Genomic DNA, 57,671 nt, shown 5'->3' with positions numbered 1-57,671 from the left:
ATGAAGTTCAGCTGCTGCTCAGCCTCCCTGCGGCGGCGGATGATATCCAGCCGTTCTTTCCGTTCCAGTTCGCGGCTTCGTTCGATAGCCTCTTTGGTATAGGAAATCCCGGTTGTGCAAAGAATGAAAACCAGAATAGCGATGACCAATTCATACCACTGCTGCTCGATGATGTCAAAAGCGGCATGCACGACAGGGGCGTAGATAAAGGAGAAGACCACTGCAGTGATGAGGCTCAGCAACAAAAAAAGATAGAAGGAACCATTCTTTACCCACTTCCGGTCATGAATGCTACGGGTCAGAAAATCCTGCAGCCGCCCCTGATACACAAAGAACAGGTTGAAATAAACCGGCACCCCCATCATAAGCGTGTACCCGAGGGCTTCCCGAAATACTTTCCAGAAGGCTTCCCGCTGATAGCCGAAGGTGTCCAGGAGCTCCGCTTTACCCTGATACCAGGCGTGCACCGCAAAGAAGCAGAAAACCACAATCAGCACCACTGCCCCAAATACCAGGTGCTGTACCAGGTCTCTGCGCAATGCTTCATAAAGCCGGTCTTGGGCATGTGTGATTTTCATTATTCCAGTCTCTGCTACAAAAACAGGGCTATCTGCTACAATTATTTGAAATTGGTGTCAGCAAATGGCAAATTAGTAATTGTAAGTGATAATGATAAACCTGAACAGGTTATAAAATACAGATTTGCATTCCCGACAATCCGCCAGCGTGGCTCAATACCCACTGGCGGATTTGTTTTTGATTAGGGGCGGATTTGCTCAAACAAGCCTCGCAGGGCCTCCCGTTCTACCGTATGCTTTCCTTCAAAAGTATGTACCTGATAATTCATTGGTAATTGCGCAGCAAGAGCTTCTTGGGCTGCCACGCGCTCCGGCGTGATAAAAGGGTCTTCCGTGCCATACACGAAGTGCAGGGGCTTGTCTTGAAAATGATGCCGGACAGGACCATAGTCAATATCCTCTGGAATACTACCTGCCCAAAGAATGAGGTGGGAGAAGGTGGGGTTTTCACGGGCTATCCATCGGATCTGCGTGGCGCAGCCCTGAGAGAAGCCCAGCAGGATAATTTGGGCGCCGTCAGGCAAATCAGCCGTGAAGTGTATATACAGCTTTGTCAGGTAAGCCGAAAAATCTGCAATTTCAGCCAGCCGGTCCTCCTTTGTCATCCAGCTTGCTACCGGATTACCGGAAAGCCCGCCCCAGTAAAAACGGGAAAGCCCCTCCGGAGCGACTATGAGCGTATCCGGACGGGCAATAACATCAAATTTTTTGATAAAATGTTTAGCCAACTGCCCGTAGCCGTGGCAGGCGATAACCAGGCAATTCGTTTGCTCTGTACATTGGCCAAAGGTGAAATAGCGGGCCGTGCGCTGAACGCTAAGGTGGTATTCTTCAATCAAAGTGGCAGTTATTGATTTCCGCGCCCAAAAATATCTTTTTTGCGATTGTCTAAGATAGGTGATGGACGGGGCGCTTCCTCAGATACCTGATCGAAGACTTTCTCCACGTGAACCCATTTGCCGTCTTTTTCAAGCTTATAGGCTTCGTAGCTGCCATCCGGGTAATAGGTCAGTCCTTCACCATGAGGGCCGTTTTGCCCGATCAGATGGTCAAACATGATCATCTCCAGCACATCATCGTAGTTGAGGCGGGTGCTTACTTCAGCTGAATACTCCCGCACCACGCGGTGCTTTACTTTTCCGGGACCATGCTGAAAAACCGGCGCGCCAAACCTCGGCTCTCCGTCCTTGAAAACGAGCACATCAATCAACTTCCGCTTACGGAACAGCTCGTAGCCATCGTACCCGAAAAGCAGGTAATGGCGATCTCTTTTTTTGCCGGTTTGCTTAATGTTGTAGTAAACCGTTCCATACCAATAGTCGGGGCTCATGACCTCATACTCCGGCATACGCACCTCTGCAGAGTGATCTTCCAGCGGATAGACACTACCTGAGCTATGCTGCAAAAAACCACCGTAGCGGTAATCATTTTCACTCACATACAGCTGCCAGGTGAATATCCGGAATGTACTGTCCTGAGGATACTGAATGGAAATACCCCGCAATCCGGAAAAGGGATATTGAAAAGCATATTCTGCGGAAAGAGCCTCCTGAAGCAGGTTTTTGATTTCTGTGCCTGCCTTTAACCGATGCTCCGCAAGCGAGTCCCTAAGCAGGGTTTTAGCAAGCCCCGAAAGAGAGTCCTCTACCATTTCAAAGTAGGTAACATCTTGGGGAGCCTGAGCCGCCAGCGGTACCGCAGAAATCGTCAGGAAAGCGCAAATAAAGGACTGGATTAGCCTGGAAATCATACTATCGTTTTTGGACTAACCGAATAACGTTCAGTTGGCTTCCTATATTTTGAGCACCTAAAAATCCTTCCTGCAGTAACGGCTATAGCTTATTGATTACCGGTAGCGTTTGCCCTTATTGTTTTTGTAATCCTGAAAGATGAACTCTCCCAGCCCCTGCAGGCTGCTGTAAAAGGCTTTGCCATTATTTGCCTGAGTAAACTGCTCTACAAAATTTTGAAGGTAAGGGTCGCGGGCAATCATGAAGGTCGTTATGGGAATATCAATTTTCCGGCAGCGCTGCGCCAGATTGAGCGTCCGGTTGACAATGGTCCGGTCGAGCCCGAAACTGTTTTTATAGTACCGTTTACCTTTCTTGATGCAGGTCGGCTTGCCATCCGTAATCATAAAGATCTGCTTATTCGGATTCTTGCGGCGGCGCAGGATATCCATGGCCAGTTCCAGCCCTGCTACCGTGTTGGTGTGGTAGGGGCCCACTTCAAGGTAAGGCAGGTCTTTGATTTCAATACGCCAGGCGTCGTTACCAAACACGATGATATCAAGCGTATCTTTGGGGTAGCGGGTGGTGATAAGTTCAGAAAGCGCCATGGCTACTTTCTTGGCAGGGGTAATCCGGTCTTCCCCATACAAAATCATGGAGTGCGAAATATCGATCATGAGCACCGTGCTCATCTGGCTTTGATAAAAGGTCTCCTTAACTTCCAGATCGTCGTGGGTCAGTTTGAACTCATCAATGCCGTGGTTGATTTGAGCATTGCGCAGGCTTTCTGAGACCGCCAGCTGATCGAGAGGGTCGCCAAACTGAAAAGGGCGGAGGTCAGAAGTCGTTTCGTTGCCCCCACCGCCGAAATTGGTGTTATGGCTGCCACGCTTGGACTTTTTGAGTTTGCCAAAGATATCCTCCAGTGCCTTTTGGCGCAGAGCAATTTCCATTTTAGCGGAAGGCACAAAGTTAGCGTTGTCACGGTCCTGTTGCTGAATATAGCCTTTATCAATCAGGTCTTGTATGAAATCTGCCATACCATACTCCTCGTCAGTCAGGTCATATTGCTTGTCCAGTTCGGTGAGCCAGGAAAGCGCTTCGCTGACATCTCCCGAGGTATGTACCAGCAACTCCTGAAACAGCTTAAGCAGCTTCTCGAAAGAGGCCCCGTCTTCCTGTCCGGGAATGTATTCTGAGAATTTCCAACCTATCATACGTCTCTGTTTTTGGTAAGGCATCCGTTTTGGACCTACAGACATGAAATGACAGTCGCCCTGAAAAAGTTCAGAGCGACGAGGATTATGCTTTGTATGCAAGGCGGCTCAGGCAGGCGTATCGTTTTCTACTTCACAGCATTTTACCAACCCGAGATAGTCTACACGATCTGATGCCAGCTTGTGGATAAAGCTATTTCTAATTTCGCCATCCTGAATAACAAAGGCGCCGGGCATTTGAAAGCCATCGCCCAACTGCGGGCCAATGCCATGTCCTGCAACCACACCGGCAGAAAATCCACGTATCCAGGACTGCAACCCGAAAAGTTGGGTAAAATTACCTTTAACCAGGCCAAACTCTGTGTAGTACTTGCACTCAGGGTCACTAATATGCTGTACCCCTTCCAACCCGTAGCGGTTGAAGTAGCGCTCGGCCACCTCATTATCAGTCATGTGAACAAAAACCAATTCGGAGCCTGAAGCCTCAATATCCTCCCGTTCTTTGGAAATATCAGCGAGAGCTTCCCGGCAGAAGGTACAGCCAAAATGCCGAAGAAAAACCAATAAAACCGGCTTATTTTCAGATAACGCCATCAGGCTGGCGCCTTCATTGGTCACCATTTCCTTCAATAGCTCATCTTCAACTGGACGGTTGGTTTCCATACATTTTTCGATTTTCAATATTCTTCAACATCCACAGCTGAACATTGTTTTGGTCTCAGCCAAAGAATGTATTTCAGGGTATCTGCTTTCAATTACATCTCCGACGATAAATATCGAATAAAAAATACAACTCTGGAAATGGAATTTGTCTGAAAAAAGCAACAATCCATATATAAAGCAGACGGGGCTCCCGCACGGTTACGAAAGCCCCATCTGACAGGGTCTAACGGACGGGATAATTTAGATGTCCATCTTCTCAAATACTTCCATTACAGAACGTACATGTTGAGCCGATTCAGTTAGCAGCGCTTTTTCATCTTCATTGAGCTGCAGCTCGATGATCTGCTCAATACCATTTTTGCCCAGCTTAACCGGTGCCCCAAGGAACATGTCATTGATGCCATACTGTCCGTCGAGGCGCACGCAGCAAGGGAATATACGCTGCTCGTCGCGCACGATGGATTCCACCATTTGAGCAGCTGCCGCACCCGGAGCATACCAGGCCGAAGTGCCCATCAGCTTGACCAGTTCGCCACCGCCAACTTTGGTACGCTCTACGATAGCATCCAGTTTGTCTTTGTCGATGAGTTCCAGCACAGGGATACCAGCAACCGTGGTATACCGGGGCAGTGGCACCATAGTGTCGCCGTGTCCGCCCATCAATACCGCCTGAATATCTTTAGGAGACACATTCAGCTCTGTAGACAGGAAAGCCCGGTAACGCGCAGTATCAAGGATACCAGCCATACCAAATACACGGGAAGCATCAAGACCTGAAGCTTTGTAGGCTGCGTAGGTCATTACGTCCAGTGGATTGGAAACCACGATGATAATAGGGTTCTTCGAGTGCTCCATGATAGAGCTGGAAACCATATTGACAATCTTGGCGTTGGTGGCGATCAAATCATCGCGGCTCATGCCAGGCTTACGAGGAATGCCGGCGGTGATGACCACAATATCCGAATCAGCCGTTGCTGCATAATCTTCCGTTCCGATCAGCCGGGTGCTGTAGTAATCAATTGGAGCCTGCTGCCAGCTGTCCAGCGCTTTGCCCCGCGCCATGTCGCCTTTGATATCCAGGAGGACGACTTCGTTTACCAGGTCCTTATGGGCTAAAACATTAGCACAGGTTGCGCCCACATTGCCGGCGCCGACTACGGTCACTTTACTCATAACTTTTTATTGGTTTTTGCTAATTGACTTATCTGTATCCGCTGATCCTTAGTATCAGGAAAGTCAGCGGGGCAAACTTAATTAATTATCTTCAGCTTCCGAAGTAACTTTCGTCATATCAACGGCTGCCTTTAATCACTTCTTCAGGTCTCTTGCCCGGTTTTTAGCTTTGGATTTTAGCAGATTTGGCACACGTTAGACAAATCATATTTTAAATTTTTGCTACTTTTGCGGTGCCAAATTTACCTCTATAAAGATTAAGAGTAAAACAAATTTTGCCTCCTTCTACCGAGGTCTTCATCAGCAAAATATCTCTTGGAAATGTTAAAAAGGTTTTTCCTTCTGTTTTTTGTCGCATTGTCTGCCCTGCTTCCTTCACAGGCTCAGGAGACACACTTCCCCTGTGGGATCGACCACGAAGGTGCACAACTCCTCACCGAGCGCCTCCTCGAAAACAAAGCCGCTCTTGAAGCCGGCCTGATCACGGAACGCAGCACCAGCTATGTGCCTGTAAAATTCCACCTGGTCGGACAGGCGGATGGCTCCGGCCGCGTATCGCCTTCCAGAGTACTTGACCAGCTATGTGCCCTCAACGAGGATTTCGCACCAGCAGATATTCAATTCTACATTAAAGATGGTTTCAATGAAATCTTCAATAATGCAGTATTTGAAAACCATTCCAATACGCAGAATACCATTATGGAATTCGAAAGGGATAATAACGCCATAAATGTTTTCATTCCCGCTAATGCCAATACTGGCGGAGGTGGGATCGGTACCACTCTGGGGTATTATTCTCCCTTCAAAGACTGGTTGGTCATCCGTAAAAATGACGTGGGCACCTCTGAAATTACCATGACCCACGAGTTTGGCCACTTCTTCAGCCTGCCCCACCCTTTCAATGGCTGGGACTTTGAGCCATGGGATGCGGCCACGCATGGCACCACCGTCAATCAGACCACTGCTCCGGATAATTTTACGCCGGTAGAGCTGGCAGATGGCAGCAATTGCGGAAGTGCGGGCGACTTCATATGTGATACACCGCCCAACTATAACTTTGGCTTCGGCTGGGCCAACTGCAATTTCACAACAGAAGTGAAGGACCGCAATGGTGATGTGCTTGACCCGGAAGAGCGCCTGTTCATGAGCTACTTCCTGAATTGCCCACGGGAGGAGTACTTCTTCTCCGATGACCAGATTTCGCTCATGCAGGCAGACCTTGCTTCTTCTCAGCGGTCTTACATCAGGAGCAACCACACCCCGGTGCTGGAAGAAATTAATGAAACGCCGGTACTTACTGGCCCGATCAACAGCGAGATTGTGGAAGGCTTTAACGCGGTCAATTTGTCTTGGGATCCCGTACCTGGTGCTCAGGCTTACGTATTGCAGATTTCACGCCTGCCTACCTTCTCTGCCACGCTTACGGTTTATGATGAAGTGGTTTATGGCACCTCTAAAGTAATCAATAGCCTTCTGGAGAATACCAATTATTTCTGGAGGGTGCGCCCCTTTAGTGCTTACCGGACCTGTACAGAATTCTCGGATGCCGAAGCCTTTACCACCGGCAGCACCGTAGCTGCGGATGACATTGAACTGCTTGACGTATTCAACGTAGCACCAAACCCTGTAAGCGGGCAGGCCAACGTTCTGATCAACCTAAAGGCTAATCAGGCTTTTTCCGCATTCCTTTCTGTACATAATATGGCAGGCCAGGAAATTGCTCAGCTTGGCGAAGTGAAAGTACAACAAGGCAGCAGCACCTTTGAAATGCCCGCCCAAAACCTCAGCCCGGGTGTATACCTCATTGGGCTCAGCAGCCCTGAAGGCCGGCAGTTTAAGCGGCTGGTCGTCACCCGCTAACCTCCTGCCCTCCGCTGTCCTTCTTTTTCTGAAAGAGAAATGACAAATTTATCTTTACCGATAATGCCCAATGAACTACTTGTTTTATTGGGCATTATCATTGGGCCAGGCACCGTCACTGCGGCGCCAGCACATTAGAAATATGATAACAAATCTGCCAGATGAATTTAAAAAGACACCAATTCTACCTGTTACTGCTTGTTTTAATAGCCGGCTATTCCGAAATATCTGCACAGGCAACAGGCGACTTCTGCGCCACCCCTCCCGCAAAGAGCGAATGGCTGGAATCCTATCAGCGCAATCCGGAAAATTATGCCGTCCGTTCAGGAGAGCTACGCTACATTCCACTGACCATTCATCTTGTCGGCAATGATGAAGGCTCGGGCTTTTTTACCGGTGAGCAGCTGGCAGATGCGCTTTGCACTTTAAACGAAGATTTTTTGCCAGCTGATTTGCAATTCTTTATTGCCGGAGACATCCGGTATATCAGCAATTCTACCTACTACCAGCATACATTTGGGCAAGGCTTCCAAATGATGCAGGAGAACAACGTGCCCAATACGGTCAATTGCTACTTTGTACAAGACCCCGGAGGTGCCTGCGGCTACTTCTCTCCCGGAGCTGATGCGGTGGCGATGTCCAAGGGCTGCAGTGGCGTCAATAGCCATACCTGGGCGCACGAGCTCGGCCATTTCTTTTCCCTGCCCCATACCTTCTCGGGCTGGGAAGGTACGGACTACAGTCCCATTGACCCTACCCCTGCGTTCATCAATGGCCGGCGGGTGGAGAGGATGGACGGTGGCTTTTGTGGCACTGCCGGCGATGGCTTCTGCGATACGCCACCAGACTATTTAAGCTACCGGTGGCCTTGCAATACTGAAGGATTGAGCAATGTACAGCAAAAAGATCCCGCCGATTCCACCTTCCGTTCTGACGGCACTTTCTTCATGAGTTACGCTAGCGACCGGTGCATGAATCGTTTTTCAGACGAGCAAATTGCCGCCATGCGCGCTAATATTGAGTTTCAGCGCCCCGGGCTTCTCCTCAACCCATTCCTGCCGGATTTGATTCCGGATACCTTTGAAGTGGCGCTGCTTGCTCCCGATTCAGGTGCGGTTTTTGACGTCACCAGTTCTGTTACTTTGGAATGGGAAGCCGTGCCCGGCGCCATTGGCTACGCTATAGACTTCGACCTCTATGTGCCTTTCAATGGGTCCACGATCAACTTCAGGAGCTATACTACATCCACCAACAGCCTGATGCTCAACAACCTGCAATCCAACCGTACTTACATTTGGAAAGTTCGCCCCTTCGGCCGTTACGATGGTTGCACAGCCTACAGCACTCCCAAAGCGTTCACAGTAGGCACCTTCGTGGATAGCAAAGATGCCTCATTGGCGGCATATGGGCTCCGGGCGTTCCCCCAACCAGCAAGCCTGAGTACCGGGCACTTCAGTGTGGAATACGAAATTCCCGGAAATGAACTGGCCCAACTCCGCCTGATCAACAGCAGCGGGCAGATTGTACAAACCCTGCAGTTTGAGGCTCAGCCCGGAAAGCAAACTGCAGAGGTCCCAACAAGAGGCCTGCCACCCGGATTTTACCTCCTGGAACTGACAACAAGCGCCGGGCGATGGGTGGAAAAGTTAAGCCTGTCCCGTTAGGCACTTCAGCTACCGGATGGAGAACTGCCTACCATTGTTTATCTTTCGAAAAAATGCAGACCAATGGCAAAAATTCTACACGCACTGGTTTTAATTCTTGGCCTGGCTACAGCAGTACAGGCACAATCCAACTGGGACTTCCCCTGTGGCACCCCACCGGGCAAATCTGACTGGCTGAAGCGCTATCAGGAAGCCCCGCAGCTTTATCAGCGGGACAATGACACGACCTTGTATGTCCCGCTTACCATACACATCGTAGGGAGCGATTCCGGTAATGGGTTCTTTTCCCTTTCGGGGCTGAAAGCGGCCTTCTGCAAACTCAACGAAAGCTTTGAAGAAGCCAACATTCAGTTTTTCATGGCTGGTGAGATCAATTATTTGATGAATTCGGCATGGTACTCCCATGAGACTGTTTTGGAAGGAGCGGAAATGATGTTTGCCAACAACGTTGATGGCACCTTGAATATTTACTTCGTCAACGATCCCGCCGGCAATTGTGGTTACAACCTCCCCTATGCAGGCATCGCCATGCGCAAAAGCTGCTCCGGGCCCAATGACAATACCTGGGCGCACGAAATCGGGCATGCTCTGGCTATCCCCCACCCTTTCCTGGGCTGGGAAGGCGGTATCAGCCACGATGGGTCACAAACGCACAACTACAACAACCCGGCGCCCGAGATCATCACCTATGACTATACTTTTTTTCAGGATACCCTGATTGAGGATACCTTAATCATTGATACCGCCTACGTAGAATTACTGGATGGCAGCAACTGCAGCTTTGCCGCTGATGGTTTCTGCGACACCTCGCCGGACTATCTGGCTCAGCGCTGGTTTTGCGACGCCAATGGGGAAAGCCCGGTCCTTCAAACAGACCCCACCGGTGCCAGCTTCCGTTCGGATGGCAGCCTGATCATGGGCTATTCTGACGATGCCTGTCAGGCCAGGTTCACACCGGAGCAGATTGCCGCCATGCGTGCCGATCTCTACGATGAAAATCCGGATTGGATTTCTCAGGAGCCGCCCATGGGCCTCGTAGCCAGTACAGTTACGGAATTTCTTAGCCCGGAAGAAGGTGCGGAGCTGCCTTTCGATGAAGTACTGCTTTCCTGGACGCCGGTTGAAAATGCAACTCATTACATTGTGCAAATCAGCCCGCTGCCCACCTTTGGCCTCCGGTCTGAGTACATTGCGGAAGGTAATGCCCTTGTGGTAACCGACCTTGTGGCTAACCGCGACTATTACTGGCGCATCACACCATACAATGCCTATTCTTATTGCGCACCGATTTCGGAAGTAGGCACCTTTAGCACCACCAATGTAAGCAGTGTGTCTGCAATCGATCAGCTGGCCTCCCTCAGGGTTTTCCCTCAGCCAGTTCGTGGAGGAAATGCTTTTACGGTCGATTTCACAGTCAATGCGCCGATTAAGGGCCGGATCAGGCTTTTCAACAGCATTGGGCAAGCCCTTCAGGAGACTGCCCTGAACTACGGTGCCGGGCAGCACACCCTGCAGTTTCCTACCGCACAGCTGGCAGCAGGACTATACTTTCTGTCCTTTCAAACAGCGGAAGGACAGGCTGTTCAGCAAATTGTTGTTGAATAATTTAAGCAGCAGCTATGGCTTTCATGTTAAGAAAAGCCACAGCCGCTGCTCAAGCGCTATGGTTACTCTGGCTTTTGCATCAGCAGTGTAAACAGATGTGGCGCTCCCACCAGAGGTTCACACTCAAACCACCCATCAGGCCTTGGTCTCATGTTAGGGAAGCAATCAAATGGCGATGCCGGATACTCTTCGAAAGCCTTTAGTTCCAGCCCTTGACCCATAAGTGCATTGATCACTTCACTGATACTGTAGCTCCAGGTGTACTCCATACGGGTGGTGCCTTCTTGCGGATTGGCGTAAGACCCCACGACTTCTTCCGCGTAGGAAGGCTCTGCACTCCCAAAATAACTACAGACATATTTACCCGTATCAAAATCGAACATCATCAGGCCCGGATGGAACTCGGCGACAAAGAAAATACCCCCAGGCTTCAGGTGACGTGCCACTACTTCCCCCCAGCGCTTGAGGTCCGGGAGCCAGGTAAGGACGCCGTAGGAGGTAAAAACGATGTCATAGGTTTCTTTCAAATCGAGTACTAAAACATCCGATTGTACAAAACGGGCAGCAAGGCCCATTGATTCTGCCAGCGAGCGGGCAGTAGCAATCGCCTTGCCTGAAAAATCCACGCCTGTAGCCCGAGCTCCAAGCCTCGCCCAGGACAGGGTATCCTGTCCGAAATGACACTGAAGGTGAAGCAGGCTTTTGCCGGCCACCGGCTCCAGCGCTTGCAATTCCGGTTCCATCAGGGAAGACGCGCCATTTCTGAAGGCTTCCATATTGTAAAAGTCTGACTGCGGATGGAAGCCGGCCCAGCCGTCCCAAAGTTCACGATTAGACTGCAGGTAGGTGTTCATGTTTTGCGGGCATGAGATTAATTGCGATATTGCCGTTCTTTCTAATTATTGGAAAACAAAAATAGTTCCAGAACATGGCAGACCAGAAGAAAAACCCACAAAATAAACTCAATATAGAGTTGCCGGAAGAAGTAGCCGAAGGTGTTTACTCCAACCTGGCCATCATTTCCCACTCCAATTCAGAATTTATTCTTGATTTTGTGCGCCTTGTGCCCAATGTGCCAAAAGCGAAGGTGAAGTCGCGCGTCATTCTTACCCCACAGCATGCTAAGCGGATGCTGAAAGCCTTGCAGGAAAACATCCAGAAATTTGAAGCCCAATTTGGGGCCATTGACGAGTCTGGCCAGCCACCGTTCCCTCCGATGAGTTTTAATACGCCAAAAGCACAGGCTTAAGGGGACAAAGGGGCGAGGCTGCCCGAAAGCAGCCTCGCCCCTTTACCAGTTATTTTTCCTCCAGAAATATCTCCGCCATCATACAGCGGGCACTGCCGCCGCCATGCTGCTCAATCGTATACAGCGGGCTATGGAGAATCTGGGTGTATTGGCCAATCAATTCCACCTGCGCAGGGTTGAGCGACTGATAAGCCTGCTCTGACATGACAAGGTAAGGCGTGCCGTCTTTGCCGGCTACCTGCAACATATTCCCGGCAAAGGCCATCATCTGATCCAGGGAAATTTCGATAATCGCTTTTCCGGTGGCGGCAAACTGGTCTTTAAGGAATTGCTGCTCTGCTTTATCAGGCACAGCATCCAGGCAAATGACCACAAAGTCAACGCCCAGCGCCATCATCACATTGGTGTGGTAAATAGCTTTACCATCGCCATCTACAGCAGTGAACGCTACTTTTTTGTAGCCCATCTTGTTGCAAAATGTTTCCAGCAGTGCTGTTTCTGTGCGCGGGCTCAGGCAGGCATAGGCGATGCGGTTGGGACGGTCCAGGATAAGGCTCCCCGTGCCTTCCAGAAAACGGCCCTCGGCTTCCGTGCCTTCAAATTTTACCCGGTCACGGACCTCGAACTGAGCGGAGAGCTGCTCAATGACATCCTCCCGCCGCTCTTTACGGCGGGTCGGCGCATGCATAGGGTATGTTGCTACAGTGCCATCCTGATGGAAAGTGACCCAGTTGTTGGGGAAAATCGCATCCGGCTTGATCGGCATGGTCGTGTCCTCCACCACGTGCACTTGCACACCGGCATCGCGCAGGCGAGCTACAAAAGTATCGAATTCCTGAAGCGCCTGCTGCTCTACCTGACCCGAAGTAAGGTCAGGGTTCAGGCTCTGAAAGGCATTATTGGTGGCGGTTTCCGGGTTGTATCCGAAATGAGCTGGGCGTACCATTAGAAGGTGGCTGGTAATTTGGCGTTCTTTCACGGGCTGTAATTTTTGCCGCAAAGATAGGTTTTGGGAGGGACACCCCAAGCCCCTCCCCTGCTTTTTTACGATTCCGATGCAGCGGTAGCTGCCGGGCGGCTGATGCTGGTCTTTTGCTGTTCCAGTACCAGGTCTGCCACGGTCTGAATCCACCTGGGATCGTCATTCAGGCTGGGAACAAGGTCGACGTGTTCGCCGCCCATTTCCTCAAATTCTTCCTGATACTCGGTACCAATTTCGATGATAGTCTCCAGGCAATCAGCTACAAAAGCCGGGCTAAACACCAACAGGCGTTTTGCACCTTTCTCCGCCTGCTCTTCGATGGTCTTGATGGTATAGGGTTGTGCCCAGGCTTCCGGCCCCAGACGGCTTTGGAAAGCGGTAGTGTACTGTTCCTGCTTTAGCCCAAGCTCTGCCACAATGGCTTTCGTAGTGGCATGGCACTGCGCAGAATAACAGAATTGGTTCACCGGAGAAATATTCATACAGCAGTCCTCCTTTTTCGTACAGTGGCTGTCCGTAGGATCACCCTTGCGGAGTTGCCGTTGTGGCAGGCCGTGGTAACTAAAAATAATGTGATCGTAGCTGTCCAGATCAAACTGACGGGCATTGTCCGCAAATATCTTGATCATGCTGGGGCGGTCGTAATAAGAATTGACCATTTTGACATCCGGGATGATCTGCCGCGTGGAAAGCTCTTGCATGACCGCGTCGTGCACAGAACCAGTGGTGGCCGAGGCATATTGCGGAAACATCGGTATCACCGTTATTTCCGAGACCAGGGCTTTCTCCAGGTTTTCGATAGCATGGCCGATGGACGGATTCTGGTAGCGCATGGCGAGCTCCACGACATACTCATCGCCAAGCAATTCCTGAACGCCATCCCGGACGCGCTCCCCATAGAACTTGAGCGGAGAGCCCTCCTCCGTCCAGAGCATTTTATAGAGCTTGGAAGAACTGCCGCTGCGAAAAGGCGCAATAATACCGCGCACCAGCAGGTTCCGGGGCAGCCACGGGTAGTCAATGACACGGGGATCCAGCAGAAACTGCTTGAGGTAACGATACACCGCCCCTCTCGAGGGATCATCCGGTGTGCCTAAATTCACCAGTAGTACGCCTTTTTTTCCAATACTCGTCATGCCTTCGTTCTGTCTGTTAATACTCATTTTTCGGAATGTCAACCTTTCAAACGCTCACTTGCTTTCTTAGTTTAAAACCTTGTTTTTATTTATGGCCATGTTAATGTATTTTTGGCCACTCACCCGCCCAGCCCCAAGTTACGGGTATGGCTCAAAAAAAATTCCATGAAACGACCTCTGATACTGGTAACCAATGATGACGGCATCACCGCACCCGGCATTCGCACGCTGGTTGAAATTGCAAAAACACTTGGCGATGTGGTGGTGGTCGCTCCGGACTCCCCTCAGTCGGGCATGGGGCACGCCATTACCATCAGTGGACCGATCCGGCTTCATCCCAACAAACAGGTATTCGAAAATGTGGAAGCCTACGAATGCTCGGGCACGCCGGTAGACTGCGTGAAACTGGCTAAACATGTGGTGCTGAAAGACCGGCAACCTGATTTGTGCCTTTCGGGTATCAACCATGGGTCCAATGCCTCCATCAACATCATCTATTCGGGTACGCTCTCGGCGGCGATGGAGGCCTCGCTGGAAGGCATACCATCCATTGGGCTCTCTCTGCTCGACTACTCCCACGAAGCAGACTTCGAGCCTTGTGTCCCTTTTGTTAAAACCCTGGCGGAATGGGTTTTGAATAACGGCCTGGAAGAAGGCAGCCTGCTGAACGTCAATATTCCGGCTATTTCCCGATCGGAACTCAAAGGGCTGCGGGTTTGCCGTCAGGCTGATGCCCGATGGATCGAAGAATTTACGGAAGCTGAAGACCCCCGGGGGCAAAAATACTACTGGCTCACCGGCCGCTTCTCCAATGATGACGAAGCCGATGATACTGATATCTGGGCGCTGGAAAATAACTATATCTCGGTAGTGCCATCCATGCACGACCTGACCAATTACCGGGCCATCAAGACCCTCAAGCAAATCGAAAAACTGTAAGGCATGTTCCAGAAAAACAACCTCTTTTATGGTGTGCTGATCGGGTTGCTGCTGCCCGCACTTGGCTTTGCGCTTATCTATTTTGGGTATGGCATGCTGGAAAATAGCGGCGTAGTGAGCGAGCGCGGTTTCTCCCCTTACTTTCGGGAACGGACATCCGCTGTAATTGCTATTTGCCTCAACCTGCTGCCGCTGAATAAGTTCATGAAAGCGCGCGCTACTCAATCCATGCGGGGCATAGTGCTTGCCACAGTCGTCCTGGTAGCAGCCTGGGTCATTTACTTTGGGAAATACATCCTTTCATGAAGTACTACATCATTGCTGGTGAAGCATCAGGTGACCTGCACGGCAGCAATCTGATGAAAGGGCTGAAAGCCGAGGACGAGAAAGCTGATTTCAGAATCTGGGGTGGCGATCTTATGGAAGCGGAGGGCGGTCAACTGGTGAAGCACTACCGGGACCTGGCCTTTATGGGCTTCTGGGAGGTCCTAAAAAATATCCGCACTATTCTGGGAAACATTAAAATGTGTAAGCGGGACATTCTGACTTATCAGCCTGATGTACTGATCCTTATCGACTACCCGGGTTTCAACCTACGTATTGCGAAATGGGCTAAAGCACAGGGCATACGTGTGTTCTACTATATTAGCCCACAGATTTGGGCCTGGCACAGCAGCCGGGTGCATGGTATTAAGGCCAGTGTGGACCGTATGTTTGTCATCCTTCCCTTTGAGCGTGACTTTTATGCGAAGTACGATTACGAGGTTGATTTCGTCGGGCATCCGCTCATGGACGTCGTGGAGGCCTTCGAAGCGCCTGCGGATTTCACTACGGTCCACCAACTGAATGACGCTCCCATTATCGCTCTGCTGCCGGGCAGCCGCAAACAGGAAATCGAGCGCCTGCTTAATGTCATGCTCTCCATCGTCCCGGACTTTCCCGGTTATCAGTTTGTAATTGCAGGCGCACCTTCACAGGAGCGGGCGTTTTACGAGCGGGTCATACAGCTGTCGCCGCTTTCCAAAGAAGCGACAGAGCGGGTCCACTTTACCGACAACCAAACTTATGCCTTATTGCAACATGCGGAAGCAGCCCTGGTGACCTCTGGCACAGCCACTTTAGAGACCGCCTTGTTTGAGGTACCTCAGGTCGTCTGCTATAAGGGCAGTCCCCTCTCCTACTACATTGCCCGGCAGGTCGTCAATGTGGATTATATCTCTCTGGTCAACCTTATTGCTAACCGGGAAATTGTCAGAGAGCTCATACAAGACGACTGTAACCCGGAACGCATACGGGAAGAGCTGTCAGCTATTTTGGCCGGTGGCGACCGCCGGGAATCCATGAAAGCAGATTATGACGCCCTTAAAAATCAAATTGGGCAGGGCGGTGCCTCCCGCAAAGCAGCCCGGCTTATGGTGCAGTATGCTCAGTCTGAGGGTTAATCGGTAACGCGGACCAGCTTTGCGCGCTGTGTTTCCAGGACACCCAAAGGCACCAAATCGAAGCCTTCTGCCTTTGCAGCTTTCTTAAAGTCGCTCACATGTCCGGGCGCTACTGCTGTCAGCAAGCCGCCACTGGTCTGAGGGTCGCAAAGCAAAAAGCGTTGTTCATCGGGCAGGTCCTCAATCTTGTGCCCGTAGCTGCTCCAGTTCCGATGAGTGCCGCCAGGTATGCATTTCTCGCCCAGGTAGTAATCCAGGATCGCTTTGTCGAGCAGTGGGACCTGTCTGAAGTTCACCGTAGCACTCAGCCCGCTGGCTTCACACATTTCGCTCAAATGCCCCAGTAAGCCAAAGCCCGTCACATCCGTCATGGCATGTACGTACGGCAGGCGGGCAAAAACCGCCCCCACTTTGTTGAGTTGGACCATACTATCGCGGGCGATGGTCCTGTGTGCTGGTTTCAGCTTTTTCTTTTTTTGTGCCGTACTGAGAATGCCTACGCCCAGGGGCTTGGTCAGAAAAAGCACATCCCCTGCTTTTGCGCCTCCGTTCATTTTTAGCTCGTCCATTTTTACCCGGCCGGTCACGGCGAGCCCAAAAATCGGCTCCGGGCTGTCGATGCTGTGCCCGCCTGCCAGCGGGATGCCTGCTTCCTGGCAAGCCTGACGTCCCCCTTCAATCACCAGATTAGCTACCTCGGGCGGTAGTTTATCTATGGGCCACCCCAGAATGGCAATGGCGACCAAAGGCGTAGCCCCCATCGCATAAATATCGCTGATGGCATTAACGGAAGCGATCCGCCCAAAGTCAACCGGATCGTCTACAATAGGCATGAAAAAGTCCGTTGTGCTTACGATGGCGGTACCATCGCCCAGATCAAAAACTGCTGCATCGTCCCGTTTATCATTACCGACAATGAGCCCGGGGAATGGTACTTTTTCATTAGCATGCGCGAGGATTTCATCCAGGACTTTGGGGGCGATTTTGCACCCGCATCCTGCACCGTGGCTGTATTCAGTTAGCTTATATTCCATTTTAGTGTCGTTTTTGATTTGCGAACGCAATTAGAGTTTGGGCAGTTTGAGCCGGATCGTCTTTTTCTACAGGTACAGAATAAACGGTTTGCCGTCCCAGTTTCTCAAAAGTGTGGTGGTGATAGGCTTTATCGTAATAAACGAGGGCTATTTCAGCAGCCTTGTGATAGTCCTTTTTCTCCAGGGCTTCAAAGGCAGCTTTGAGATTTTGCCCGCCGAGCCGTTTGCGGATACGCCCGAAAGCTTCTGTTAGTTGGGCATCAGAAAAGGACGCATACTGTTGCACCAGCCGGTTGAGCCGGTCATGGTGGCCCACCTGCAGGTCGAATAACGGGGCTTCGGTCATCGTTTTCCAGAAGCCCTCCGGAATATAGACCCTGCCAATAGCCCTGCTTTCATTTTCGAGCCAAATCCGGCGATCAGGGTCGAGCTGCCGGTAGGCTTCCCACAAGTCATTCTCAAACTGCCGCACAGTTGGCTGAGGAGCTTCCCCCAACGCACCGAAGGTAGAGCCCTTATGATGGGCCAGTTTTTCCAGGTCAATAATTTGCTCTCCTGCGGTTTTCAGCGCGTGAATGACCTCCGTCTTTCCGGCACCGGTAGGCCCGCCAACGATCAGAAAATTCGCTTTCACCTGAGCAAGTTCGGCTTGCACCCAGGTCCGGTAAGCTTTATAGCCTCCTTTAATGACCTGTACTTCGAAACCACTAAGGTCCAGCAGCCAGCCTACACTGCTGCTCCGCTGACCGCCCCGCCAGCAATGCAACTGTACCTTTCCAGCCGGAGCCAGCGCTTCAGCTTGTTCTACCAGTTCCCGCATTTTTGGGCCGACGAACTCCAGACCGCGCAGGAAAGCTTTTTTGGGGCTCACCTGCTTATAGAGTGTGCCTACTTCTGCCCGTTCTTCGTTTGAAAAGAGCGGTAAATTGTGTGCGCCCGTGATGTGCGCTTCCCCGAACTCAGCTGGCGTACGGACATCCAACATGGGGATGTCCTTTAATTGCGCAATAGCTTCCTTCGGAGAAATATAAATTATTGCCATTTATGTTTACTCTGCTTTTTCCCAATCCATACTGCGTTTGACGGCTTTTTGCCATCCCGCATAACGCCGGTCCCGCTCTTCAGCCGCCATCTCCGGCTGGAAGGCAATATCCAGTTGCCACTTCTGCTCCAATTCTTCCGGTTTCCAGTAACCCGTAGCCAGCCCGGCCAGGTAGGCAGCGCCCAGAGCCGTTGTCTCGATAATCTTCGGCCGTTCTACCTGTACGTTTAGCATATCGGACTGGAACTGCATGAGGAGGTTGTTAGCGCTTGCTCCCCCGTCTACACGCAATGCTTTTAAAGGGAAGCCGGCATCCTTCTCCATCGCATTTAGCACATCCTTGGTTTGGTAAGCCAGTGATTCCAGCGTTGCCCGGATGATATGGGCTTTGCCCGTGCCCCGGGTCAGCCCAAAAATCGCGCCCCTGGCGTACATATCCCAGTAGGGAGCGCCCAGGCCTGCAAATGCAGGGACTACATAAACGCCATCAGTATCAGGGACTTTCATGGCATAGTATTCAGAATCCGGAGACTCATCGATGATTTTTAAGCCGTCCCGCAACCACTGAATGGCAGCGCCAGCAATAAAAACACTGCCCTCCAGCGCGTACATTGGCTTCCCGTCCAGTCCACAGGCTACCGTAGTCAGCAGCCCGTGTTTGGAAGTGACCATTTCATGCCCGGTATTCATCAGCATGAAGCAGCCGGTACCGTAGGTGTTTTTGCCCATGCCCGGCTTCACACAAGCCTGGCCAAACATGGCTGCCTGCTGATCACCTGCAATACCGGCAATGGGGATCGGTTTGCCAAAAAGGTAGGCTTGGGTCTCGGCGTACACTTCGCATGAGGATTTCACTTCCGGAAGCATGGACTTAGGCACGCTCAGGATGTCGAGCAGGTGATCGTCCCATTCCAGTTTTTTGATATTATATAATAAGGTGCGTGAAGCATTGGTATAATCTGTCACATGTTGCTTTCCTCCGCTGAGTTTCCAGATGAGCCAGGAGTCGATAGTTCCAAAACAAAGCTCCCCGGCTTCGGCCTTGGCTCTGGCCCCTTCCACGTTGTCCAGTATCCATTTGACTTTGGTGCCGGAAAAGTAGGCATCAGCCAATAGCCCGGTATTTTCGCGCAGGTAGGGCTCATGCCCGTCTTTCTTTAGTTGGTCACAGATTTTGGCCGTACGGCGATCCTGCCAGACAATGGCGTTATGGATGGGCTCTCCGGTATTGCGGTCCCAAACCACTGCGGTCTCCCTCTGATTCGTAATGCCGATACCAGCAATACGATCGGTAGAAACACCCTGCTTACGAAGAACGCCTTGCGCAACCTTCAGCTGGGTATTCCAAATTTCGTTAGGGTCATGTTCCACCCAGCCCGCTTTGGGATAAATCTGGGTGAACTCTTGTTGCTCAGTCGCAACTATACTGCCTTCATGATCAAAAAGAATGGCCCGGGAACTGGTAGTCCCCTGGTCAAGAGCAAGGATATATTGGTCCATATAAATCTTGGTGTAATAATGATTTGATTAAGGGTAGCATGCCAAAAATATAAATTGTGGGTATATCTGCAAGAAATCTTATTTGATTTTCTCGCCATTACCCTTCTCTGGCAAAAAAACAGGTGGTCAGTCAACTATTGCCCACGGATTTGCTTTCTTCTAAAAAGCATCTGCAATCACCAATCTACAAACATTAAATGAGTAAACCGAAGCCAGGCCTTACCCGAGAACTTCTTTCTTTCGATAAAGTGCCGCAACTGTCTGAACGGGATCTAGCCTATACTACCGCCGACCCAAGACTCAAACCTTTTTATAAGTACCCGGTAACGCTGGAGGCCTTTGAATCGGTCATTCGGGACAAAGCCTTTGACCAGGAACGCCGGGAAACACTGGTCCGGGCTCTCAAAGCGCAATACGCGGGCAAGGAGCTGAGCAAGCTCACCAGCAGCAGAATAGATGCTCTGCTCGAAGCCAACACCTATACAGTGACAACGGCCCACCAACCCAGCCTGTTTACAGGGCCACTGTACTACATTTATAAGATCATTTCCACCCTCAATCTGGCGGAACAGCTTGGAAAAACCTATCCGGATTACAACTTCGTCCCCATATTCATTACTGGAGGGGAAGACCACGATTTCGAGGAAGTGAACCATCTGCATATTTTTGGCAAAACCGTAACCTGGGAAAACGGCCACACCGGACCTGTAGGACAAATGCCACTGGACGGATTGCAGGAAGCTTTGGACACCCTTGCAGATATCATGGGCGATTCGCCTTCCGCTCAGGAACTGACGAACCTCTTCAAAGCTGCCCTTGAGGGGAAAACGAAGTACGGTGAAGTCGCTTTTGACCTGACCCACCGCCTGCTTGGCGAGTACGGGCTCGTCATACTAGACCCCAGCCATCCGGACTTAAAAGCTTCTTTTACTCCTTTTGTCCATAAGGAGATTTTTGAGCAGCCTTCCAAGCTACTCGTAGAAGGCACCGTCAAAGAGCTGGAAGCTGCTGGTTTTTCAGAACAGGCGTATCCCAGGGAAATTAATTTTTTCTACCTGGGCGAAGGCTTCCGGGAGCGTATTGTGCAGGAAGGAGAAACATTTAAAGTGCTCAATCAGGATATTTCCTGGACTACTGAAGCGCTCAGGGCAGAAATCGAAGCCCACCCACAGCGGTTCAGCCCCAATGTAGTCATGCGGCCTATCTATCAGGAGCACATCCTGCCCAATCTGGCCTACATTGGCGGTGGCGGAGAGATTGCATACTGGCTGGAGCGAAAGAAACAATTCGAAGCTTTCGGCCTGAATTTCCCTATGCTCATCCGACGAAACTCAGTGCTTTTCGTTGACAAGGGCACCCGCAAACGCCTGGACAAACTCGATCTTCAGGTAGAGGACCTCTTTGGTGACATTGAAGCACTGATTAAAGCGTACGTAAGAGAAAATACCGAAAACGAGATCAGCTTGTCGGAGGAGAAAAAAGCTTTAGCGCAGGTTTTCAAACAGGTAGAAGCCAAAGCTCAGGAAGTAGACCCTACATTGCGCAAAGCCGCAGCTGCTGAAGGAGCCCGGCAGTTGAACAGCCTGAATCAGCTCGAAGGTAAGCTCATGCGGGCGGAAAAGCAACGCCATGATACTGCGGTTAATCAGATGCGCACACTCAAAGACAAGCTTTTCCCCAATAACGGGCTTCAGGAACGCTACGACAACTTCACAATGTACTACCTCAAATACGGCCGGGGCTTTTTTGAAGCGCTGATGGAGCATCTCAACCCCCTTGACAACCGTTTCGTTGTGCTTATTGATGCCTAAACCGGCCCCCGGCCGAATTAAAAATGCACTGCTGAGACAGGTTCAGCAGTGCATTTTTTGTTTCCCGCAAATAAAAAATGAAAGTTTTTTGAGCTTTTTGCCCTGGAATTAGCGCCTGAAAAATACTTTTATTCTCACAAATTTAAAACAGATCTCTTCTTATATAGCAATTCACTTGATTTACTTTGTTTGTTTTTTTTCACAATAGCCCGTTTTTGTCTTTGTTATCCCTTGCAATTATTAAGATGTTTGTAATGTCAAACGAAGATAGAAGCCGATGAATGAATCGGCTCTCAAAATTTGGGATTTTTATTTGGGATTTTAGTTTGCCACTTATAGCAAGTCGGATCTGGGAAAATCTGACTTGCTATACGGCAACTACTTCCAAACCTTGAAAGACTATTAAGCCTCCTCATCAGGAGAACTAAATATAAAGATTTATACTTTTCAACTAGCTCTTGCTAGTTTTCGTACATGTTCATGGGATTATGAATGATAAGTCGTACTGAGATTCAGTGCGACTTATTTTTTTGCGCTAAAGATAACGTAAACCCTGGAAAGCAAATACTAAGAGCCGTGCGAACATCTAAAATTTTTCTTAATACGTTGGTTTTCAAGAAAAAGATGTGCTTTTTCTGGAACATTCAACAGAGGTATCCGTATAGATAATTAAAGGCAGGGATGCGGGCCCACCTTAAAAAGAAATGTTTGGTACACCTATTCCCGGCAAACTTCCAAAAAGTGATTGGAAGTTTGAAGCAAAATTTGTTTCTTTGTGACATAAGACGCCGGAATGCGTCTACACACACAGTAGCAAACATCTTGCCCCACCATTCCCCTTGGCTCCGGAATTTCCGGAGTTCCCTTCACGAAGAAAAGATCATAGCATTTGCTATGGTTGTTTGGTGTTTTTCCAGGTTTGACGATAGTCAGTAAACTTATTTATCGGTAGAAATTAGTGGTATTTAGTCTAACCATGACTATTATATATGCCTTGGTCTTTACTGATCCTAATCTGTTAAATACCATTTTTCAGCTAACAAATTCATAATCCAGATGCAAAGAATTTTACCATCTTCCATTCGCACAAGTTTGTTGTGTAAGCTGAAGAGCCCCAAAAACCGCATTATTCTAATGCTACCGCTCTTCCTGCTTTCCTTTCAAGTCTTACAGGCGCAGATCACAGTTGACTTTCAGGTCACTGAACCTGCCTGTTTTGGCCAACCGAACGGTAGCGTTACGGCAACCGCTTCCGGAGGGAACGCCCCTTACAGCTATACCTGGAACACAGGTGCGGTAGGGCCGGTACTTTCCGGGGTTACAGCTGGCACTTACACCGTTACTGTGGTGGATGCCTCCAATAATTCCGCCATTAAGAATGTTACAGTAACCCAGCCGGATTTGGTCAATGTAGATATCACAGCTGATAATTGCACATTGCCTATCACCATTACGGCAACAGGCAGCGGTGGAGAATCACCTTACAATTACAACTGGAATACAGGACAAAACGGTTCGACCATTACTGTTCCGGGAGCAGGCACCTATTGTGTCACAATGACCGATCAGGACCTGTGCGGTGCAGTGGAGTGTATAACCGTTGATTTCACGCCTCTGGATGTAAATGTTAATGTCAACAATATCACCTGCCCGGGCGACAACAACGGGCAGATCACCGCGACACCAATTGGAGGCACCCCTCCTTTCTCCTATCTTTGGAATACTGGTGCAACCACTGCCTCCATCAGTGGCCTTGCTCCTGGCACCTATACCGTTACCTTAACAGACAGTGAAGGCTGTCAGGCGGTAGGCTCAGGCACCGTGATTGAACCGCCCGCTCTATTTGCCAATGCAACCGGGCAAAACCCGGTCTGTGTGGGTGACGACAACGGCTCTGCCTCCGTAGTTGCTTCAGGTGGCACCCTGCCATACAGCTATCTGTGGAGTACCGGTGCAACGACTACTTCCATAGCAGGGCTTGTTCCCGGGGGCTATTCTGTAACAGTTACGGATGCCAACGGCTGTATTGCCGTAGATAATGTAGTCATCGCTCCTTTGTCTAACCTGAATGTATCCCTGCAAAAGAACGACGAGAGCTGCCCTGATCAGAATGACGGGTCCATTACAGCATTCCCGGTAGGTGGTGTGCAGCCGGTTTCCTACAGCTGGAGCAATGGTGCGACTACCCAAACAATTTCCGGTCTGGCACCGGGTGTGTATGCCGTCACGGTTACGGATGCGCAGGGGTGTCAGGATGTCGCTTCTACCATAATTATGGCTGCTACAAATCTTGAAATTACGATCATTGGAAGCGACGTTACAGTCTGTGATGGCACAAACGGCTCTGCAACTGTTTCTGTCACCGATGGAGCGGGTCCATTCACCTATCAGTGGAGCACGGGTGCGACGACTCAGACGATTTCCAACCTTCCCGGTGGTGTATATATGGTAACGGTTACCGATGTGAATGGCTGTACAGCTACCGATGCGGTGATGATCGACACTCCACCTAACCTGATTGTTTCCGTCATTACCTCTGAGTCTACCGTTTGCCTGGGTGAGAATACCTCCACAGCCACTGCAACTGTTTCAGGTGGCACGGCTCCATTCAACTATCTCTGGAGCACAGGAGAGACTACTCAGCAAATTACGGGCCTGGGCGCAGGCACCTATACGGTTACCGTAACGGATGCCGCGATGTGTCAGGATGTTGCCACGGTGGTTATTGAAGCTGCACCAAGCCTTGGCGTAACCATCAGCGGAGACGAAACCGTTTGCGATCCGGAAGGCGAAGGATTTGCCACTGCCACTCCAATTGGCGGTACCCCCCCGTTTACCTATAACTGGAGCAACGGCAGCTTTGCTGCTTCCATTGGCAACCTGCCGGAAGGCACCTACACCGTTACGGTGACTGATGCCCTTGGTTGTACTGCAATCGAGTCTATTGACATTGAAATTGTGGATGACTTTATTCTTGACATTATTGTAACCAACCCACTCTGCCCGGAAGACGAAAACGGCAGCATCCTTGCTGAAGGTTGGGGAGGCACTCCTCCTTACATTTATCAGTGGAGTAATGGCGTTACCGGCACCCCACTGCTTGAAAACATCGGCGCAGGCAACTATAGCGTGACCGTCACGGACCAGAACGGTTGTCAGCTCATTGAAAACTTCACGCTGGTTGACCCACCAGCTGTAGTGGCAGATATTTCAGCGACTCAGGAATTGTGCCCCGGCGAAACAACGGGCATGGCGATGGCGATGGCCAGCGGCGGAACGCCTCCGTATACCTATCTGTGGAATACCGGTGCCACGACTCAAATGATCACAGGACTAAGCGCAGGAACTTATACAGTGACCGTGACAGATGCTAACGGATGTGAAGACCTCGCAGCGGTTGTTATCGAGGAAGCATCAGAGCTCATTGTGGTGATCAGTGGAGATGAAACCATTTGTGACCCGGAAGGCGAAGGGCTTGCGACCGCTATGGCTTCCGGCGGAAACCCGCCTTACAGTTATCAATGGAGCACAGGGGCAATCACACAGGCTATTGCCAACCTGCCCGAAGGTTCCTACAGTGTAACAGTAACGGATGCACTGGGCTGTACTGCCGTGGATGAAATTGACATTGACATCGTAGATGATTTCATTCTGGATATCATCGTCACCAATCCGCTCTGCCCCGGTGATGAAAACGGTAGCATCCTGGCTGAAGGCTGGGGTGGCACACCGCCTTACATTTATCAGTGGAGCAACGGTGTGACCGGTACCCCGCTGCTTGAAAATATTGGAGCTGGCAACTATAGCGTTACCGTCACGGATCAGAACGGATGCCAGCTCATCGAAAACTTTGTATTGGCAGACCCTCCTACCCTGGTAGCAACGATCAATGCCACAGTTGAGGTATGCCCGGGCGAGTTTACCGGAACAGCCATGGCTGTAGGTATGGGAGGAACGCCTCCTTATACTTACGAGTGGAATACAGGAGCGATAACTCAAATGATTACCGGCTTAGGTGCAGGCACTTACACGGTTACCATCACCGACGCTAACGGCTGCCAGGCCGCAAAATCCGTTGAAATCGGTGAATACGATGGCGTTACGGCTGTAATTACCGGAACGGACATTGTATGTGGTTCTGAGACAGATGGTATGCTCACCGCCATGTCTACATCAGGCACACCACCGTTTACCTACGTGTGGAGCACCGGCGCGACCAGCCAAACCATTATGAACCTGGGTGCAGGAACCTACAGCGTTACGGTCACGGATGCTAATGGCTGTACAGACGATACGTCCTTCACCATTGATGTAAGCGATGACCTTGCCGTCAACGGTACAAGCAAAAACCTTCTTTGCTTCGCAGACGGCACAGGCGAAGCAACAGCTAACCCCACCGGCGGCACCCCTCCTTATACCTATCAGTGGAATAACGGATCTATGGCGCCTGCTATTCTGGGCGTCCCCGCAGGCTTCTACAGCGTTACGGTAACGGATGAAAACGGCTGTACGGCTTCTCAGACCTTTGTTATTTCTCAGCCTACCGAAATACAGGTAGATGCGAATGCCGGCGGGCTGGTTTGCCCCGGCGACATGAACGGAACAGCCATGGCAATGGCAAGTGGCGGCACGCCTCCCTACACTTATGAATGGAGCACCGGTGCCACCACACAAATGATTACCGGCCTTGGTGCTGGCACTTACACTGTCACTGTTACCGATGTCAACGAATGTGAAGCCACGGCAACGGTAACTATTGAAGAAGCGCCTGAACTCGACATCAATGTAGATGCCCCCGAGGTGGTTTGCGGAGCTGGCAATACCGGCGAAGCTTCTGTAGAGGCTATAGGCGGACTGCCACCTTACACCTACGAGTGGAGCACCGGTGAGTCCGATACCAATATTGAAAACCTCCCTGAAGGCACTTATTCCGTTACGGTGACGGATGCCAACGGCTGTACGAAGGTAGAGGAAATCTTTATTGAGGTCATTGAAGACTTTTCCATTACAGTAGTGCCAAGAGACGTGCTCTGCAACGGTGATAATACCGGCAGTATTTTGGTGACTGCTGAGGGCGGTACCGCACCCTACTCGTATGAATGGTCTACCGGCGATACGCTCAGCGAGCTGATTAACCTGCCGGCAGGGCAATACAGCCTGACTGTCACGGATGCCAACGATTGTACGCTATCCGAAACCGTAACAATCGGCGAGCCACCATTGCTTGAACTTGACCTCGATGTGACTGACGTTACCTGCGCAAATGCGGGCGATGGGCAGGTCATTATTAATGTATCAGGAGGCAATGATGCCAGCTACACGATCTTTGTAGATGGCAATGAAGTCGTTTCCAACACTATTACCGGACTCTCAGGACCGGACACGCTTATCGTTACAGTGCGGGATGCCAACTTCTGCGAAACTTCCGACACTGCCATTATCAATGAGCCGGAAGCGATAGAGCTGAGCCTTGATGTACAAAACAATCCTTGTAATGGAGATATGCTCGGTGCAGTGATGACCACTGTTTCCGGAGGAAATATGCCTTACAACTTCGAGTGGAGCAACGGCGCCGGCACTCCGGACCTCATGGGCGTGCCCGCTGGTACTTACTCCGTAACGGTAACCGATATTGAGGGCTGTACCGCAACGGCAGAAGCTACCGTAGCTGAGCCAGACCCCATCAATATCACACTTAATAAAACGGACATTTTCTGTGACGACGATGGCACGGGTTCTATCACGGCTGTGGTAACCGGCGGTACGCCTGCTTACACCTACGAGTGGAGCAATGGTGAAACAACGGCTACCATTGATGGCCTTCAGCCTGGCCAGTACACCGTTACGGTAACAGACCTGAACGAATGTACAGCCATGTCTTCGGTCACCATAAACGCATTCCCAAGCCTGAGCCTGACACCGATCGCCACTTCGCCACAGTGCTTTGGCGAATCAACCGGTGCAGCAGCAGTCTCTGTTTCCGGTGGTACGCCACCGTTCTCCTATCAGTGGAACACGGGCAGCACCACGCCGGAACTTATTGACATCCCGGCAGGCATTTACGAAGTTACCGTAACCGATGATGCCGGTTGTACCGGAACAGCAATTGTAGGCGTAGCACAGCCGGAAGAATTAATTGCTTCCATATCCTCCTCTATGACGGAGGACGTTAGCTGTAATGGTTTGTCTGATGGCCAGGCCAGTGTGGAAGTAACCGGCGGCACCATGCCCTTCACCTACGAGTGGAGTGATGGTCAAACCACGCCAACGGCTACCAACCTGTCCGCCGGAACTTACACCGTAACAGTCACCGATGCTAACGATTGTGCAGATGTCCTTACCGTGGAAATTAATGAGCCAGAAGCGATTGACCTCAACATCTCTGCCGATGTAGGCAATACTTGTGAGAATACAACCGATGGTGCTGTAAGCGTTAGCGCAACGGGAGGTACGCCTCCGTTCTTCTACGAGTGGAGCAATGGTGCAACAACACCTTCTATTTCTAACCTGCCGGCAGGTACCTACACCGTCACGGTTACTGATATTGCAGAGTGTACGGCTACGGCGAGCATTGACGTGAATGCCTTCCCTGCTCCATCCTGCTCTATTGAAGTAACGAGCCCTATCTCCACGGCTGGCAACGATGGTGAAGCAACTATTACGGTCACAGGAGGCACAGCACCTTACACTTACCTCTGGAGTGATGGCCAAACCACGGAGACCGCAACCGGCCTTGCTTCCGGCGACTACACCGCAACCGTCACCGATGCTAACGGCTGTGAAACGACTTGTATGGTAACGATTGCACCACCGGCTCAGCTTGGCGACTATGTCTGGCTGGATGAAGACCGCGATGGCATTCAGGACCCGAACGAACAGGGCATCGAAGGCGTGATGGTCATCCTGCAGATTCCTGCTGAAAATGACCCGATCAATATCGATACGATGTTCACAGATGCCAATGGCTTCTACCTCTTCAATGTAGATCCGGGCGAGTACAAAGTACAGTTTATTGCACCGGGAGGCCTGGTCTTCACTGCTCCTAACCAAGGGGTGGACGATGCACTTGACAGCGACGCCGACACCCTCATGGGTATGACAGGTATCTACGTTATCAATGCAGGAGATTCTAACCTGACTGTTGATGCCGGTCTTTACACCAAGTGTGACAACATCGACGATCCGGGGCTCATTGGTCCAAACCAGTTCCTGTGCGGTCCTGGCAACGACCCAGACCCCATCATCAATATCGAATCACCATCAGGTGGTAGTGGTGCCATAGAATACCTGTGGATGCAAAGTACTATTGCCGGGCCATTCAACCTTCAGACCTGGCAAATCATCCCAGGCGCTACCGGAGACTCTTATGATCCGGGGCCACTTTCTGAAACCACTTACTTTGCACGCTGTGCCCGCCGGGAATGCTGTATTGTATACCTTGAAAGCAACATCGTTACTATTGAAGTAGGTAATGTGGCTGTAGCGGACATCAATGGTCCCGACTTCATCTGTGTGGATGAGCCAACGACCTTCTTTGCAGGCCCAACTGGTGCTAATGCTCAAATTCAGTGGTCCTTTAGCCCGGGGCTCAGCCCACAAAGTGCAACAGGCCCACAGGTTAGCGTTACGGCTTCCTCACACGGTTCCTTCACCATTACGCTGCAGGTGACCGAGAATGGGTGTACTTCCACGGATATCGAGACCATTACTGCAACCAACAGCCCGTTATACTGTGGTTCGCCGATGCCGCTCACCGCAGAAGTCACCAATGAGGTGGACGGAGAAGTCATGGTCAGCTGGATGACGGAAGAGTTTATTCAGGATCATACCTACACCGTCGAACACTCTGCTGATGGCGGAGAACGATTTGTGGAAATTGCGACCGTAGAAGAGCCCTCTGCCTACCTTGGTGTAATGAACTACTACGAGCAAATGCATGATAACGCCAAGCGCGGCCGCAACCTCTACCGACTGCGGATTGAAAACCCACAGGGTGATATCTTCTACTCTGAAGAGGCCGAAGCAATCCTCTACGGAGATTCGGAAATTGCGCTGCTTTATCCGAACCCTGCCGAAGAAGTGGCTACACTCGAGCTATTTGAAACCTTCGGGGAATCCGTAACAGTAGAACTCTTGGGTGTTCAGGGCAATGTCATCTATTCACAGCAGCTGGCACCCGATGCGCAGCAACTGGAACTGGATGTAAAACAACTGCCATCCGGCACCTACTTCGTTAAGCTGAACTACAGCAAGTCAGGCGTTAAAGTCCTGAAACTGACGAAGAAGTAAGCGAATTTGTTAGCTTTAGTATATTAAAAGCTGTACCGGGAAGCCTCCCGGTACAGCTTTTTTTATCCCTCTCCTTTCTTTTTAAATTCCAGACTCCGCTTTTTTGGTCCTGAAAAGTCCTTTTAGAAAAGAAAAAATTAACCCTAAACTGCTGTAATTCAACTGATTGACAGAATCAAAAATCCATTTAACTAAATTCCTATCGGATTAGTATTGTTTTATTCGGAGTAAGGCTGTATACTTGCACTATGAAACAAAAGCAATATACCATGCAAGCTATGATGAGCCACGAGATGTTCCGGCGGCATCTGCGAATGCGATGTTGTTGTTGCTCCTGCCCTACCCTCTGATTCACGATTCTTTCCCTGCTGAATTTTCAAACCAAATTGCCGGGCTAATTGGAACCGATTGCCCCTAAAATGCTATTGACCAAACCCAAAAAGTTTGACCATGCCTGCTACAACTATACCCACTGAAGACCACAAAGATATTGAGGAACTGAAGCAACGGATCGATGGCTTCTATTCCGGAAAAGAAGATGAAGAACGCTTCAAGCTGTACCGCCTGACCCGCGGTGTTTACGGGCAGCGGCAATTTGGGGTGCAGATGTTCCGCACCAAGATACCCTACGGCAAAATTACTACCGCTCAGCTCAAAGCCCTTGCCGATATCTCGGAGCGCTATACCAACGGGAACCTTCACCTGACTACCCGGCAGAATGTGCAAATGCATTTTGTCAAGCTTAGCGATTCGCCGCTAATCTGGGAAGACCTGGCAGCGGCAGGCCTGACCGCCCGGGAAGCCTGCGGGAATACCGTACGCAACATTACGGCTTCTCCCACAGCTGGCATTGATCCGGAAGAGCCTTTTGATGTGGCACCTTATGTACAGGCGACTTTCGAATACTTCCTGCGCAACCCGATTTGCCAGGAAATGGGGCGTAAAATCAAGCCTGCCTTTTCTTCCAGCGAGCGGGACTCTGCCTATACCTATTTCCATGACTTTGGCTTCATCCCCCGTCTGCGGGAACACGGAGGCGAATTGCGCCGGGGGTTTAAGGTGGTCATTGGTGGCGGGCTCGGTGCCGTAGGTGCCATTGCCCAAACTGTTTACGAATTCCTGCCAGACGACCAGATTATCCCCTTCATGGAAGCCTGCATCCGGGTATTTGACCGCTACGGAGAACGCGAAAAGCGGATGAAAGCCCGTATGAAGTTTCTGATTAAGAAAATGGGCGTTGAGGCATTCATGAAGCTGGCAAAGGAAGAATGGCCCAGCCTGCCTCAGCAGTCTGTCCCGATAGTCCCGGAGGAAGAAGAGGTACTTCTGCCTGATGCACCCCAGGGGCGTCCTGAAATTAAGGATCAGGCTCACTACCAACGCTGGCTGGTCCTGAATACTTTCCGCCAGAAACAGGAAAGATTTTACGGCGTGCAGGTAAAAGTACCACGCGGAGACATTCACGCCCGTGTTGCCCGCCCGCTGGCCGATCTCGTCAAAGCTTATGCTGCCGATGACATCCGGATAACGGTACAACAGGGATTGTTGCTGCGTTTTGTCCGCCCGGAGGCCCTGCCTTACCTCTACAACGGGCTACAGGCGCTGGGACTGGCAGACCTCGGCGCGGACAGCATCGCGGATATAACCTCCTGCCCGGGTACTGACACCTGTGCATTAGGCGTCACCAACAGCACCGGGCTGGCCTCAAAACTGGAGCAAGTCTTACTGGAAGAATACGAAGAATTGCTGGAGACCAGCGATATCCGGATAAAAATCAGCGGCTGCATGAATTCCTGCGGGCAGCATATGGCCGCGCAAATTGGCTTGCATGGCAGCTCCATAAAAACCGGTGCGCAGGTGCTGCCAGCGATGCAGGTTGTGTTGGGCGGAGGTGTCTCTCCTGAGGGCGAAGGCTTCATCGCCCAGAAGGTCATAAAATTGCCTACAAAGCGCATCCCGCAGGCGCTCCGGACCCTGCTTGATGATTTCCAGTCAAACAGCACGACCGGGCAACGATTCAATAAATACTTTCAGGAACAGGGGAAGCGCTACTTCTACACCCTGCTCAAGCCTCTGGCAGAAACGGATAACCTGATCGCTGAGGACTACTTTGACTGGGGGCAGGACGAGGCCTACCGTCAGGAAATTGGCGTCGGAGAATGCGCTGGTGTTACCCTCGATGTGATTGGGACCATTTTGGGCGAAGCTCAGGTGAAGTACCAACTGGCAGAGGAAGCCATCGACGCAGAAGCTTTCGCGGATGGCATCTACCATGCCTACACCAGCATGATTATCGGTGCCAAAGCGCTGCTGCTCGCCAGGGATGTCAATTGCAATACCCATCGGAAAATCCTGAAAGACTTCCAGGAGCACTATATCGCCACCAACGATTTCCCGGCGCTGACCGAAGACTTTGAAGCCTTTGTACTGGAAATGAAAGAGCAGGCACCTACTCCTGAATTTGCGGCCACTTACCTAAAAAAAGCGCAATCCTTCCGCAAACGCGTCATTGCCGTGCGGGAGGCACAACTCAAGGAAGCTGGTCAGGATAAGCTCGTTGTCGATAACTACTACAAAGCCTGAGCCATGAACAAAGAACCTAAGATCACATTGGTAGGTGCCGGCCCGGGCGATCCGGAGCTGCTCACGCTGAAAGGCGCCCGGGCGCTGCGCACCGCAGATGTCATTCTGTACGATGCCTTAATTGATACCCGGCTGCTCAATCACGCCCGCCCCGAAGCGCCCCGCATTTTTGTAGGCAAGCGGGCTGGCGCACACCGCATGTCGCAGGAGGAAATCAATACCTTGCTCGTAAAATCAGCAAAGGCACATGGCCATGCTGTCCGGCTGAAAGGAGGTGATGCCTTCGTATTCGGGCGAGGCAAGGAAGAAACCGCCTACGCACAGGAACAAGGCATCCCGGTGGAAATCGTACCGGGTATTTCCAGCTGCATCGCGCTTCCGGAATTGCAGCAGGTACCGCCCACAAGCCGTGGTTACAGTGAAAGCTTCTGGGTCATTACAGGCACTACCCGTTCCGGCGGCTTATCCGGAGATATTGCGCTTGCTGCCCAGTCTACAGCAACCGTTATTGTCCTCATGGGCATGCGGAAAGCAACCGCTATCGCGCAGGAATTCATCAAGCAGGGAAAAGCCGACCTGCCTGCAATGGTCATTTCCAAAGGTTCCACCGCTGATGAACGGCGCGTACTCGGTACCGCAGCAACCCTGCCGGCGCTCATTGAAGCAGCGGCACTGCCCCGTCCCGGCATTTTGGTCTTTGGGGAGGTCGTGCGGCTGCACCCCAACTGGAACTATCAGGCCATCGCTGCCGAACAACCCCTAAAAGAACGCGCCTGATGAAAAATACGCTCTATCCCGTTTTCCTAAAGCTTGACCGCCTGAAGATGCTCATCGTAGGTGCCGGAGAGGTGGGGTGCGAAAAGCTAACCTTTCTGCTCAAAAGCAGCCCGGATGCACATATTACCGTGGTGGCCCGAGAGGTGCTGCCTCCTGTTTCAGAGCTACTGGAGCATTATCCGGATGTTGACCTCAATATCATTCGAAAAGACTTTGAACCGGCAGACACAGAAGGTTTCGACCTGGTTATTGCCGCAACGAACTTTGAAGATTTGAACCGGCAGGTACGTGACGCCGCAAAAGCCCACGGAGCCCTGGTCAATGTAGCCGACACACCGGCACTTTGCGATTTCTACCTCGGCAGTATCGTGACCCGCGGCAGCCTGAAAGTAGCCATTTCCACCAACGGGCAGTCCCCCACCTTTGCCAAGCGTTTCCGGCAGTGGCTGGAAGCTATACTCCCTGAGGAAACGGATGCCCTGCTCAGCCACCTCAAAGTCTTCCGGGACCAACTCAAAGGAGACTTCGAAACCAAAGTAAAAACCCTCAACGATTTGACAGCCTCGCTCGTAGAGGAGCGCCAAAACCAACAGACATGGTAAGCCATACGCATATGACACAACAATGGTCAACACTTGACGTCAAGCAACTCAACAAGATTTTCACCCCGCTGACCTTTGAGCAGCGGCTCCTGATGCTGAGCCGGTTCTTTCCGCAGGAGGATGTGCTGTACACCTCTTCTTTCGGCACCCGTTCCGTGATGCTGCTGCACTTGGTGTCCCGCTTCCGCCCTAAGCAGCCGGTGCATTTTATCAATACGACTTTTCATTTCAAGAAAACTTTGGAATACCGCGAGCAAATTGCGAATGAGTTTAGGCTAAAGGTAATTGATGTGCTGCCGGACCAGGCTCAGAATGAGATCACAGCAAAGGAACGGTGGTGGCACTCTAACCCGGACGTATGCTGCGCCGTCAACAAGGTGCTGCCACTTGAGCCGATCAAGGCAAAGCATAAGGTTTGGATTACTGGCCTAATGGCTTATCAAACCGGATACCGGTCATCCCTTGCCGTCTTTGAAGAGCAGGATGGCATTCTCAAGTTCAATCCGCTCATCGACATTGACGAGGGCGAATGGTACTTTTACACGGATTATTACAAGCTGCCCCGCCATCCGCTTGAAGCGCTGGGGTATGGTTCCGTAGGCTGCGAGCATTGCACCGCCAAGGGGCAGGGTCGGGCAGGCCGGTGGAAGGGCAAAACCAAGACCGAATGTGGTTTGCACCCTGCCGGCTTTGTCAATCAGGTGCAAGAAGGTAAATAACGTTAAAACTCTATTTAGGCAAAAGTGTTTCTTTCACGGAACACGACAATTGGAATCAATGATACAGACTGACATTCTCATCATTGGGGCTGGGCCCTGTGGATTATTTACGGTATTTGAAGCGGGTTTGGTAAAACTGCGCTGCCACCTGGTTGATGCTTTGCCACAGCCGGGCGGGCAGCTTTCTGAAATATACCCCAAGAAGCCTATTTATGATATTCCGGGTTATCCGAGCATCCTGGCACAGGAACTGGTGGACAACCTCATGGAGCAGATCAAGCCTTTCAATCCTGGCTTTACGCTGGGCGAACGGGCGGAAACTATCGAACGGCTGGAGGACGAGTCTTTCCTCCTACGGACCAACCGGGGAACGGAAATCAACGCGCCAGTGATCTGTATTGCGGGAGGGCTGGGCTGTTTTGAGCCCCGCAAGCCTCCCATCAGTAACCTGGCACAATTTGAAGACCGTGGCGTGGACTACATCATACGCAATCCCGAAGATTACCGGGACAAGAGAGTCGTGGTAGCCGGTGGTGGCGACAGTGCGCTGGACTGGACCATTTTTCTGGCGGATGTGGCAGAAGAAGTGACCCTTATTCACCGCCGCAAGCAATTCCGGGCGGCACCGGACAGTGTGGAGAAGGCTTTCCAACTGGCAGAAGAGGGCCGCATCAAGCTGCTGACCGATGCGCAAGCTGTTGGGCTGAAGGGGAATGGCAAACTCACCGACGTGGTGATCAAGCACAAAACGGAAGGCGAGGTGGTCAAATCTACGGATCATTTTATCCCGCTCTTCGGGCTTTCGCCAAAACTGGGGCCCATTGCAGACTGGGGCCTGAATATCGATAAGAATGCCATTGAGGTGGACACCTTCGATTACAGCACGAATGTGCCGGGCATTTATGCCGTTGGTGATATCAACACTTACCCTGGCAAGCTTAAGCTTATCCTCTGTGGCTTCCACGAGGCGACCCTGATGGTACAATCCGCTTACAAGCAGATCAATCCGGATAAAAAGCTGAGCTTTAAGTATACCACCGTAAATGGTGTGGAAGGGTTCTAACCAAACCTTCGTCAAAAAACGATCAGAAATCCGGTGTCAGCCCAGGTAGGGTTGCACCGGATTTTTAGTTGTCCCAGCTGCCCGCACGGGCTTTCATGGCAGCAGCCCGCTCCTGTCCGAGGTAGTTGTCAATAAGGTAATGCGCCAGGTAAATTAATGGTGTCAGCACAATGGCCATCATAAATTTGTAGGCGTATTGCACCGTCCCCACTGCCAGCAGCTGACTCCAGCTCCAGGGCTCCACGTTGCCCACCAGTTCCGGACCAAACTTGAAGGCAATGGCAAGCACGACAAAGCTGTCGACCAGCTGTGAAATGAGGGTAGAACCGGTAGCCCGCAGCCAAATCATTTTCTCGCCCGTCGCTTCCTTAATTTGATGAAAAGACATTACATCCACCAGCTGCGCAATCAAAAAAGCCGCCAGGGAACCCACGATGATCAGCAGCCCCTGCCCCAGGATCACACTGAAGGCATCCTGCATATCCGGCACGCCTTTATTGACATTCTGTCCCACCCACCAATCGGCTGGTGACAGCTGAATAGCTGCGAAAATCATGAAGAAGGCATAGGTAATCAATCCTACCGCCAGGAAAGAGAGCAGTCGGATGCCGCGTTTGCCATAGTATTCATTGATGACATCCGTCATGACGAAAACGATGGGCCAGAGCAAAACGCCCGCTGAAAACTGCAGCGCCCCGCTTTGTCCAAAGAGGTTGAAATTGAAACGCTCCCACCCCATCGTGTCTTCCAGTGCAAAGATTTTGACCCCGATGAACTCAGCAACAAGCGCATTGGCAACAAAAAATCCACCGAGGATAACAAACAGAAAAGTAGGCCGGTGCTCCAGTACATCAAGAATTTTGAATTTTGAAGCGCTGTTCGTTTCCGGATCCTGCTGCATAACACCGTTTGTTTCTCCGCTTTCCATGGCTTAAAGAATGTTTACCCCAGCAAAATCAAATTTTATGCCTTATTGTTTGATTATTCCAGAAAAATTAGTTCCTTTTTTTACCAAAATCCCGCCGGGTTCAACATCCTCCCGGTAGGACCGTTTTTAGAATACAACCAACCAGCATATGGGAAAAAAGAATAAAAACAAACGTGTAGGCGTAGTATACTCTACCAATCCGGATTTTGACTACGACTACAGCCAACCGGAAGAACAAGATGAAATCCCCACCAATCAGCAGCGTCTGCGGGTGCTGTTGGACCGCAAACAAAGGGGCGGCAAGGAAGTCACCCTTATTACCGGCTTCCAGGGCCCCGCTGACCGCCTGAAGGAAATCGGCAAAATGTTGAAAACCAAGTGCGGTGTAGGCGGCAGTGCCAAAGATGGGGAAATCCTCATTCAGGGCGACCACCGTGACAAAGTGGTGGAGTTGCTTAAAAAAGAAGGTTTTTCGGACACTAAGAAATCCGGTGGGTAAGGCCTACGATTTCCGGGCTTCTTTCCAGGCTTTCACCATCATGACCACGCGGCTGTAGTTTTTAATCCCCTCTTTGATGCCCTGCGCCTTGAGGTAGGTATCGTAGGCGGCATAGCGCAGCTCCGGCATGATATCAGGGTACTTTCTCAAATTGTCATTGATGGCATCAAGGTCTGCCTGAATGCCTGTAGGCAGCTGTTCCCGAAATGCAAAGTAAGCTTCCCGGTCGTAGCGGAGGTAGTGCGCGGCAAGGGTGCGGAAGTGATCCAGGTGCCCGGCATAAGCAATAAGCGGGTCCGCTGAGCGGGTGCAGGCTACGTAGGCCCAGAAATTGCAAGTCCCTTCATCTCCAAAACCGTAGCCGTGGGACAGTTCGTGGGCCATTACGGGGATAATAGATAGCGGATCAAGCCCGGCATCCACCTGCCCTTCCCCCGACCAGGGGAAATACATGCCCGAGGAGCTGAACCGGAGAAAAATCCCCCTGGGATAGATACGCTTAGCCCGAACTTTACCGGTAGTGGGGAAGCCCAGCTCGCTGAGTACGCTTTCCAAGTCTTCTCGCAACTGCTCTTCCAAATCTTCCGGCAGAAAAGACGCATCAATAGCGGCGGTATCCGCGCCCTGTATTTTTTTTCGTAGTGCGATTACCTGTTCCGCCTCATCGATCAGTTCTGCCTTCAGTGCCTCAATCGGCAGAGGGCTGAGCACTAAGCCCAATTGCTGCTCTACCGGCACCCGTCCATAATTGTAGCCCCAAAGTACCAAAAAGAAAAAAACAGCCCCGCCCGCAAAGCCAAGCAGCCCGAGCACTGCCCGGACACCTTTTTCCAAACGGGATACCGACATGCGCCAGAGTGCTCTTGTTTTCACGAAAATGCCGACCAGCAACGCCAGAACAACCAGGTAAAGAACCGGAAAAGGAAGATAAGCTACCGTGTAGTCAATAAAAGTACGGATGCCCAGGAAAAAGCCCCGGCTGTAGTATTGTTCGGTCCATTCGGGGTAAGCCCCCAGAAAGAGGCGCAGCAGAATAGCTGAGACTCCCAACCCGGCCCAAACCAGGCTACTTTTGTATCTGTTCATGCAGCAATAAACTTTTCTTTTTGTGTGGTTGTTGTGTTCAGGTGACTAAAATCAGCAATTGGAAGCGTCTTTCACAGGACGTTTAGATAAGAACAAAGTACTATCTTTACAACCTCAGGCAAACAACTGCTGTTTTATTTCAAATCATTTAATAACTGACAAAACCACTGAAAATGGCATTTGAATTCACGGATGCAAACTTCAAAGATACCGTACTGGACAAAGAAGGCGTAGCTGTTGTTGACTTTTGGGCAGAATGGTGCGGCCCCTGCCGTATGATTGGCCCAATCATCGAAGAGCTGTCTAAAGAATATGATGGAAAAGTACAAATCGGGAAAGTCAATGTAGACCACAACCCGGAAATTTCCATGAAGTACGGAATCCGCAGTATTCCTACAGTACTCGTCCTGAAAAACGGCGAAGTGGTGGATAAGCAAGTCGGTGTAACGACGAAGAAAGTACTTGCCGATAAGATTGAAGCTCAGCTTTAATCCTTCGGTCAGAATAAAGTGTATCTTAAGCCCTTATCACGTGCAAGCGGTAAGGGCTTAAATTTTTATTTCCTCTATGACACTTAGCGACAATTACGACATTCGGGACCTGGATCAGCTGGAGCTTCTGGCCCGGCAGGTGGTGGAAGGCTTTATCATCGGGCTGCACAAAAGCCCGTTTCACGGTTTTTCGGTGGAATTTGCCGAGCACCGGCTCTACAATCAGGGCGAAGATACCCGCAATATTGACTGGAAGGTGTATGCCCGAACGGACCGTTTATTTACCAAGCGGTTTGAAGAGGAGACCAACCTGCGGTGCCAAATCGTTATCGATACGTCTTCCTCCATGTATTTTCCGGAAGCAGAAGGCAAAGACCGGGGCAACTACCTCAACAAGCTCCGTTTTTCGGCACTCGGCGCTGCCGCACTGATGAACCTGCTGCAAAAGCAACGCGATGCCTTTGGGCTCAGCCTTTTCGATGAATCCGTAAAGACGCATACCCGCTGCAAAAGCAGTACTTCCCACTACCGCCTGATGCTCACTCACCTGGAGGAAGCCATCAATAATCCGGTGCGGAACCGCGCCACCTCTGCCGCCGAAGCCATTCACCAGATAGCAGACAGCATCCATAAGCGCTCTATGGTCATGATCTTTAGCGACATGTTTGACCAGTCGAGCGATACCGAGCAGCTGTTTTCTGCCCTTCAGCACTTAAAACACAACAAGCACGAGGTCGTCCTCTTCCACGTCGTAGATAAGGCTCAGGAAATGGACTTTGACTTCGAGAACCGCCCTTACTTATTTGTGGATATGGAGACGGGCGAAGAAGTCCGCCTGCAGTCCAATCAGGTAAAAGACTACTATATTTCTCAGATGAAGCAGTTCAAGGAAGACCTGAAGCTTAAATGCCTGCAATACCACATCGACTTTGTGGAAGCGGACATCAACGAAGGGTTCAAGACCATACTTCAGGGGTATTTGGTAAAGCGGGGGAAGATGCGGGTATAAAAATTGAACCGGGCAGGGCTTGCCCTACCCGGTCTGCTTGATCTACACTTAGTTCATCAGCAATAATCGCCTGGTAACAGGTTTTTTTCCTTCCTGCGTTATCCGAATGAGTACTACCTGTTGGCTAATGCCCCAATCTGTTGTATTCAGGCTATGCTTTTGTCCACCAATGATCCTGTACCTGCCCAGTTCCTGCCCTAACAGAGTGAGGACCGTTACATCAGTAGCTTCTCCGCTATTGGTTTCCAGGAAGACTATCTCACCTGCAGGGTTTGGGAAAAGCTTGAAATCGGCCTTATCTTCTCCTTCTTTTACAAATATTGGCTGACTGCTGTCCTGGTTAGCGGCCATTGCGCTACCGCCAATATTTAAATTTGGGCCTATGACGAAGCCAGAATTAGCATTATTGCAAAGCGCTTTAACTCTCCACTGCACAATAGACCCCGGCGATAAATTATTGACTGTATAGTCGGAAGTATTGATATCCAGGCTTACAGGGCTTCCACCTATCGGGCGATATTGCAACCGGTAACTATTAGCGTTAGGGACAGCACTCCAGGAAAGGGTTCCGCTAGTACCTGAAACCTGAACGGCTTGTAAGCTATTGGGATCCATACAACCCTCGTCCAAATCGCATATGTTATTATTGTTACTGTCTATTAGCATGCCTGTACAATTACAATCTGTTCCATACACATCGTTTTCGGTACAAGCGTTGCCGTCATTGCATGGTGTGCCAATAAGCGCGTCATCAAGCCCAGGACACTGATCTTCGGCATCACAAATGCCATCTGAATCTGCATCCGGACAGGTATCCGTATCGGTAGTAAAAGATTGAATATCCGAGAAAGGACTGTTCTCATTACCACAAATCGCACGGACTCTCCATAGATAAACCGTTGACGCTGAAAGGCCGGTCAGGGGGTAGCTGGTACTGCTGACCGTTTCTGACACCAGTTGGCTGAAAGGGGCTCCTTGTGGCAGGTATTGCAAGAGGTACTGGCCCGCAGGCCCTACCTGGTCCCAGGTCAGCAAAGCGGAAGTGCCCGTGATACCTGTAGCTTGCAGATTCATCGGCGTTGTGCAGTCCGCTGTTTCATCGAGATCACAGATATCATTGTTGTTCTGGTCGAGAAGTACGCCTACGCAGTTGCAACTTGTGGTGTACACATCATTAACAGTACAAGGGTCTCCATCGTCACAGGGCGTGCCGATGAGGGCGTCATCCAGCCCGGGGCACTGATCAGCCGTATCACAAACGCCATCATTATCGGTATCGAGACAATTAGTAGTGAAAGTGCCAATATCTGAAAAAGGACTATTGACACCGGCACATATCGCTCTGACCCTCCACTGATAGGTTGTACTCGGTTCCAGTCCGGTCAGGTTTACCGAGGCACCTGATGCAGAGATGGTTACAAGTGCGCTAAACGGTGCACCCTGAGCGAGATACTGAAACTCGTAACTATCAGCAGTGCTAACTGTACTCCAGCCCACCAGAGCAGTAGCTGCCGTTACATTATTCACCTGTAGCCCAACAGGTGCGCTACAGCCCTCGTCCAGGTCACAAATGTTGTTATTGTTTTGGTCAATAAGATCGCCAACGCAGTTACAGTCCAGCGTATAGACATCATTAATGGTACATGGGTCTCCATCGTCACAAGGCGTACCGATGAGCGCATCATCCAGCCCGGGGCACTGATCGGCAAAATCACAGATACCATCCCCATCGGTATCCAGGCAATCGGTTACAAAATTGGGGCCCTGGGCCGGCTGAGCAACTCCGTTGCTGCAATTAGCGATAAGCTCCCATTCATAGGTCACGCCGTCCTGCAGATTGGAAAGTGTAGCAGAAGTGCCACTGACTAATACCTCCGCCCATATTGCATTAACGAAGGCGCGCCGGTAACGCAGGGAGTAATTCACTGCGCCAGGAGCTGCAGCCCACGAAACCTGAGCAGTCGAGCTGGTTACAACTCCTACCGTGAGCCCGGAGGGAGACGGACATACTCCCGCGGCATTGCCATACCTGAACAGCTCTCTGGAGCCATTACCTAGCAGGTAAAAGCCACCAGACGAAAGAGCGTGGACCTCAAGGCCGCTTGTGGACTCCTCCTGATTGATGATAGTGCACACCCGATCTCCATTTGCCGGGTTATACTTAACCGTTACATTGCTCAACCGCATCAGACCAGTTGGGCCATGAGGATACTGTGGCCCACCACTGCCCGTAGCGTAGAGCAACCCGTCAACTCCGAGATGCAGAGAGGCAGGGATTTCATCATTATTTGTTGTTTCGTTATAACGGTCTGACCAAAGCACGTTGCCCATGTTATCGCCTTTCACCGTTATCCAATCCACATATGGCAGACCGGAAGTTTGGGTAGACTGACATAAAAAGTAATAATTACCTGCGGCGTCGAAGGCCATGTCTTTAGGGAATTCATAAACCCCGGTATCGTAAGTACGGTTTCCAAGGAAAGTGCCGGAGGCTGAGTATTCTGCAACCGTAATATCATTATTTGCACCGTTGTGCGTAGTCGTCAGCGCGAGAATATTGCCACCCGGAGCTACCATTACGGCTTGTACTCCATTGTAATCACTCGTGTTGTTGACCTCCCACATGATGTTGCCGGAAGGATCAAATTGGCTGAGGTATAAATGCCCTCCGGTAGGGCCGCTGCCGGCAAAAAGGACATTGCCTCCCGGCGTTAACTCCATATCAGTAGGATAGTCTACGGCACCGGTACCTGCAAACGCCGACCATAGCAGGTTACCCGAAGCATCAAACTTGTAGAGCACCAGTTCGCCTTGTGTATCTGCAGCCAGATAGATATCCCCATTGCTGCCAATCCGATGGGTACAAAGGTGGGAAAAACTAAATATTTGGAACATATAGACACTATAGCTTTTGCGCCATAGCATGGTTCCTGCGCTATTGTAACGGGCTATCCAAACGCTGTCACCAACCGGATTGCCTGTTATAAAGGACCAATGGAAACCGGAAACCACAAGGTCTCCATTGTCTGCAACGGACAGATTCGCCGTTTCTTCAGATGGGTTATTGGAAACAGTTTCCCAAAGCTGTGTACCATCCGGGCTGTATTTACGAAGACTTGAACCCGATGCTCCACTTGCTGATACATACACATTGCCTGCTCCATCCACCGCCATGTCTTCGCCGGTTTCAGAAGGTGTATTTTGATCGAACTGACGCCAAATCTGATCGCAGTCCTGAGCTTTGCCTAAGGTAAGGGATAAGCTGAATAATACTAGAAAAAATAGGGGTTGACGCATAACTGATGTAGCTTTTGATTTTTTGTAATTCTGTTGCAATTACTAAGCTACAAGCCTTTAAGCATCTGGCTTCTAATTCATTACCGAACGGGAAAAAAATCATCCCGAATGGGATCACTCCTCCCCAACCAGCCACTTTTTGAAGTGCGGAGAGCGTTCCGTACTCACAATAACCTCAAAATCGGAAGGTGGTTCCAGTTCAATTTTCACCCTTGACTTTGAGTAGGTATACATCTCTTTGATCGCGTCCAGCCCGACAATAATCTGCCGGTTGATCCGGAAAAAAAGGCGGGGGTCCAGCAATTCATCCAGCTTTTCCAGGGAGTAATCTACCGGATAGCGTTTGCAGTCTTTGGTATTTACGAAGGTGATCTTGTCTTCTGTATAAAAGTAAGCTGCCTCCGCCACATCAATGATTTTGATCGATTGCCCGATTTTGACCAGAAAGCGGCGGCTATAGGTATCCACACGCAGGGCTTTGGAAAGTTTTTGGTAATCCAGAGGCTGCGCCATGGAAGTATTACGATTACGGACCTTTTCAAGTGCACCGGCCAGTTCTTCCGGCTTTATGGGTTTCAACAGGTAGTCCACCGCATTTACCCGGAACGCCTGAATAGCATATTGGTCATACGCAGTGGTAAAAATGATTGGACAAGTGATTTGAGTGTGATTGAAAATCTCGAAGCTCGCACCGTCAGCCAGGTGTATATCCAGGAGCACCAAATCCGGCATTGGGTGTGCCGAAAACCAGTCCAGGGCGCTTTCTATGCTATCCAGCTTTGCCAGGATATGAGCCTCTGAACGGATCGCCAAAATTTGTTTTTCCAGCCGCCGGGCAGCAGCCTGTTCATCCTCAATAATTAAAACATCCATGTAGAAAATCCATTTTTTTGCAAATCTGTAGTGGCATCCAGCAAAGGCAGCTCCATCCTGAAGAGATGATCATCAGAAACTACCTCCAATGGGGGCGCACCCAGCATTTCATATCGCTGCCGCAGGCTTTCCAGCCCAAATGAGGTGGACGATTCCTTCGTGAACTTTGGTTGTACATTATTAGCCACTATAATTTTATTGCTGCTTATTTCAATTAGTATCCTAAGCTTGCGTGTTGAGGAAATCACATTGTGCTTGACCGCATTCTCCACCAACAGCTGCAACGCAAAAGGCACCACCGCGTACCGGTCGGCATCGGGTACCTTATATTCTACTTCCAGATTCTCTCCGTAGCGATATTTGAGCAGATACCCATAATCTCTGACCAGGCTCAGCTCTTCTGACAGATTGATCACCGCCTGCTCCCTGTACTGCAGAATGCTGCGGTAAAAATCTGATAGCTTATCCACATACTGGACCGCTTCCCCGGGGCTCTCCTCAATGATGGCCGCCAGCGTATTGAAACTATTGAACAGGAAATGAGGGTTAATCTGACTTTTCAGTGCCTCAAACTGACTCTGTACTTTTTCCTTTTCCAGACGGGCTATCCGCTGCTGCCGCCGGTCCCGTTGCCTGATCCAGCTAACCAGCAACAGGAATAAGCCAGCAAGTGCGAGGAGAATGAACCACCATCTCTGCCAGTAAGGAGGATGGATTGTAAACGCATAAGCCACTACCGGCTCGTCGCTGTAAGTATCATTTTCAGTGGAAACCACTTTAAAGGTGTAGGCACCAGGAGGCAGGTTAGAGTAAATCGCTTGCTGATCGCGGGTGGAAATCCAGTCCAGGTCAAAACCATCCAGCTTGTAACGGTATCTCACGGCTTTGGGGTCGGTATACCATAGTCCGGTGAATTCAAAAACGAGGTTATTTTGATTGTGATTGAAGGTGGAAACCAATGGATAATCCACAGGCTCCAAAAAGACAGAAACATTAGTAATCAGCGTTTGGGGGTGAATACTGAGGGGCTCTTCCAATGCGGTATACCTGAGCACCCTGTTTTCCATCCCCAGCCATACCGATCTTCCACTACCAGCGGCTACTGCATTAAGGTTGGGCTCCAGCCCCTTTACCCCGATTCCTTCGTCGTAGTAAATGATATGCCGGGTAAGAGGGTCCAGTAAGTCCACCCCTGAAGGATGAACGATTACGATATTGCCATCCGGTGCCGTGATCAAGCTTGTGATAGCCAGGTCGCGTATCCCTTCCCTAAGGGTCAGGTGGCGAAAGCGAACGCCATCGTATTCAAAGACTCCTTCCCGGGCTGTACTGAACCAAATATGCCCCTGCTTATCTTCGGTAATGGAGTAAACAGCCTGAATGTCGATGCTGTCAATAGTGTTATAGTTATGAAGCTTTCCATCTTCAAGCACACTCAGGCCTTCCCCATCCGTCCCAAACCAAATCCGACCATGACTGTCCGGAAAAACGGTATAGGTGAAATTGGTCCCCAGTGCAGACTGCTCATCAAACCTGGGGGTGATGACAGGGCGCTCACCGAATGGGGCTTCCTGAAAACTATTGACCCCGCCCAGGGTTGCCAGCCAAATAGTGGACCCGCTACCCGTGATATCCAAAATACTGCCGTTGGATAAGCCGTCTTTTGCAGTCAGATGAAGAGGGTGCCTCGTATCTGAAGTTAATATATACAATCCCTGCCCAAAGGTGCCGGCGTAAAGCTGCCCAGCGGGGCTTTCGTACAGGCTGAGCGTATTTTCGGGCAGAATTTTTTCAAATTGATGCGCGCTAAAGTCATAGCGGAACAACCCCGACTGACACCCCACCCAGAGGCCCCCATCCCTGGATTCCAGGACAGCCTGAATGTCGGGTAGCTTTTGCAGCACCTGCTCGAATTTCCGGTTGGCTTTCGAAATGCCGCGAAACTGCTGAATGTTCCAAAGGTTTCCTTCTGCATCTTTCAATAAGTCTAGAATGCGCCCATTTCCGAATGATGGATTTTGTAAGGACGTTAACAGGCTGTCCCTGAAAGTGTAACGCAACAATCCGTCCCCATCCGTGCCAATCCATAATTCCTGATTTTGGTAACTAACCATAGCATTGATTGGTGCATAAGGCCAATATTCGAAAGGGACGCTTACTTCGCCCTTGGCAGCGTTGCATAATGCCAGACCTCCGCTATGCGTACCTACCCAGAACAGTCCGGTCTGCCCGGCGGGAATAACCGCACGGACAATTTCGTCAGGCATGCCCTCTGCTTTGCCGATGGTGGTAATTTGTTTCTGCTCCGCTCTAACCTTACAACGGCTCAGCCCCCCATCAGTCCCTACCCACGCATCACCTTCAGGGTCCACATGAATGGTGTAAATATCATCTCCCGGCAAGCCATCGTCTGTATTGATATTGTACAGGTGCCTGCCGTTGTGGTAGTATAGCCCTTCGCCGTAGGTTGCTACCCAAATCAACCCGTTTGCCCCTTGTCCGAACCCGGTTATTGGTGCATTTGGCAAGCCTTCTTCAATCTGCCACAGCTGAAACGCTACCTTATCCTGAAAGAATACGCAACCGTCCTCATACCCCACCCAAAGGCGATCGCCAATCTCACCTATTGCAGTTACTTTGTTGTTGCAAATAGAATCCGGCATTAAAAAAGGCTGATAATCCAGCCCGTCAAAGCGGAAAAGCCCTTGCTCCGTTCCTACCCAGATATATCGGTTACCAGCCTGGAAAAGGACAGTTGGCTTCACTTCCTGATATTGCTCGGGCATAGGCTGCAGCTCGAATGAAGGCACCTGCGCTTTCAGGAAAGCGGCAGTAGTGAGCAAGGTGAATATCAGGCTGATTTTATACATACATCAAGGCGTCTTGGGGAGGAAGACCGCTCGGATTTCCACTGCAATCTCTTCGGCAATTTTCTGGTGAACGATCTTAGGGATGCTAATGTCATGCTCTGCCAGCAGGACGGTAAAGTCGGCGCGGACTTCGATTTGCCCCTCTTCCACCTGTAGCTCACTGCGGATGATCCGTTCCCGCTTTATGCCATGTACATTGAGCTGTCCTTTGGCTCTTACCGTATAAAGCCCATCTTTTGTGAAGTCAATGTTTTCGATGATCTTACCGGAGAACGTGGCATTGGGGTACTGCTTGCTTTCCATGTAATTCTCATTGAAGTGCACCCGCTGCAGCGGGCTGTTAAATCCCTCGAAGGAAGACATAGGCACTGAAAAGGCAAAGGTGCGCTCCTCCGCGTTGATCAGCCCCTTTAATTCCGTGGAAGATGCTTCGATAAGCTCCAGGGGAGCGTCAGACCGGAAGTACACCGAGCCCTTATCCACTTCGTATAGCTTTGTATCGGAAAGCTGCCCGAAGGTGAGGCCTATCAATGCTATTATCCAGGTAAAGTTCATGTGCTTTCATTTCAGTAAAAGACGAACAGCTCCAAATTTATTGAATTTTCGGGCGGACAACCGTAAAGACCCGGGAAACATTAAAGCCAAAGTGAATACCGCCATTACCCCAGGTTTCAACGGTTTGGGTCACCAGGCCAGGCTCAATCATGGAGGTGGAATTGGTAAAGTGAAGCTGGAAAACATGCCCGCCGGTTTCAATATCAAACCCTACAGAAAGTGCATTCCGGAAGCCCGGCAGCAATTGATCAGGCAGCACGTAGGTGTATTCTGCATTCAGGGCGACCCGTTTCGTAAGTTTAATTCGGCCGGCAGCAGCAATAGCGTATACATCATGCGCCTCTGCCGCTGTTTTGACCAGATTCCGGTGCACCACGGTTGGCGAAACCTGCAGGGAAAAATTCTCACTGAATTTACGCCCTAAAATCAACTGAAAGGTGTAGTACATCCTGGAGCTGAAGTAATTCTCCCGGTCGGGGTTCTGCCATTTCATGGACTGAATGGCGGTTGTAGCCAAAAAGGCCGCCGTGACGGGCATCACTTTTTTTCCCTTGCTTTGCCGGAGAAACTTGTACTTCACAAAACCGTCAAAGGTCTTCTGATAGCTGCTCCGTCCCAGGCCTACGGTCAGTTGGTCGGTTATGCCGTAATCTCCCCCGATACGGATAGAGGCGTTGTCCAGCCCAAAAAGCTCATACGCGCCCCGGTTAAGGGTACCAAAGCGGTGGCTGATCTTAATGTCCAGTACACCAGCAGAAGTACTTTCCAGGGAATGCAAATTGATCACCCGGTTGGTTTTGAAACTGGCATTAGCATATTCTATGGTTTCTTCTTCTTCCCCCAGTAAGGCGAGCAGGTCGTCTTCCTGAGCATAGAGCACTGCCCCTGAGCCAAGCGTGAACAACAATAAAAACAGTGAAAGTTTAGACATAATCCGGCAAGATAAAGGAAGCCGGGCAATCCGGGGGGAAGCAGCCCGGCTTCTACGAAGAGATTAAATATTAGTTCTCATAGCCCTGAGGCAGATGCATGTGGTGAATCCAGTCCCCAAAATGCGCTGCTTAGCGGGACAGTGGCTGATAATCAATAGCGACCGTGACTTTTACTTCCTTAGCTATATTGTCTCTGACCACCGCTGGAATTTCAATGTCGTAATCAGCTACAGCGATCGGGAACTCGGAAGCAGCGGAGATAGCATCGCCTTTAACTGTTATTACGCCAGGGGCTTCCACCGTTTGGGTAACACCGTGGATGGTCATATCTCCCGCTACGGTGACCGGGTACTCCCCGTCTTTAGACAGGTTGACCTTCGACCAGTCTTTCACGGCACCCTTAAAGGTCGCCTTGGGATAAGTACTGCTTTCCATGTAGTTTTCATTGAAGTGCTCCTGCATCAGGGCTTTTTCAAACTGAAAGGCTTTGATAAGAATGGCAAATTCCATGCGCCCGCTTTCGGCGTCGAGTACGCTTGTGGCTTTACTGTTGTGCGCCTCAATGTTCTCGATAGGTGTGCTGGAAAAGAAAGCAACGTTGCCATCGCGGGTAAAGTATTTCTGAGCTTGCATTGCTGTGCCTGCCATCAACAGGCAAGCTACAACGATTGTGATCTTTTTCATGGTAGTATGGTTTATGGTTGTTCAAAAATTATCAGTTCGGAAGAGGATTACCCCTTCACCACGCAGCGCACTAAGACTACGTCCATCAGCATGCCTGTGCAGATGCCTTTGACCGTGACTTCTTCGCCGGGCTCAAACGTCGTTTTCTGGTGCTCCGTCAGTTCATCGAGCTGGCAAATGACTCCGAACATATCGTTGCCGCTATTCAGGGTCAGGCTGATACCGCCTTCATCGTTGTTGGAGACCTGTTGCACCTCTCCTTTGACTTCCACCACCTTGTCCAGATAGGTTTCATTGGCAGACAGCTCGTCCTTTTCAAAAGCCTGGAAAAGCTCTGTTGCGGTCATGGTAACGTCCGCATCGGCTTTTTCCATGTTTTGGTGAGGCTTATTGTATTGATAAAACCCAACGGCAGCACCAATGACCGCCAGCAGTAGTAGGTATTTCAAATATTTCATAGCAATTGAGTTTTTAGTTATCCGGGGCGCCATCGTTCACCCACTTTTCAATTTTTTCGATGGTACAATCAACAAGCTGAGGAGCGCCCTGCGGCATAGCCGGAAAGCCACTTTCGTGACGAATGACGCCCAGTAGTTGCCCGTTGTCTGCATAAGTTTTAAGGTTATTGTGCCCTTCCAGTGTGACATTCCCGAAATTTGCGGCTGCGCTATGGCAGTTCAGGCAGTTATCCTCAATAATCGGAGCGATGGTAGTGGCATAGCCAACATCCAGGGTGTCGCAACCGGTATTGGGGTACAACTCCTCCTCCACATCATAATAGCAGCCCGGCAAAACCGCCAACAAGGACATTATTGCGGCAAGGGCGATCAGACAGTTTTTCATCGTACATTAATTGTTAGGTGCGCCTGCTGCTACCCAGGATTCAATTTGATCAATCGTACATTGCGGCAGCGGGGACTGTGCGCCCAGCGGCATGGGATCGTAACCGGGAGCCCAGCTGATGACCCCAACCAGCAAGCCTTGTTCCGCGACAGCTTTGATTTTTTCGTAGCTGCTCAGAGAAATACCAGCGTTTGGCACATCATCATTGTGGCAACCGAAGCAGTTGGTGTTAATCACCGGTAAAACCTGTGCGGCAAAGCTGACAGCAGTCGTATCGCAACCACCGGCTCCGGGATTACAGGTTTCGTTTTTCGCGCCCTGCAATATCCACTTACTGATTAGGTTGATCTGCTGGCTCGTCAGCGGATTATTGGGTGGAGGCGGCATGCGTTTATCGGGGTCATCATCAGTAATCACTTCGTATAAATCGCTGCCATCCAAATCAAAGGCCTCGACATCAGCTGTATTGATCACTGATGTATAGGAGGTCAGGATTACACCATCCTGTGCACTGTTATCATCATGACAACCACCGAAGGCACAATTTGAACGCAGGATGGGCAATACATCCAATTCAAAGTATACCACTTCCGGGTCGCAAGGCGTCCCCGAAGTATCCACCGGATTGTCTGTAGAGTCGATCGGGTTGGAGATATCAGTGGTATCTACCGGCGTAATCGGATCATCGCCCAATACCGGGTCATGCTTACAGCTGTTGAGGCTGAGGGCAAAAAATACCGCGCCTGCCAAAATGATTATCCAATTGTTGTGCTTTAGTATCATCGGTTAAATTTCTAGTCCAAAGGTAAGCCTATATCGAGGGCAGCGGCAACTATTTTCCGCCGAACCGGAAAAAACCGATGCTGAACCCGGTCAATGTTGTGCGGCAACGGGTTCCTCCGCTACACTGCCGGGGCTCATCATACTCCTTCCGCCTCTGAGCTGTGCAGCAGCATCTATGGCAAATACACCGTTCACAGCGATCTCCTCTCCGGAGGCAAGCCCTTCTTCAATAGTGTAGACATCTCCATGGGAAGGCCCTAAAACGACCGTTCGTGGCCGGAATACCGGTTGATTAAATGCCGAATCTCTAACATAGACTACGGACCGCTTTCCGGTCCACAGGATTGCCGATCGCGGCAGCAAAACTGAAGAATGATCAGAGCTTGCACCCGATTCAACCGTGCCTTCCACCAGCATATCCGGCTTCAGGCGGTGGCCGGGGTTGGGCAATTCCACCCGCACCTCTACAGTCCGGCTGTCCGGATCAACGACCGGGCTGATAAAGGATATCCTGCCCTCAAAGCGTTCGCCAGGAAAAGCCTCTGTTGTCAATTGAACCTGACTGCCCAGCCTTATCGATGACAATTGAGTTTCGTACACTTCGAGGACAGCCCACAGCTTATCCAAACTGGCAATGGTGTACAAAGTAGTTGGTGCTCCCATGTGGGCATTAGCAGTGTAATCTCCGGTATGGGTGAAATGCTCCAGGACATACCCTTCATAGTCTGCGCTGATCGTCACCGGATGACGGTACTGCCCGGAAGCTACATCAAACTGTTGCAGGACTTCGAGGTCCAGGTTCCAGCTTTTGAGGTTGTTCTTTGCCGCCCGCAGAATGGATTCAGAGTTGGTATTGTGCACAAAAGCCTCGACTACCGCGATCAGGTCTTTGGAATAAATGGAAGCCACGGGCTCGCCTTTTTTTACATAATCCCCTTCAGCGGTAATGTATAAGGCCTCTATCCGGCCAGGTAGCCCTGCGGCCTGCCTGCGGATTTGGCCCGGGGGTATTTTCAGGCGACCGGATACCGGGATGCCGCCACGGGAAGACTTCGGATCGCCTACAATCTGAGTTTCCACACCAGATAGCAGCAGTTCTGCATCCGACAAGGCGACTAAATCGGGATTGAACTGCGGCAGGAGCCTTTTCTTTATTAGCTTCATGCCGCAAGCCGGGCACTGACCCGGTTCGGGCTGTTCCAAAGAAAGGTGCATGCTACACGTGTAAATATCAGTGGCTTCTGCCGCACAATTCACGAAAGACTGCATAGGATGAGGGGCAGCAACAGGCGTATTCCCCTGCCCCAGGTAATACCCCAGGCCCCATGCGATCAAAAAACCGGCGGCGATGCCTAACTTCAGATTGCTGGTCATTGTTTCTTATTTTATTGGAGGATAACCCTGCCCTGATAGACTCTGCGGCTGGACCGCAACTCAACGATATACATGCCGGCAGAAGCCGACAAAGGCGCTTCCACAGCCAAATCCGGTTTTCCTTTTACCTGTCCCTCTGTTAGCAACCGGCCCTGAAGGTCATAAATAAAAAGCTGAAGGTCTTGTTGATAATCAGCAGGGTGTATACCCGCTACCGTCCAGTTAGGCTGCCCCATAGGTGCCGGATTGGGTGCAATCGTAACTTTGTAATTGACCTGTTCGGTGGCTGCAATCCCGGTAGTCCCCACGAAAACACTTTCACACAAGGCTTTATTGCAGCCCGTTATCGTATCCTGCACCAGTAAGCAGATATTATAAGTACCTGAAGAGGAATAGGTGTGTACCGGATTTTGCTGATGCGAAGTCATGCCATCGCCAAAGCCCCAGAGCCATTGGTTGGGCATCCCTGATGTCAGGTCAACAAACTGCACCGATAATGGATCCTCCGGATTAACCGTGTAGGTAAAGCCAGGGGCAAACAACAGGCAGGGGTCCGTAAGGTCAATTTCCTGGCATAGTTCACCACTACACCCATCGGCTAACACTTCAAGGCAAATAGTGTAGGTTCCCAGGTTATCGTAAGTGTAGGTGATACTGTCCTGACCGGAAATAGTAGTCCCGTTGCCAAGGTTCCAGGACCAGTCCTGCACCGGTGCAGTACTTTGCGTGGCATCCACCAATGTAACAGACAACCCATCGGAAAACAAGGCGAAATCAATGTTGCAAAGCGTGCTGCTTACTTCAATCTCCGAACAGTGCATGTCCAGGCAACCGGTACTGTTGTCCATTACCGTCAGGCAAACCGTATAAGTGCCTGCTGTTGGAAAAACATGCACCGGGTTTGGCGCGGTACTAGTTGTTCCGTCCCCAAATGACCAGGACCAGGAAGTGACATTGAGCTCCGTCTCGTCGGTAAAGGCTACCTCAAGGCTGTTGTTGGTTGGTGCGGCGCTAAAACCAGCAGAATAACCCAAACAAGGATCCGAACAATCCGGCATTTCCACTTCTGTGGTGAACTGACAGTCTACCTCGAGTGCATCACGCACCTGTACCTCGTGAACCTGGCCATCAGCAGAGATAGGAATAACGACCGATTGAGCAGCACCTACCTCGAAAGCATAGGGACTACCATTTGTCAACACACCATCAATCAGGACTTCAAAACCTGCAGATCCTGTATTGACAGCCTGAAAGAAAATCTCTGCATTAAGCATGCCATCAGCACAAGGCTCCACAGCGGTGATCAATCCAGCCATACCAATGCCACCTGGCCCACCGTGCGGTACGCAATAATAGGGGTGCGACCCGGCAGTGGTGATGGTGACATCGAAAACAGCACCTTCTCCCAACAGGCCTGAGTTCCAGCTATCCGGACCGGCAGTGGCATCGCTTGTAGCGGTATGAGGAATAGCACCCGTCCATACAAAACGGACCACATCTCCAACGGCTACTTCCAGATTAGCTGGCAGGAAATCAAAATCCCGTACCTCCACTACATGAATGACCACAGGGTCTACAGCCAGGCTATCGAAGCTCAACAGGCAGTCCTGACTGCAATCCGGTGTCACTACAGACAAGGTATCGGCACAAGCAATACTATCCACATCTGCAATAATGATCTGATGGGACAGCCCATCACCCTCTAAAGTAAGTGTTGCCGGCAGGTCGCTGTAGCTAAATGGCGATCCGGTTTGGAGCACGCCATCTACAAAAAGGTCGTACCCGGTACCACCGGTATGCATACCAGAAAGACCAAGAGTATAGTTAACCATTCCATTTTCACATCCACTGCTTGGATCAAGCGCGAGGCTGAGATCACAAAATACAGGATCATCTGTCCCACATATTGGGGTAACGAAAGTCAATGTATCAGCACACTCCACTGCGTTGACATCCCTGATAATAAGTTCATGGGATTCCCCATCGCCAGGCAGATAAACAGCACTGCCCGTACCGTTAACTGTAGCCCATAACACGCCATCCAAGCTCACCTCAAAGGGGCCCTCCGAGTTGGTATCGGAAAAGTATATCGTGGTTAAGATACTATCCCCCTGACACGGTGGAGATGCGTTGATCACACCAGCCATACCAATGCCGCCGGGGCCTCCGTGCGGTATGCAATAGTAAGGATGACTGCCGGGCTCATTCAGGACCACATCAAAGATAGCCCCCTGTCCCAGCAAGCCACTATCCCAGCTGTCAGGCCCACTTGTGGCATCTGAAGTGGCGGTATGCGGTATGCTCCCCGTCCAGATAAACCGAACAGTATCTCCAATAAACACATCTAACTGAGCAGGCAAAAACTCAAAGTCCTCCACCAGCACCTCATGTAGAGCCGGGCTTGGGAATTCGACGCTCAGGCTATCTACGCTGCAAGGCGCACTGCAGTCCGGTACCAAGACGGATGTGGTTGCTGCGCAGAACCCAATCTCCAAATCCTGCACAGTGATAAAATGCTGCTGACCGTCTCCCGGAAGGTTGACAAATACCATGTTGGTTCCCATCGGGTTAGCGTAGGAAAAGGGAGCCCCTTCATTTAATTGACCGTCAATATACAGGTTGTAGCCTTGGACACTACCATTGGTGACTTTAAACATTACGGCAACCTGAACGCTGTCTTCCATGCAATCCGGATCCACAACAATCATACCTGCCATGCCAATCCCTCCCGGTCCGCCGTGCGGAATACAATAATAAGGATGTTCGCCCGGCTCCTGAATATTGACTTCAAAGGAGTCCCCTTGCTCAAGCAATCCGCTGTCCCAACTATCCGGCCCGTTGCTGGCATCAGAAGTAGCCGTATGGGGGATTGCCCCCGTCCAGTTAAACCGTATGGTCTCTCCTACCCTTACGGAAGTAAGTGCCGGAAAGAAATCAAAGTCTCTAACTTCAATGATATGGGCAATGCCTGCACCAACGTTGGCCTCTAAATTCAAAATTGCACAGGGCACCTCACAAAGCGGGGCAGTAAAAGTGGTACTCGCAGCGCAAAAGCCGACCTCCAGGTCCTGAACAGTTAGGGTATGCAACAAGCTGTCACCAGGTATAGTAATTGAGGTCGTATTGAACCCCGTAGGATCATCATAGGCAATCGGGCCGGCTACCAAATTCCCGTCTACAAATACCTGGTAGCCCATCGCACTGCCGTTCGTAGTTTCAAAACTGACCCCAACGGTGGCTTGACCAGCGTTGCAAGGATCCTCAATATGAATGGTTCCAGCCATACCGATTCCTCCCGGTCCTCCGTGCGGAATACAGTAGTAGGGATAACTTCCTTCTTCATTCAAAACCAGCTGATAAACTGCCCCTTGTCCCAGCAATCCGCTGTCCCAGCTATCCGGGCCACTTGTGGCATCCGAGGTGGTGGTGTGAGGAATGCTGCCAGTCCAGACGAACGTAATCGTATCTCCGGGCGCTGCAGTAAGAGCAGCAGGCTGAAATTCAAAATCTTCAACCAAAATCTGATGATTGGCTGCGCCGCTGCTATTGACGGACAGTTGCTGTATTTCACAAATTGCGCCACATTGGGGCACCTCCAAAGTAGTGGTTGCCGAACAGTCCAGGCTGTCCGAATCCACCACCTCAAAATTACGCATCATACCATTACCTGCAAGCAGGATAGACAGCTGTGTGACGCCCCCTTGTGCATAGCTGAACGGGCTGTCAGGATGAGTAATACCACCAACCAGTAATTGAAAACTATTTCCCGTAGTTCCGGTATGCGCGATGGTGAGGTCTACCGGCACTTGATTACTGCCATCGCAATCTCCGGCTATCTCAGCTGAGAGGGAAAGCCCGCACGGTTCAGTGGTATTACAATCAGGAGCGACAAAAGTGTAGGTCGCCCCACATCCTGCGGATTGTGCATCCTGAACGAGTAAGGTATGCTCCTGGCCATCACCTGGGACAGACACCTGTACGGACTGTAATGAGCCCGGTTCGTATGGGAATGGACCTGCCGGAAGCGCTGTGTCGTCCAGCAAAACATTGTAAACATCACCCCCTCCCATGATACTGAAAGTCGCCAGCAGATTGATCTGTCCATTATTGCAAGGCGGCTCTACGGTAATGTTACCTGCCATTCCAATGCCTCCCGGTGCCCCGTGGGGGATGCAATAATAAGGGTGCTCACCTAAAGTCTCCAGCACAACGTCATAAACAGCCCCCTGCCCCAATAATCCGCTGTCCCATCTGTCCGGGCCGGATGTGGCATCTGAGGTCGTGGTATGCGGAATAGCCCCTGTCCACAGGAAGCGAATGGTATCACCGGGAGCAACGGTCACCTGCTGAGGAGTAAACTCAAAGTCTTGCACTTCAACAGTGTGCACTACTGGGTTGCCAGAAGTATTGAGTATTAAATCATTGATTTCACAGGGGATAGTGCAGTCTGTGGTCGTCAGGCTGGCGGTGGCCGTGCAGGCGCCATCTTCCAGGTCCGTAACCTGGATATCGTGCGGCTGCCCGTCCCCGGCTATCGGTATTTGTACCGCAGTCGTGCCCGGACCGCTGTAGCTGAACGTGCCTGCGCTGGCGCCGTCTACCTGCACTTCAAAGCCCAGGGCGCTGCCGCCTGCGTCTGATACCGTCAGCGTGGCGGTGATATCCCAATTGTTACAGCCGCCCGTCTCTTCCGCCGAGAGGCTCAGCTGGCAGGTTGGCGCATTGCAGTCCGGCGTGGTTAATGTGGCGGAGGCGCTACAACTGTTGTCTGCTACATCGCGCACGGTAATGGTATGCGTGCCGCCGTCCCCTGGCACCGGTACGGAAGCGCTGTTCTGCCCGCCACCATCGTAGGCGAAGGTGCCCGCTAAAACGCCGTCCACCAGCACCTCGTAGCCGTCCACGCCCGTGCCGCTGGCGCTGAAGCTCAGGTTCGCCTGCACCTGACCGTTCGTGCAATCGGCCTGCACGGTGATGGTCCCCGCCATGCCCTGCCCGCCGGGGCCACCGTGCGGGATGCAGTAATACGGATGCACACCGGCGCTCAGTGCCGGCGACTGGTACACGGCGCCCTGCCCAAGCAGCCCGCTGTCCCAGCTGTCCGGGCCGGACGTGGCATCTGAGGTCGCTGTATGGGCAACAGAGCCAGTCCACACCCATTCCACGATGTCACCCGCAGCAATAGTGATGCTCTGCGGGCTGAAGGCAAAGTCTTCCACGTTGACCGTGTGCACAGCGCTGCCGCCGGTGCTGGCCGTCAGGTTGGTTATAGCACAGGGGATAGTGCAGTCGGTCGTCGTCAGGCTGGCGGTGGCCGCGCAGGCGCCGTCTTCCAAATCCGTAACCTGAATATCGTGCGGCTGCCCGTCCCCGGCTATCGGTATTTGTACGGTGGTCGTGCCCGTGCCGCTGTAGCTGAACGTGCCTGCGCTGGCGCCGTCTACCTGCACCTCAAAGCCCAGAGCGCTGCCCCCTGCGTCTGATACGCTCAGGGTGGCTGTCACATTGCCGCCCGAACAACCGCCTGTCTCTTCCGCCGAAACGCTCAGCTGGCAGGACGGCGCATTGCAGTCCGGCGTGGTTAAGGTGGCGGAGGCGCTGCAGCTGTTGTCCGCTGCATCCCGCACCGTTATCGTGTGCGTGCCGCCGTCGCCCGGGACCGGTACGGAGGCACTGTTCTGACCGCTGCCATCGTAAGAAAAGGTGCCCGCCAGGGCCCCGTCCACCAGCACTTCGTAGCCGTCCACGCCCGTGCCGCTGGCACTGAAGCTCAGGTTCGCCTGCACCTG

The 57,671-nt window shown here is 51.1% G+C and carries 42 protein-coding genes (1 of these 42 running past the window's edge); 17 read left to right on the top strand and 25 right to left on the bottom strand.

Going from position 1 to position 57,671, the window contains the following annotated elements:
- From IX84_RS23140 to mdh, 6 genes are all read right to left on the bottom strand, one after another.
- A protein-coding gene (locus IX84_RS23140) for a sensor histidine kinase (protein ID WP_044226457.1) crosses the window boundary here: on the bottom strand, window positions 1-578 show its 5' portion. 577 nt of this gene lie to the left of the window's left edge; only the first 578 of its 1,155 coding nucleotides appear in the window; the start codon lies at window positions 576-578; its stop codon lies off the left edge, out of view.
- A gap of 182 nt (window positions 579-760) precedes the next feature.
- Window positions 761-1,417 (bottom strand): alpha/beta hydrolase, encoded by a 657-nt coding sequence (locus IX84_RS23135; RefSeq protein ID WP_052516331.1) that lies wholly within the window; start codon window positions 1,415-1,417, stop codon window positions 761-763.
- 8 nt (window positions 1,418-1,425) lie between these two features.
- Window positions 1,426-2,328 (bottom strand): hypothetical protein, encoded by a 903-nt coding sequence (locus IX84_RS23130; RefSeq protein ID WP_044226451.1) that lies wholly within the window; start codon window positions 2,326-2,328, stop codon window positions 1,426-1,428.
- Between the two features lie 96 nt (window positions 2,329-2,424).
- Window positions 2,425-3,525 carry a vWA domain-containing protein gene (locus IX84_RS23125; protein ID WP_044226448.1) on the bottom strand — a complete coding sequence of 367 codons (1,101 nt, stop codon included), beginning with the start codon at window positions 3,523-3,525 and terminating at the stop codon, window positions 2,425-2,427.
- Between the two features lie 108 nt (window positions 3,526-3,633).
- Window positions 3,634-4,188 (bottom strand): peroxiredoxin-like family protein, encoded by a 555-nt coding sequence (locus IX84_RS23120; RefSeq protein WP_044226446.1) that lies wholly within the window; start codon window positions 4,186-4,188, stop codon window positions 3,634-3,636.
- Between the two features lie 240 nt (window positions 4,189-4,428).
- Window positions 4,429-5,361 (bottom strand): malate dehydrogenase, encoded by a 933-nt coding sequence (gene mdh / locus IX84_RS23115; RefSeq protein WP_044226443.1) that lies wholly within the window; start codon window positions 5,359-5,361, stop codon window positions 4,429-4,431.
- A 321-nt stretch (window positions 5,362-5,682) separates the two neighbouring features.
- Here mdh and IX84_RS23110 point away from each other — a divergent pair, with 321 nt between their 5' ends.
- The 3 genes from IX84_RS23110 (at window position 5,683) to IX84_RS23100 (ending at window position 10,490) form a co-directional block, all read left to right on the top strand.
- Window positions 5,683-7,221, top strand: a complete 1,539-nt coding sequence (locus IX84_RS23110) for a T9SS type A sorting domain-containing protein (protein ID WP_044226440.1) — start codon at window positions 5,683-5,685, stop codon at window positions 7,219-7,221.
- Window positions 7,222-7,382: 161 nt separating this feature from the next.
- On the top strand, window positions 7,383-8,885 hold the full coding sequence (locus IX84_RS23105; RefSeq protein WP_044226438.1) for a zinc-dependent metalloprotease: 1,503 nt from the start codon (window positions 7,383-7,385) through the stop codon (window positions 8,883-8,885).
- A 63-nt stretch (window positions 8,886-8,948) separates the two neighbouring features.
- Window positions 8,949-10,490, top strand: coding sequence for a T9SS type A sorting domain-containing protein (locus IX84_RS23100; RefSeq protein ID WP_044226436.1), 1,542 nt, complete (start codon window positions 8,949-8,951; stop codon window positions 10,488-10,490).
- Between the two features lie 62 nt (window positions 10,491-10,552).
- Here the strand turns inward: IX84_RS23100 and IX84_RS23095 are convergent, their stop codons facing one another.
- Complete coding sequence (locus IX84_RS23095; protein ID WP_044226434.1) at window positions 10,553-11,344, bottom strand: class I SAM-dependent methyltransferase; 792 nt, start codon at window positions 11,342-11,344, stop codon at window positions 10,553-10,555.
- Between the two features lie 74 nt (window positions 11,345-11,418).
- Here IX84_RS23095 and IX84_RS23090 point away from each other — a divergent pair, with 74 nt between their 5' ends.
- A complete protein-coding gene (locus tag IX84_RS23090) occupies window positions 11,419-11,739 on the top strand; it encodes a DUF3467 domain-containing protein (RefSeq protein ID WP_044226432.1) in 321 nt (106 codons plus the stop codon).
- Between the two features lie 49 nt (window positions 11,740-11,788).
- Here the strand turns inward: IX84_RS23090 and ctlX are convergent, their stop codons facing one another.
- Together ctlX and hemH are read right to left on the bottom strand one after the other, a co-directional pair.
- Window positions 11,789-12,718, bottom strand: coding sequence for a citrulline utilization hydrolase CtlX (gene ctlX / locus IX84_RS23085; RefSeq protein ID WP_238578329.1), 930 nt, complete (start codon window positions 12,716-12,718; stop codon window positions 11,789-11,791).
- 65 nt (window positions 12,719-12,783) lie between these two features.
- On the bottom strand, window positions 12,784-13,884 hold the full coding sequence (gene hemH, locus IX84_RS23080; RefSeq protein WP_238578328.1) for a ferrochelatase: 1,101 nt from the start codon (window positions 13,882-13,884) through the stop codon (window positions 12,784-12,786).
- A gap of 138 nt (window positions 13,885-14,022) precedes the next feature.
- Here hemH and surE point away from each other — a divergent pair, with 138 nt between their 5' ends.
- Genes surE through lpxB form a run of 3 tightly spaced genes read left to right on the top strand, consistent with a single transcriptional unit; the run spans window position 14,023 to window position 16,238 of the window.
- On the top strand, window positions 14,023-14,796 hold the full coding sequence (gene surE / locus IX84_RS23075; RefSeq protein WP_044226430.1) for a 5'/3'-nucleotidase SurE: 774 nt from the start codon (window positions 14,023-14,025) through the stop codon (window positions 14,794-14,796).
- Between the two features lie 3 nt (window positions 14,797-14,799).
- Window positions 14,800-15,102, top strand: a complete 303-nt coding sequence (locus IX84_RS23070; protein ID WP_044226427.1) for a hypothetical protein — start codon at window positions 14,800-14,802, stop codon at window positions 15,100-15,102.
- The gene (gene lpxB / locus IX84_RS23065) at window positions 15,099-16,238 is read left to right on the top strand and encodes a lipid-A-disaccharide synthase (RefSeq protein ID WP_044226426.1); all 1,140 of its coding nucleotides are present in this window, start codon (window positions 15,099-15,101) and stop codon (window positions 16,236-16,238) included. Before IX84_RS23070 ends, lpxB begins: the two co-directional genes overlap by 4 nt.
- Here lpxB and selD read toward each other — a convergent pair.
- The 3 genes from selD to glpK are packed head-to-tail and all read right to left on the bottom strand — an operon-like array spanning window position 16,235 to window position 19,814.
- Window positions 16,235-17,272 (bottom strand): selenide, water dikinase SelD, encoded by a 1,038-nt coding sequence (selD, locus tag IX84_RS23060; RefSeq protein ID WP_044226425.1) that lies wholly within the window; start codon window positions 17,270-17,272, stop codon window positions 16,235-16,237. The genes lpxB and selD overlap by 4 nt on opposite strands.
- Before the next feature lies 1 nt (window position 17,273).
- Entirely contained in the window at window positions 17,274-18,314 is a 1,041-nt protein-coding gene (gene mnmH / locus IX84_RS23055) for a tRNA 2-selenouridine(34) synthase MnmH (RefSeq protein WP_044226423.1), read from the bottom strand.
- Window positions 18,315-18,320: 6 nt separating this feature from the next.
- Complete coding sequence (gene glpK, locus IX84_RS23050) at window positions 18,321-19,814, bottom strand: glycerol kinase GlpK (protein WP_044226421.1); 1,494 nt, start codon at window positions 19,812-19,814, stop codon at window positions 18,321-18,323.
- A 197-nt stretch (window positions 19,815-20,011) separates the two neighbouring features.
- Here glpK and bshC point away from each other — a divergent pair, with 197 nt between their 5' ends.
- From bshC to IX84_RS23015, 7 genes are all read left to right on the top strand, one after another.
- Complete coding sequence (gene bshC / locus IX84_RS23045) at window positions 20,012-21,625, top strand: bacillithiol biosynthesis cysteine-adding enzyme BshC (RefSeq protein ID WP_044226419.1); 1,614 nt, start codon at window positions 20,012-20,014, stop codon at window positions 21,623-21,625.
- A gap of 1,134 nt (window positions 21,626-22,759) precedes the next feature.
- Entirely contained in the window at window positions 22,760-29,914 is a 7,155-nt protein-coding gene (locus IX84_RS33100; RefSeq protein ID WP_044226417.1) for an SdrD B-like domain-containing protein, read from the top strand.
- Window positions 29,915-30,364: 450 nt separating this feature from the next.
- The gene (locus IX84_RS23035) at window positions 30,365-32,497 is read left to right on the top strand and encodes a nitrite reductase (protein WP_044226415.1); all 2,133 of its coding nucleotides are present in this window, start codon (window positions 30,365-30,367) and stop codon (window positions 32,495-32,497) included.
- A gap of 3 nt (window positions 32,498-32,500) precedes the next feature.
- A complete protein-coding gene (gene cobA, locus IX84_RS23030; RefSeq protein WP_044226413.1) occupies window positions 32,501-33,274 on the top strand; it encodes a uroporphyrinogen-III C-methyltransferase in 774 nt (257 codons plus the stop codon).
- Complete coding sequence (locus IX84_RS23025) at window positions 33,274-33,876, top strand: precorrin-2 dehydrogenase/sirohydrochlorin ferrochelatase family protein (RefSeq protein ID WP_044226411.1); 603 nt, start codon at window positions 33,274-33,276, stop codon at window positions 33,874-33,876. Before cobA ends, IX84_RS23025 begins: the two co-directional genes overlap by 1 nt.
- A complete protein-coding gene (locus IX84_RS23020; protein ID WP_238578327.1) occupies window positions 33,870-34,595 on the top strand; it encodes a phosphoadenylyl-sulfate reductase in 726 nt (241 codons plus the stop codon). Before IX84_RS23025 ends, IX84_RS23020 begins: the two co-directional genes overlap by 7 nt.
- A gap of 58 nt (window positions 34,596-34,653) precedes the next feature.
- The gene (locus IX84_RS23015) at window positions 34,654-35,658 is read left to right on the top strand and encodes an NAD(P)/FAD-dependent oxidoreductase (RefSeq protein ID WP_044226409.1); all 1,005 of its coding nucleotides are present in this window, start codon (window positions 34,654-34,656) and stop codon (window positions 35,656-35,658) included.
- A gap of 64 nt (window positions 35,659-35,722) precedes the next feature.
- Here IX84_RS23015 and IX84_RS23010 read toward each other — a convergent pair whose 3' ends face one another.
- Complete coding sequence (locus tag IX84_RS23010) at window positions 35,723-36,559, bottom strand: queuosine precursor transporter (RefSeq protein ID WP_044227181.1); 837 nt, start codon at window positions 36,557-36,559, stop codon at window positions 35,723-35,725.
- Window positions 36,560-36,734: 175 nt separating this feature from the next.
- On the opposite strand from IX84_RS23010, the gene IX84_RS23005 reads away from it, so the two are divergent.
- Window positions 36,735-37,085 carry a translation initiation factor gene (locus tag IX84_RS23005; protein ID WP_044226407.1) on the top strand — a complete coding sequence of 117 codons (351 nt, stop codon included), beginning with the start codon at window positions 36,735-36,737 and terminating at the stop codon, window positions 37,083-37,085.
- A gap of 3 nt (window positions 37,086-37,088) precedes the next feature.
- Here IX84_RS23005 and IX84_RS23000 read toward each other — a convergent pair whose 3' ends face one another.
- Entirely contained in the window at window positions 37,089-38,171 is a 1,083-nt protein-coding gene (locus IX84_RS23000) for a DUF3810 domain-containing protein (RefSeq protein ID WP_044226405.1), read from the bottom strand.
- A gap of 173 nt (window positions 38,172-38,344) precedes the next feature.
- Between IX84_RS23000 and trxA the strand changes: the two genes are divergently transcribed.
- Window positions 38,345-38,662: a thioredoxin gene (gene trxA, locus IX84_RS22995; protein WP_044226403.1), complete on the top strand. Its 318-nt coding sequence runs from the start codon at window positions 38,345-38,347 to the stop codon at window positions 38,660-38,662.
- 76 nt (window positions 38,663-38,738) lie between these two features.
- A complete protein-coding gene (locus IX84_RS22990; RefSeq protein ID WP_044226401.1) occupies window positions 38,739-39,671 on the top strand; it encodes a DUF58 domain-containing protein in 933 nt (310 codons plus the stop codon).
- A 48-nt stretch (window positions 39,672-39,719) separates the two neighbouring features.
- Here the strand turns inward: IX84_RS22990 and IX84_RS22985 are convergent, their stop codons facing one another.
- From IX84_RS22985 to IX84_RS31420, 11 genes are all read right to left on the bottom strand, one after another.
- On the bottom strand, window positions 39,720-42,968 hold the full coding sequence (locus tag IX84_RS22985; protein ID WP_044226400.1) for a fibronectin type III domain-containing protein: 3,249 nt from the start codon (window positions 42,966-42,968) through the stop codon (window positions 39,720-39,722).
- 114 nt (window positions 42,969-43,082) lie between these two features.
- Window positions 43,083-43,841, bottom strand: a complete 759-nt coding sequence (locus tag IX84_RS22980; protein ID WP_044226398.1) for a LytR/AlgR family response regulator transcription factor — start codon at window positions 43,839-43,841, stop codon at window positions 43,083-43,085.
- Complete coding sequence (locus tag IX84_RS22975) at window positions 43,829-46,711, bottom strand: sensor histidine kinase (protein WP_044226396.1); 2,883 nt, start codon at window positions 46,709-46,711, stop codon at window positions 43,829-43,831. Before IX84_RS22975 ends, IX84_RS22980 begins: the two co-directional genes overlap by 13 nt.
- 3 nt (window positions 46,712-46,714) lie before the next feature.
- The gene (locus IX84_RS22970) at window positions 46,715-47,266 is read right to left on the bottom strand and encodes a YceI family protein (protein ID WP_044226395.1); all 552 of its coding nucleotides are present in this window, start codon (window positions 47,264-47,266) and stop codon (window positions 46,715-46,717) included.
- Window positions 47,267-47,303: 37 nt separating this feature from the next.
- Window positions 47,304-48,197 (bottom strand): DUF5777 family beta-barrel protein, encoded by an 894-nt coding sequence (locus IX84_RS22965; protein WP_044226394.1) that lies wholly within the window; start codon window positions 48,195-48,197, stop codon window positions 47,304-47,306.
- Between the two features lie 130 nt (window positions 48,198-48,327).
- Window positions 48,328-48,882: a YceI family protein gene (locus IX84_RS22960; protein ID WP_044226392.1), complete on the bottom strand. Its 555-nt coding sequence runs from the start codon at window positions 48,880-48,882 to the stop codon at window positions 48,328-48,330.
- Between the two features lie 47 nt (window positions 48,883-48,929).
- Window positions 48,930-49,340: an OB-fold protein gene (locus IX84_RS22955; RefSeq protein WP_044226390.1), complete on the bottom strand. Its 411-nt coding sequence runs from the start codon at window positions 49,338-49,340 to the stop codon at window positions 48,930-48,932.
- A gap of 13 nt (window positions 49,341-49,353) precedes the next feature.
- On the bottom strand, window positions 49,354-49,725 hold the full coding sequence (locus IX84_RS22950) for a hypothetical protein (protein ID WP_044226387.1): 372 nt from the start codon (window positions 49,723-49,725) through the stop codon (window positions 49,354-49,356).
- Window positions 49,726-49,731: 6 nt separating this feature from the next.
- Entirely contained in the window at window positions 49,732-50,508 is a 777-nt protein-coding gene (locus IX84_RS22945) for a c-type cytochrome domain-containing protein (RefSeq protein ID WP_052516329.1), read from the bottom strand.
- A 90-nt stretch (window positions 50,509-50,598) separates the two neighbouring features.
- Window positions 50,599-51,882: an efflux RND transporter periplasmic adaptor subunit gene (locus IX84_RS22940; RefSeq protein ID WP_052516328.1), complete on the bottom strand. Its 1,284-nt coding sequence runs from the start codon at window positions 51,880-51,882 to the stop codon at window positions 50,599-50,601.
- A gap of 11 nt (window positions 51,883-51,893) precedes the next feature.
- Window positions 51,894-57,671: plastocyanin/azurin family copper-binding protein (locus IX84_RS31420; protein WP_052516327.1), on the bottom strand; the 5,778-nt coding region annotated here is incomplete at its 5' end.

The sequence above is a fragment of the Phaeodactylibacter xiamenensis genome, from assembly GCF_000759025.1.
Taxonomy (GTDB): domain Bacteria; phylum Bacteroidota; class Bacteroidia; order Chitinophagales; family Saprospiraceae; genus Phaeodactylibacter; species Phaeodactylibacter xiamenensis.
Note: the sequence above shows the minus strand (reverse complement) of the source record. Positions and strands in the feature narration are given on the sequence as shown.

What these genes read in the sequence shown, in the direction of transcription:
- IX84_RS23130 (WP_044226451.1), bottom strand. Translation starts at nt 2,328, where the DNA reads ATGATTTCCAGGCTAATCCAGTCCTTTATTTGCGCTTTCCTGACGATT.
- IX84_RS23125 (WP_044226448.1), bottom strand. Translation starts at nt 3,525, where the DNA reads ATGATAGGTTGGAAATTCTCAGAATACATTCCCGGACAGGAAGACGGG.
- IX84_RS23120 (WP_044226446.1), bottom strand. Translation starts at nt 4,188, where the DNA reads ATGGAAACCAACCGTCCAGTTGAAGATGAGCTATTGAAGGAAATGGTG.
- mdh (WP_044226443.1), bottom strand. Translation starts at nt 5,361, where the DNA reads ATGAGTAAAGTGACCGTAGTCGGCGCCGGCAATGTGGGCGCAACCTGT.
- IX84_RS23110 (WP_044226440.1), top strand. Translation starts at nt 5,683, where the DNA reads ATGTTAAAAAGGTTTTTCCTTCTGTTTTTTGTCGCATTGTCTGCCCTG.
- IX84_RS23105 (WP_044226438.1), top strand. Translation starts at nt 7,383, where the DNA reads ATGAATTTAAAAAGACACCAATTCTACCTGTTACTGCTTGTTTTAATA.
- IX84_RS23100 (WP_044226436.1), top strand. Translation starts at nt 8,949, where the DNA reads ATGGCAAAAATTCTACACGCACTGGTTTTAATTCTTGGCCTGGCTACA.
- IX84_RS23095 (WP_044226434.1), bottom strand. Translation starts at nt 11,344, where the DNA reads ATGAACACCTACCTGCAGTCTAATCGTGAACTTTGGGACGGCTGGGCC.
- IX84_RS23090 (WP_044226432.1), top strand. Translation starts at nt 11,419, where the DNA reads ATGGCAGACCAGAAGAAAAACCCACAAAATAAACTCAATATAGAGTTG.
- hemH (WP_238578328.1), bottom strand. Translation starts at nt 13,884, where the DNA reads ATGAGTATTAACAGACAGAACGAAGGCATGACGAGTATTGGAAAAAAA.
- surE (WP_044226430.1), top strand. Translation starts at nt 14,023, where the DNA reads ATGAAACGACCTCTGATACTGGTAACCAATGATGACGGCATCACCGCA.
- IX84_RS23070 (WP_044226427.1), top strand. Translation starts at nt 14,800, where the DNA reads ATGTTCCAGAAAAACAACCTCTTTTATGGTGTGCTGATCGGGTTGCTG.
- lpxB (WP_044226426.1), top strand. Translation starts at nt 15,099, where the DNA reads ATGAAGTACTACATCATTGCTGGTGAAGCATCAGGTGACCTGCACGGC.
- selD (WP_044226425.1), bottom strand. Translation starts at nt 17,272, where the DNA reads ATGGAATATAAGCTAACTGAATACAGCCACGGTGCAGGATGCGGGTGC.
- mnmH (WP_044226423.1), bottom strand. Translation starts at nt 18,314, where the DNA reads ATGGCAATAATTTATATTTCTCCGAAGGAAGCTATTGCGCAATTAAAG.
- glpK (WP_044226421.1), bottom strand. Translation starts at nt 19,814, where the DNA reads ATGGACCAATATATCCTTGCTCTTGACCAGGGGACTACCAGTTCCCGG.
- bshC (WP_044226419.1), top strand. Translation starts at nt 20,012, where the DNA reads ATGAGTAAACCGAAGCCAGGCCTTACCCGAGAACTTCTTTCTTTCGAT.
- IX84_RS33100 (WP_044226417.1), top strand. Translation starts at nt 22,760, where the DNA reads ATGCTACCGCTCTTCCTGCTTTCCTTTCAAGTCTTACAGGCGCAGATC.
- IX84_RS23035 (WP_044226415.1), top strand. Translation starts at nt 30,365, where the DNA reads ATGCCTGCTACAACTATACCCACTGAAGACCACAAAGATATTGAGGAA.
- cobA (WP_044226413.1), top strand. Translation starts at nt 32,501, where the DNA reads ATGAACAAAGAACCTAAGATCACATTGGTAGGTGCCGGCCCGGGCGAT.
- IX84_RS23025 (WP_044226411.1), top strand. Translation starts at nt 33,274, where the DNA reads ATGAAAAATACGCTCTATCCCGTTTTCCTAAAGCTTGACCGCCTGAAG.
- IX84_RS23020 (WP_238578327.1), top strand. Translation starts at nt 33,870, where the DNA reads ATGGTAAGCCATACGCATATGACACAACAATGGTCAACACTTGACGTC.
- IX84_RS23015 (WP_044226409.1), top strand. Translation starts at nt 34,654, where the DNA reads ATGATACAGACTGACATTCTCATCATTGGGGCTGGGCCCTGTGGATTA.
- IX84_RS23010 (WP_044227181.1), bottom strand. Translation starts at nt 36,559, where the DNA reads ATGCAGCAGGATCCGGAAACGAACAGCGCTTCAAAATTCAAAATTCTT.
- IX84_RS23005 (WP_044226407.1), top strand. Translation starts at nt 36,735, where the DNA reads ATGGGAAAAAAGAATAAAAACAAACGTGTAGGCGTAGTATACTCTACC.
- IX84_RS23000 (WP_044226405.1), bottom strand. Translation starts at nt 38,171, where the DNA reads ATGAACAGATACAAAAGTAGCCTGGTTTGGGCCGGGTTGGGAGTCTCA.
- trxA (WP_044226403.1), top strand. Translation starts at nt 38,345, where the DNA reads ATGGCATTTGAATTCACGGATGCAAACTTCAAAGATACCGTACTGGAC.
- IX84_RS22990 (WP_044226401.1), top strand. Translation starts at nt 38,739, where the DNA reads ATGACACTTAGCGACAATTACGACATTCGGGACCTGGATCAGCTGGAG.
- IX84_RS22985 (WP_044226400.1), bottom strand. Translation starts at nt 42,968, where the DNA reads ATGCGTCAACCCCTATTTTTTCTAGTATTATTCAGCTTATCCCTTACC.
- IX84_RS22980 (WP_044226398.1), bottom strand. Translation starts at nt 43,841, where the DNA reads ATGGATGTTTTAATTATTGAGGATGAACAGGCTGCTGCCCGGCGGCTG.
- IX84_RS22975 (WP_044226396.1), bottom strand. Translation starts at nt 46,711, where the DNA reads ATGTATAAAATCAGCCTGATATTCACCTTGCTCACTACTGCCGCTTTC.
- IX84_RS22970 (WP_044226395.1), bottom strand. Translation starts at nt 47,266, where the DNA reads ATGAACTTTACCTGGATAATAGCATTGATAGGCCTCACCTTCGGGCAG.
- IX84_RS22965 (WP_044226394.1), bottom strand. Translation starts at nt 48,197, where the DNA reads ATGTCTAAACTTTCACTGTTTTTATTGTTGTTCACGCTTGGCTCAGGG.
- IX84_RS22960 (WP_044226392.1), bottom strand. Translation starts at nt 48,882, where the DNA reads ATGAAAAAGATCACAATCGTTGTAGCTTGCCTGTTGATGGCAGGCACA.
- IX84_RS22955 (WP_044226390.1), bottom strand. Translation starts at nt 49,340, where the DNA reads ATGAAATATTTGAAATACCTACTACTGCTGGCGGTCATTGGTGCTGCC.
- IX84_RS22950 (WP_044226387.1), bottom strand. Translation starts at nt 49,725, where the DNA reads ATGAAAAACTGTCTGATCGCCCTTGCCGCAATAATGTCCTTGTTGGCG.
- IX84_RS22945 (WP_052516329.1), bottom strand. Translation starts at nt 50,508, where the DNA reads ATGATACTAAAGCACAACAATTGGATAATCATTTTGGCAGGCGCGGTA.
- IX84_RS22940 (WP_052516328.1), bottom strand. Translation starts at nt 51,882, where the DNA reads ATGACCAGCAATCTGAAGTTAGGCATCGCCGCCGGTTTTTTGATCGCA.